We start from the raw sequence: 56,170 nt of genomic DNA on the forward strand, positions 1-56,170 counted from the left end.
TGGCGATGGACCCATACGTTGGTTGGGTGACCGGTCTGCGCCGCGCGGATTCTGAACATCGCGCCACGGCCCCAGCGCTGAGCCTGGACCAGCACGGAAGGTTAAAGATTTCGCCGATGGTTACCTGGGATTTGGCAGATACGGATCGTTATATCGCGGACAATGATCTGATTATCCATCCCTTGACGCTGAAAGGCTATCGCTCTATCGGCTGTGCGCCTTTGACCTTCCCGGTGGGTAAGGGCGAGGACGCTCGTTCCGGCAGGATTTTTGGAGACGGCAAGACAGAATGCGGGTTGCACGAATGACACAGAAAAACACACTTTCGCCCCACTTAAAGGACTTGGAAAATGAGTCCATCCACATCCTGCGCGAGGTAGCAGGCCAGTTCGATAAGGTCGGCCTGCTTTTCTCCGGCGGCAAGGATTCCGTGGTGGTCTTCGAATTGGCGCGCCGTGCCTTTGCACCAGCGGTGGTGCCTTTCGAGCTTGTGCACGTTGATACCGGGCATAACTTCCCAGAGGTCATCGAATTCCGTGACCGCTTGGTTGCTGAGACCGGTGCGCGCCTGCACGTGGCTAAGGTGCAAGATTGGATTGACCGCGGCGAGCTGCAGGAACGCCCTGATGGTACACGCAATCCGCTGCAGTCGGTGCCGTTGGTTGAAACCATCGCGCAGCGCCAGTACGACGCCGTGCTGGGCGGCGCCCGCCGCGACGAGGAGCGGGCGCGTGCGAAGGAACGCATCTTCTCCATCCGCGATTCCTTTGGCGGCTGGGATCCGCGCCGCCAGCGCCCAGAGCTGTGGGATCTCTACAACGGCGGCAAGATGGCCGGTGAGAACGTGCGCGTTTTCCCAATCTCCAACTGGACCGAGTCTGATATCTGGGAGTACATCGGCGCGCGCGAGCTGCAGCTTCCTTCCATCTATTACTCCCACGAACGCGAGCTGTTCAATCGCAATGGCATGTGGCTGTGCCCGGGCGAGTGGGGCGGCCCGCGCGAGGGCGAGGAGCTTAAAAAGAAGACCGTGCGCTATCGCACCGTGGGCGATATGTCCTGCACTGGCGCCGTTGAATCCACGGCCTCGACCCCGGAGGAAATCCTGGCGGAGATTTCCGTTTCCACCCTGTCCGAGCGCGGCGCGACCCGCGCGGATGACAAACTTTCTGAATCCGCCATGGAAGACCGCAAGAAGGAAGGCTACTTCTGATGACTAATTCTTCACTCGTCGAACGCCTCACCACCCGCGAGACGCTGCGCCTGTGCACTGCAGGTTCTGTGGACGACGGTAAGTCCACCTTCGTTGGCCGCCTTCTTTATGACACCAAGTCTGTGCTGGCGGACCAGGTAGAATCCATGGAACGCTCCTCGGCGGATCGCGGTTTCGACGGCATGGATTTGAGCTTGCTTGTCGACGGCCTGCGTGCCGAGCGCGAGCAGGGCATCACGATCGATGTGGCCTACCGCTACTTTGCGACGGACAAGCGCACCTTCATCTTGGCGGATACCCCGGGCCATGTGCAGTACACGCGCAACACGGTCACCGGCATGTCTACCTCCCAGGCAGTGGTGCTGCTTATCGACGCCCGACACGGCGTCGTCGAGCAGACGCGTCGCCACCTGAACGTGGCTGCGCTGCTGGGCGTGCGCCACGTGATTCTTGCAGTCAACAAGATTGACCTGGTGGATTATGATGAGGCGACGTTCCGCGCGATTGAGGCGGAGTTCGGTGAGATTGCACGTCGCCTGGGAATTACAGATTCCACGGTCATCCCGATTTCCGCGCTGAAGGGCGATAACGTCGTGGAGAAATCCGCGTCGATGCAGTGGTACACCGGCCCGACGGTGCTGGAAACCCTTGAGACCATCCCAGTGGCCGGTGGCCGCGCGGAGGAGCTGGATTTCCGTTTCCCCATTCAGCACGTGATTCGCGAGCATGCCTCTGACTACCGCGGCTACGCGGGACGCATCAAGGCGGGCACGGTTGCGGTCGGTGACGAGGTGACCGCGCCGCATGGTCGGACGACAACGGTCACTCACATCGACACCACCGACGGGGAACTTGGCCCCGAGGAGCGCGCGACCGCCGGTGATTCGGTGGTGCTGCGATTGGCCGATGAAATTGACCTAACTCGTGGCGACCTGCTGGCGGGTAGCGCCCGCCCGGCCGATGCCCGTGAGTTTGCTGCGACTGCGGTGGTGCTCACAGAAAAGGACATCACGCCGGGGCAGATGCTCAAGCTGCGCTATGGAACCTCGTTGGTCAAGGCCCGCGTGGCATCGGTAGACCGCATCCTGGACTTGGATGGCGTGGCTGACGATGAGGCGCCGGAGAAGGCGAGCCTCAACGATATCGCGTACATCACCGTGCAAACGCAGGCTGAGCTGCCTGTTGAGGACTACGCGGCGCGCGGTGCGGTGGGTAACTTCTTGCTCATCGACCAGGCCAATGGCAACACTCTGGCCGCGGGCTTCGTGGGCAAGCGCCTGCGCGGCTAGGGCTTCACTGGTGTAACGGTAGAATTCTTTAATGTGATTGATTACAGCGCCCGCATTCTGTTTGTTGCTGCCGTCGATAAAGAAGCAGCCGCTCTTCCGGAAGGCACGCCTTTACTCGTTACGGGGATTGGTACTCTGCCTGCGGCAATTTCGCTCACTGAGTACCTCACCGTCGCGCGTGAGGAGGGTACTTTGCCGGAGCGCGTGGTCAACATCGGCACGGTGGGCGCGCTGCGCGATGGGCTGGATGGGGTCTATGAGGTTGACCGCGTGGTCAAACACGACTTCCAGCTCAAAGTGTTAAGCGATATCTCCCGTTATCTGCTGCCTGCGGCTATTGAGCTTCCCACGAGCGGCAAGTTCCCGGTTCAGGGCCTGGCCACTGGTGACATGTTTGTTTCTGACACCGCTACTCGTGACCGCTTGGCTGTCGACTCTGGACTTTGTGACATGGAGGGCTACGCCATCGCCGCAGTGTGTCAGCGTTTTGGCGTACCAGTCACCCTGTTGAAGCAAGTATCTGACCCAGCTAACGAGTCCTCCGTTGGCGCCTGGGATGATGCGCTTCCGCGAGCAGCACATGAGCTAGCTGATGCTGTGCGGGAATTGGGCTTTCTACCGCGCTCCTAGCTCGGCGGAGTTGGGGCCGGTGCAATTTGGCCCGACCTTAGATGGCCCGACCCCAAATGGTGAGGAACAAATGGTGAGGTCACGCAACATGCGCCCCAGCAGGTAACTGTAGCCGCAGGAGTTGTGGGGCGACCTCACCATTTGGAGAGCGGGTCCGCGAAGAGGACTAAGCGGAAGCCTTCGGCGCAATCATGTTGTAGAGCTCGCGGACCTTGGCGCGTGGGGAATCCGGGTCGAGTTTCTCCACGGAGCGGGCGGCGTCGAGCTCTGGGCTGCTGCCGGAAGCATCGATGTGGGCTTCGGAGTCTTCCTTCTGCTTCTGCAGGCGGGCCTTGCGCTTCGGCTTCGGGGCACCGGTGACAATCTCCGCCTCGTTCGGGTCAACTTCACCAGCGCGAATGGCGGTAACCAGCGCCTGGTAACGGAAGGTGACGCCAATGGTCGCCGCCACCGGCACCGCGAGGAATGCGCCGATAATGCCAGCCAGCGCAGAGCCCACCGTGACAGACAGAAGGATGACCGCAGCGTGCAGGCCCATAGCCTTGGACTGCAGGATCGGCTGTAGGACATTGCCCTCAATCTGCTGGACTGCAACGACCACGAGCAGGGCAAGCAGTGCGGTTGTCAGGCCGTGGGAAACCAGGGCCACGATAACGGCGAGGGCACCGGCGGTAATCGCACCGACCAGCGGAATGAAGCTCGCGAAGAAAGTCACGACACCGATGACGAATGCCAGCGGTACCTGCAGGACCATGAGGCCGAGGCCGATGAGAACGGCATCGACAAGCGCGACGGTGGCCTGGGCCTGGATGTAGCCCGAGAGCGTCTTCCAAATGCGGTTGCACAGCTCAGTCAAGTGCCAACCGGCCGGGAATCCGGTGTACTTGCGCATCCACGGTAGGAACTTCTCGCCTTCCTTAATAAAGAAGAAGGTCAGGAAGAGCATGATGACGATGGTCACCACGATGGAGCTGACCGTGGAGAAGCCGCTCATGACGCCGGTGGCGATGTGGGAGGCCTGGCCCTTAACCGCGTTGGTGACATCATCGATGAGTTGCTGAACCTTGGTCTCATCAATATCGACAGGGAGCTTCTCGCCGAGCTTGATGAGCTCATCGATGCCGCCTTGGGCCTGGTGGATTAAGTCCTGGCTCTGGTTTTTCACGGTCGGCGCCATTGCGGCGAAGATGCCGGTGACGATGGCGAAGAAGCCCAGCAGAGTCGTGGCTGCGGCCAGCGCGCCGGGGAAGCGCAGCTTCGTGCGCATCCATGCGGTCACAGGGTAGAGGACCGTGGCGACCAAGATGGCCAGGATGACTGGCAGGAGGCCGGTCCACAGGAATTTCAGCAGGTAACCAGCAATGGCCGCAGCTGCGACGATGAGGATAAAGCGGCCAGAGGCTTTTGCCAGCGTGCGGAAATCTTTTGCTAGGACCTCCGTCTTCAGGTCCTCGCGAATCGGCTTCGGCGCATCGGAGCCCACGCCCTCGGCGTCATTGCTGACGAGTGGCTGCGGTAGCCGGTGCTCGGCATTCTCGGCGCCCTGTGGGACTGCCACGGAGTCTTTTGCAGATGAGGCAGATGTATCTTTGGAATTCACTTGACCTATCTTGCCATATAGATACATCTGCCCGTCTCCTAAAAGTGCAGGAGACGGGCGATTGCCACGCAGCCACGGTTGGCGGCTGGTGGCGGCTGGGCGCTGGGCTAGCGCTCGATGCCGGCGACGGAGCGGATGATGCCGAAGCGGTGCATGGTCACCGATACGGCCTGCTCCAGGAGGTAAGGCAGCAGCTCACGACGGCCGTCGGCCAGAACTGGCTGGTCAAGAATGACGGAGTTGGACTCCACGGCTGCCTCGCGAGCGGTGTCCGCGACGGCGCCCAGCGTGCGTACACGGGCAGACTCGGCGCGGGAGAGCTCGGATGCGAAGGCGGCATCGGAAAGCTGGCGCACCTCGATGCCCAGCACCGCGAGCTGCTCTGCGACGGCCGGGGTAGCGGAGAACTCCACCTTGGTTCCGGTGACTGCGGCGGCGAGCGCCTGGCGGATTACATCGCGCAGTGCGAAGCCTTCGCCGATGCGCACGTGTAGCTTGTCCAGCAGCGGCGCGTAGCGGAAGATGTTCGCCTCCGAAATCAGGCCGGTGCGGTCATGGTCGCGGCCGAATTCTTCCATCCAGGCCAGCTGGTCGAGCTCGGCGGCGCGCCAGAGCCATTCGACGTCGGCGTCGGAAAGCGCGGCGCGGCTTGCCAGGTTACGCAGCTCGTTGGCCACCGCCGTTGGGACGTCGACCTCGCGTGGGCGCAGCTCGCCGCCTGCCCAGGAGCCCATCTGCGGCACGTAGTTCGGGCCGCCTGCCTTGGCGCCTGGGCCCATGACGGACTTCTTCCAGCCTCCGAAGGACTGACGCTGGACAATGGCGCCGGTGATGCCGCGGTTGACGTAGGCGTTGCCGACCTCGACGTTGTCGATCCAGTACTGGATCTCATCGTCGTCGAGGGAGTGGATGCCGCCGGTCAGACCGTAGCCGGTGGAGTTCTGCCACTCGATGGCTTGCTCGAGGGTTTTGGCGTGCATGATGCCGAGCACTGGGCCGAAGCACTCGTTGAGGTGGAACCAGGAGCCCGGCTTCACACCATCGCGGATGCCTGGGGACCACAGGGTGCCTTCCTCGTTGAGCTTTTCCGGCTTGAGCAGCCAGCTCTCGCCTGGCTCCAGCTGGGTAAGGCCGCGCAGTAGCTTCTCGCTTGGTGCCTCGGCCAGGCCGTTCATGGTGGTGGTGATGTCATAGCCTGGGCCTACCTTGAGGGTGCGCACGGCGTCGAGAAGCTGGTCGCGCAGGCGCTCGGAAGTGCCGGCGGCGCCGACGAAGATGACCAGGGAGGAAGCAGAGCACTTCTGACCAGAGTGGCCGAATGCGGAGAGATAAAGATCCGCAATAGCCAGGTCAGGGTCCGCAGCCGGGGTGATGATGAGCGCGTTTTTGCCGGAGGTCTCCGCCATCAGGTTCATCTCTGGACGCCAAGAGCGGAAGAGCTTGCCGGTATCGGATGCGCCGGTCAGGATTACGGCGTCGACATCCGCGTGAGAGATGAGTGCCTTGCCTGCTTCGCCCTCATCGGTGAGCACGAGCTGGACGAGGTTGCGGTCGAGGCCGTGCTCCTCCAACGCGGCGTGTACGCACTCGACTGCCACCTTGGCACAGTGGACAACCTGTGGCGCCGGCTTGATGATGACGGCGGAACCCGCAGCTAGGGCGGAGAGCATGCCGCCTACCGGAATAGCGATAGGGAAGTTCCACGGTGGGGTGACCACGGTGACGCGGTTCGGGGTGAACTTAGAGCGTGCCTCATCGAGCAGGCGAGCAGAGTGTGCGTAGTAGACGGCGAAGTCGATGGCCTCAGAGATTTCTGGGTCGGTCTGCGTGATGGTCTTGTTGGCCTCGTAGGCTGCGACGTTGATGAGACGGGAGCGGGTAGCCGCCAGCTTGTCTGCCACGGTCTCGAGGACGGCAGCGCGCTCTGCGCCGGGCTTGGCGCCCCACGCGTCGGCAAGCGAAGAGGCGGTGGCAACTGCCGCGTTCACGGCCTCCGGATCGGTGACCTCGTCGATGCCGTGGTGGCCTGGGTCCTGGCTCAGCAGCTTATGCGCCCACTCGCGGTTGGCTTCCAGGGCTGGGTCGGTGTCCGGCTCGTTGGTGAAGCGGCCACCGCGTGGGGCCTGGCGGCCTTCACCCGCAGCCTCTTCTTCGATGCGGTTCTGGGTGCGCTCTGGGCCGGCGAAGGTCTCCCAGCGGTTTTCTACTGCCGCGCGGAAGTGAGCTTCCTGCTGCTCAATCGGGGTGCCAGCACGCTTGTTGCCACGGGAATCGCGCTCCGGCTCATCCGGCGCGAACAGCGCGTAGAGGAAGTTCTGGCTGGCGGAGTTCTCCTCCAAGCGGCGGACTAGGTAAGACACGGCGACGTCGAAGTCCTCTGCGTGGACGACCGGGGTGTAGAGGATCTGGCGCCCCTCGTAGACCTCGCGGACTGCAGCCTGCTGTGCCGGGGACATGCCCTGCAGCATCTCGGAGTCGAGCATGTGCAGCACGCCGCGGGCGTTGCCGAGCTCGTAGCCCAAAGCCGCGGTGAACAGGTTGTGGGTAGCAACGCCGATACGCACGGAGTCGGCGAACTCTTCGCGCACGATGTAATCCAGCAGGCGGTAGTAGTTCGCATCCACGTCTGCCTTGTCGGTGTAGGTAGCAACCGGCCAACCATGGACCTCACCCTGGACGTGCTCCATGGATAGGTTCGCGCCCTTCACGATGCGGACCTTGACCTTGGCGCCGCCGGCTGCCACGCGCTCCTTGGCAAACTCTGCTACTTCCTGCAGGGCCTCGAAGGTATCTGGCAGGTAAGCCTGCAAGACGATGCCCGCTTCCAGGTTCTTGAACTCCGGCTCGGAGAGCAGCTCCTTGAACAGGCGGATGGTCAGGTGAAGGTCGTGGTACTCCTCCATATCCAGGTTGATGAATACGTTAGGAGAGCGCTTGGCGGCCTCTTCATACAGTGGGCGCAAGCGCTCCTTCAGGCGCTCGACGGAACCGTCGATGTCCCATGGGTTGAGTTGGGCCACCATGGAAGAAGCCTTGACGGAAACGTAGGTGACCTTTGGGTTCTTGATCAGATCGAGCGTGCGCTTTGCACGGGAGCGGGCCTCGTCCTCGCCCAGAACTGCCTCGCCCAGCAGGTTGAGGTTGAGGTGCTCACCGGATTCGGCTGCCTTATCCAGCATCTTGTCCAAGGACTCGGACTCAGCGTCCAAAACGAGGTGGCCTACCATCTGGCGCATGCGCAGACGTGCCAGCGGCATGACCAGGTTCGGCAAAATGGGGCCAAAGAAACCACCCATGCCAACCAGGGTGCCGTTGATAAGGCCTAGGAAGGCGGGGTCGAATCGCTGGGTGATCTTCTTCAGTGCGTTGGCTGCGACCTTATCGTCTTCCGGGCGCATGACTCGGTCGACGAAGTCCATGGTGAATGCGACGCCTTCAGAGTCGCGGAGCAGCTGGGCCAGCTGCTCGGTTCCCTTATCCTGTTCGCCTTCGCTGGCGCGCAGCCAGGAATGAGCGCGGGTAACGGCCGCGTCGACGCAGGCCTCGACGTCGCCGGATTCAGGAAGACGTGTGTGTGCAGAAGTTGTCATAAGCAGTGTGTACCTCAGGTGAATACTTGGCGCTTCCACGCGCTTTTAAATAGATCGGTGCCTTTTAAAGACAGATGTGCAAAAGCTATCTGCGCGCGGAAAGCGTCCAGAGCCGGTTTGATTACTTAATTTCAAGAAGTTGAAAGTGCGGTCTCTAGCGCAGCATCTGCGCGCAATGCACCGGTGGGCGGTCACCCTGGCGACGGGTACGAGAATGATTCGGATTCATCGCAACCGTCCTTTCCAAATGTTTCCGCACCAATTGCCCTTCCACTCCGCCAGCGCCTGCCAGCGCCTTTAAAATCCCCGCCGGTAACTGCGAAAATTTGCGCATTCGGGCAGGCGAGAACTTAAGAGGAAAGGGAGTGTGAAGGAGTCAGCTTAGTGAGCTGGATTAAATAAAGTGCGAACCTGTGATCGGTATCGCTAATCGAAAATTAGCGGTCGAAAGGCAGGTTGGTCAAGAGGAGGGGAGTAAGGGGGTAGAGAAATCTTTTCCACCTATAGTCCAAATAGATTTTGGGCCGTTCAACTGGGGGAATATAGAAAATTTCAAAAAAGTTGAGCGAAGTGGGAACAACTTTGGGTTAAGCGCGGTTGAAGAGGTTGAGTGGATCGCGCTCAGGTTCTTGTAGCAAACACCGAAACTTCTGTTAGAGTGGCGCAAGAGCCAACGAGAAGTTGAGCCACCTGAAATCAACTTAAAGCTAAAAACAGTCTTCTAAGACAAGCAAGGAGAAAATTCATGGGACGCGCAGTAGGCATTGACCTCGGTACCACCAACTCGGTTGTTTCCGTTCTGGAAGGTGGCGAGGCTACCGTCATCGCTAACTCTGAGGGTGCACGTACCACCCCATCCGTCGTTGCTTTTGCCAAGAACGGCGAAATCCTGGTCGGCCAGTCCGCCAAGAACCAGGCTGTCACCAACGTTGACCGCACCATCCGCTCCGTCAAGCGCCACATCGGCACCGACTGGACCATCGACATCGATGACAAGAAGTACACCCCGCAGGAGATCTCCGCTCGCACGCTGATGAAGCTGAAGCGCGACGCTGAGGCATACCTCGGTGAGGACGTTACCGACGCAGTTATTACCGTCCCGGCATACTTCGAGGACTCCCAGCGTCAGGCCACCAAGGAAGCCGGTCAGATTGCAGGCCTGAACGTCCTGCGTATCGTCAACGAGCCAACTGCGGCTGCATTGGCATACGGCCTGGAAAAGGGCGAGCAGGAGCAGACCATCCTGGTCTTCGACCTGGGCGGCGGCACCTTCGACGTTTCCCTGTTGGAAATCGGCGACGGCGTCGTTGAGGTTATGGCAACCGCTGGTGACAACCAGCTCGGTGGCGATGACTGGGATCAGCGCATCGTTGACTGGCTCGTTGAGAAGTTCAAGTCCGCTAACGGCATCGACCTGACCAAGGACAAGATGGCCCTGCAGCGTCTGCGCGAGGCCGCTGAGAAGGCAAAGATTGAGCTGTCTTCCTCCCAGTCCGCAAACATCAACCTGCCGTACATCACCGTTGACTCCGAGAAGAACCCGCTCTTCCTGGATGAGACCCTGTCCCGTACCGAGTTCCAGAAGATCACCCAGGATCTGCTGGACCGCACCAAGGCTCCGTTCAACCAGGTCATCAAGGATGCAGGTCTGTCCCTGTCCGAGGTTGACCACGTCGTTCTCGTCGGCGGTTCCACCCGTATGCCGGCTGTTTCCGAGCTGGTCAAGGAACTGACCGGCCGCGAGCCAAACAAGGGCGTTAACCCGGACGAGGTCGTTGCAGTCGGCGCTGCTCTGCAGGCAGGCGTTCTGCGCGGCGAGGTCAAGGACGTGCTGCTTCTCGACGTCACCCCACTGTCCCTCGGCATCGAGACCAAGGGCGGCGTGATGACCAAGCTCATCGAGCGCAACACCACCATTCCGACCAAGAAGTCCGAGACCTTCACCACCGCGGAAGATAACCAGCCTTCCGTTCAGATCCAGGTCTTCCAGGGCGAGCGCGAGATGGCTTCCGCCAACAAGCTGCTCGGCTCCTTCGAGCTCGGCGGCATCGCTCCGGCACCGCGTGGCGTCCCACAGATCGAGGTCACCTTCGACATCGATGCCAACGGCATCGTCTCCGTTTCTGCTAAGGACAAGGGCACCGGCAAGGAAAACACCATCAAGATTCAGGATGGTTCCGGCCTGTCCCAGGAAGAGATCGACCGCATGGTCAAGGACGCTGAGGCACACGCCGAAGAGGATAAGAAGCGCCGCGAGGAGCAGGAGCTGCGTAACCAGGCAGAGTCCACCTCCTACCAGACCCGCAAGTTCCTGGATGAGAACTCCGACAAGGTTTCCGAGGACGTTAAGACCCAGGTCACCGAGGCTGCCGACGCCGTCGATGAGGCTCTGAAGGGCGATGACATCGAGGCAATCAAGTCCGCAGTTGAGAAGCTGGGCACCGTCTCCCAGGAGATGGGCAAGCAGATCTACGAGGCACAGGCCGCTGAGGCCGGTGCTGAGGGCGCCGCAGCTGGTGCCGAGTCCGACCCAAACGTTGTTGACGCAGAGGTAGTCGACGAAGACGAGACCAAGGATGGCGACAAGTAATGACTCAGAACAGCGGAATGCCGCAAAACCCAGGCGACCCGGACAACACTGATCCAGAGGTAACCTCGGCGGACCGCGCTGAGGCAGCTGCCGCGGAAGCACAAGAGGCTCAGGCTGCACAGGACGCGCAGGCTGACTCCGCCGAAGAGGCAGAACTTGATCCAACTTTGGATGCGGATCTGGAAGCCGCGCTTGCCGACGTCTCCGCAGAAGACGCAGCCGACCAGGCTGAGGCAGCAGCCGACGCTGCCGCTGACCAAGGCAACTCCCTGGAGGCGCAGCTGGCTGAGCGCACCGAGGATCTGCAGCGTCTGAATGCGGAGTACACCAACTACCGCCGCCGCACCGAGCGCGAGCGCCAGGCTGTCATCGAGACTTCCAAGGCCAAGGTCCTGGCAGAATTCCTGCCTATCCTTGATGACCTAGAGCTCGCACGTCAGCACGGCGACCTCGAGGAGGGCCCACTGAAGGCTATTGCCGACAAACTCTCCGGCGTGCTGGAGAAGAACCAGCTGCAGCCATTCGGCGAAGAAGGCGACGCCTTCGACCCGGAAATCCATGAGGCTGTGCAGGATCTCTCTAGTGGTGGCGAGCAGGCAGTCGGTACCGTTCTACGCCGTGGCTACAAGGTAGGCGAGAAGCTGGTGCGCACCGCGATGGTAATCATCGCGGATGCACCGGACGCCTCCACGGAGGCCGGCGAGGGCAGTGCTGAATCTGCCGGTTCGGAATCTGCTTCCGAATAGTGTGAGGTGGCGTCAGGGCTTAAACAAACAAATGCCTTGGCGCCATTTCACTGTTTAGTGAACTTAGAACAAATCTTATTTAGTTATATTTTGTCCCCAATAGCCGCCAAAGCTGGCGGTTTCAAGGAAGGAGGGGATGCCCAGTGAGCGCCAAACCCGAATGGGCAGACAAGGATTATTATGCGGATCTGGGGGTCTCCTCGTCCGCTACGCCAGAAGAAATCAAGCGCAGCTACCGCAAGCTAGCGCGCGAAAACCACCCCGATACCAACCCGGATAACCCCGCGGCAGCCGATAAGTTTAAGCGCGCTGCCGAAGCCTATGATGTGCTTTCCGACGCCACGATGCGTAAGGAATACGACCAGTTCAAGGCCATGCTGCGCAACGGCGGTGGGTTTGGACGGATGGGAGGCGCCGGGTTCCCCGGCGGGTTTCGATCTTCGCACATGGGCCAAGGATCTGCGGAAGAATTCGACCTCTCCGACCTCTTCGGAGGAAGAACGCCTGGAGGAGCGGCTCAAGGCGGCGGTTTTGGGGATATCTTCGGTAGCGTTTTCAACCGCGGCGGTAGTGCTGGCCACACAGCTCGGCCGTCGCGGGGGGCCGACGTCGAAACGGAAATAACCCTCGAATTCCGGGAGGCTGCCACCGGCACCACTATCCCGCTGCAGCTAACTGGCGACGCCCCCTGCACCACGTGCCATGGCTCCGGTTCCAAGTCAGGTAAGACGAGCTCCTGCAAGAACTGTAAAGGCACTGGCTTTACCTCTGAGAACCGCGGAACCTTCGGTTTTTCCGCGCCGTGCACTGAGTGTGGCGGCACCGGTCAGAAGATTGAGGATCCATGCGCGGACTGCAATGGTTCCGGCACCGTGCACCGCACGCGCTCTATCACCGTGCGTATCCCGGCTGGCGTCATCGACGGCCAGAAAGTGCGCTTGGCCGGTCAGGGCGAGGCAGGCCCTAACGGCACGCCGGCGGGAGATCTCTTCGTAGCGGTGAAGGTAAAGCCGGACAAGATTTTCACCCGTGAGGGAGACGATCTGCATGTTACGGTGCCGGTTTCCTTCGCGGAATTGGCGTTGGGTGACACCATTACTGTGCCAACCCTGGATTCGCCGGTTCGCGTGAAGGTGCCGGCGGGCACTCCCGATGGCCGTACGCTGCGCGTGCGCAATCGCGGCATCGAGAAGCGCGGCGGCAAGGCCGGCGACCTTCTGGTTACCGTCCAGGTCACCGTCCCAACCCACCTTGATGGCGCCGCCACCAGTGCGCTGCGCACCTACGCGCAGGCGGAGCGCGACTCCGGCTTCGACCCGCGCGCGGGCTGGGAAGGCAACGTCGCCCATGGAAGCGCCGCAGGTAGCGCATAAAAGGAAGGCGCAACGATGAGCAAGGAAAATCAGGCAGGGGCCAACGCGGTCTATGTCATCTCCGTTGCCGCTGAGCTGTCCGGAATGCACGCGCAGACCCTGCGCACCTACGATCGCATCGGCTTGGTCTCGCCCGCCCGTACTCAGGGCGGCGGGCGCCGCTACTCCGACCGTGACATCGAGTTGCTGCGCAAGATCCAGACTTTGTCGCACGACGAGGGTGTTAACCTCGCTGGAATCAAGTCCATCATTGAGCTGACCGAGGAGCGCGACCAGCTAGAGGCCGAGCGCGATGCATTGCTCGCTGAGGTTCAGCAGCTGCGCGAACGGGTTGGTGAACGCCAGCCGCGCGGCGAGCTCGTGCACGTGCCGCGCTCGACGTCAGTGGTCATGTGGACCCCACGCCGCAGCCGCCGGCGCGGCGAAGCCGGCCACGAAGGCTAGCTTTTAGCCTCCACAATCTTTCCGAGACCCCGCAGAAATGCGGGGTCTTTGAAGTATGAGATGTGGTCTCCTGGCAGGCGGTTTGCGCCTGGTAGTGGGGAAGCCCCAAAGTTGGGAGTGCTCGGGTCCGGGCCGTGAATGCCACCGCGCGGGCCCGTAACCGCACCGATGGGATCGTGCGCATTCGTCGCGGCCCAGCTGCGTGCCTGAATGTCATCGGCGCTTTCGGCGGTGGTGCCAGGGCTGCCCACGAAGACCACGTCTTCGGCCACGCCGGGCGCCTTCGCGGCTTTTCCTGCCACGACGGAACCATAGGAATAACCCACCACTATCCGCTGTGAGCGGGAAAGCGTTTGCCCAATGAGCGCTGAAAGCGGCGTAGGTCCTGCGCGCCACGTGCCGCTGGGGAATCGTGGCCTGCCTGTGCGAGGCTGTCTGGTGCGCGGTAGCCAATCCAGGCCACCGCGGGACCGCCCGTTGCACGCGCTACTGCCCGCGCGCGATCGATACTGCTTTGCCAGCCGGACGGATCCGAAGAATGCACCCCGGAGACCACCGTGGAAACGCTCGCCGCGGAAGTGCCCAGCTGGCCGGGATCGACCAGTGCTGCAACGCGACCGGGCCCGGCTTCAAGCAGCTGCACGTCCGGATTGCTCTCCGCTAGCGCGACGGCCTCTGGCGGGGCGGTGCTCATAAGCATCTGGTGGATGGCCTCGATGGGTAACTCCTCGTAATCCTCCAGATAGCCGCCGCCGGTGGGCAGCTCTGGCGTGCACAGCGCATCTATTTCTCGGGCGCATGCCCAATCCAGGCCGTCGCCCAAAGCATCGAGCGCATTCAGCATCGCGCCTATCTGGCTGCTCCACGGTTCTATCTCATCCATCCGTGCTAGCAGGCGGGTGGCCTCGGCGCGCAATTGTTCGACCCGAGCCAGGATGGGCGCATAGGCGCGAAGAGTCTCTGCCGCAGCCTCCATGCTCTGAGCGGGTAGTTCGAGTTGTTCCGTGGGGTTTGTCAGCTGGGCGCGCGCGGCGTCGGCAAAAGCGCCAATTATTTCTAGGTCATGCCAACTATTGTGTAGTCCTTGTTTGAAAACGTGCAGGTTAGCAGCGCCAGACTGCATTTCTTGAGAGGCTAAATAAAGGCTTAGCGCGCGTCTCACGGCAGCCCTCCGTCCAGCTTGTTGGCTAGGGAGGCATCGATTTTTCTGCTGTGCCTGATGAACTCATCGAGGTCTTGGAGCATGGCGTCGTGTTGCTTAGCGTTAGCGGCAAGCTGACCGTCCCAGTGTTTTGCCACGCGCGCTAGGGCGCTGGCCGTGCGCGGATACTCGGGCGGCGGCGGGGTAGTGAAGCGGTGCCTTTGGCCCATGTGGGAGCGGATGGTGTTGCGTGCGTTGTCAGCGATGTAGAAATCCATACCTCAAGCTTTGTGGGCCAAGTTCAGTAATTTCTAGACCCAATTTCTGATTAGGGCGAAATCTGTGGATAACTCATCGCGACTCGGCTAGTTTGGGGTGTCATGTTGGTAGCAGCAGTGCAAATTTTGACCGGCGGTAACCTCGAGGAGAACCTTGAGCTGGCCGTGGAGAAGATCCGTGAGGCCGCTGAGAATGGTGCGCAACTGATCGTGTTGCCTGAGGCCACGTCCCAGGCCTTCGGGGCTGGCCGCTTAGACGAGCAGGCCCAGGGCCTTGATGGTTCCTTCGTCACCACCATCCGTGCGGTAGCGCAGCAGCTGGGGGTCACCGTCGTGCTTGGCATGTTCAGCCCAGCGGACACCGTTGAGCGTGATGGCAAGACCATCAACCGCGTGAGCAACACCGCGCTCATCGCGGGCCCGGACGTTCTTGGCGGTTACGACAAAATCCACACTTATGACGCCTTCAATTACAAGGAATCCGATACCGTGCGCGCGGGTGAGGCGCTAGTCGCTTTCGACGTCGCGGGCATTACCGTTGGCGTGGCCACCTGTTATGACATCCGCTTCCCAGAGCAGTTCAAGGAGCTGGCTCGCCAGGGCGCGCAGGTAATCGTCGTTCCTACTAGCTGGGCTGACGGTCCCGGCAAGCTGGAGCAGTGGCGTCTGCTCACCGCGGCGCGTGCTCTAGACTCCACCTCTTATATCGTGGCTGCGGGCCAAGCCCGTCCAGGCGGCGCGGAGATGGCTGGCCAAGACTCTGGTCCCACCGGCATTGGCCATTCAGTAGTTGTAGCCCCCGATGGCACCCGCGTAGTCGAGGCCGGCTACGAGCCGGAGATCATCTACGCCGAGATCGACTCCGACCTCGTTGCCCTGACCCGCAAAGCGCTGCCGGTCCTCGAGGCTTAAGTTTGCGTCCACTCCGACTTCTTCCAGGCCGCCCACGCATCCCAGTCCTCCCAGCCGTCTAGGTCTGCGGCGGATGCGGCCCACTCGTGGCCGCGCTGCCAGGATTGGGCGTGGATATTGCCAGCTGGGATGCCGGCTGCTAGGAGGGATTCGCGTGCCACCTCGACTCGGTCGGCGGGGCCTACCAAGATGAAGCGCTTGTCCTTGGCTGCGTCCTTCTCGTGGCGTAGCACCACGGCGATGGGGTCTTGGGATTCACCGGCGGTTTCGGATGCGAAGCCCTCTGCCTGCGGCTGCGCGCCGAGCAGCCAGGGATCCTGCTCGCTGCGGGAAATGTTATGAAACGAAAGCTCAGGCAAGAGGGCCTGGAGATTAGCCTGGAAGTGGGTGTCGTAGTGTTCGCCAGGGGAAGAAGCCACGCTGTAGACGCTGAGGTTCTTCGGCACTTCGCCGGCAGCCAAGCAATCTAGGAGAGCGGCGCGGGCGCCCGCCCATCCCGTGCCGAAGCTTATGAGCGCGGTGGCCTTGCCGTCGTGCAAGTTCGGAAAGTTTCCGGCAGGGTTACCCAGGGTCCACCAATCGCCGGGCTTTGCCTTGGCCAGCATAGAGGAGGCGTCGCCAGCCAGCGCAATGTGGAAGAGCAGCTGGCCCGTAGTGTCCGCCGGATGCGCCGGGGTCAGCATGCGCCAGGTGCCGGGCAGCAGCTGCGAGGTGATGGGAAAATGCTGGCCCGCCTCGTATTCGATGGGCGCACCGGATTCCAGCCGCACCACCGCAGTATTGCGGTTGGGGTGTTCTACGGCGACTACCTGCGCGCTGTGGGCCGGGGCGATGCCGGCGATGTCGGCAGCATGCGCCGCCTGTGCCATCGTGGTGCACACAGTGTGGACGGCGCGCTTTGCCACCACTAGCTGGTGCTGAGTCAGTCCCAACGCGATAAACCCCTCGTTCAGGGAGGCCTCGAACTTGGGATAAATCTCTGTGGGGAAGCCGTGGCGGCGGTGCTCCTTGCCTAGCTCGCGGACGCGCTCGATGGTCTCTTCTGGGAGGAAGCCGGCATCGTCAGCCGCATCCAATATCCACGCCACTGCAGGCGCCAGTGCCGGGTGGGTATCACGCATGGATAGAGCGAAGATTTGGCGCGACTCCGCGACGGTGGCAAAGAAGTGCTGATGCACCGCATCGCGGTAATCGTCAGCGTGCCTGCGGATGTGTTCGCCCAATTCCTTCATGCTGGCCCATCCTACTTGCCCGCGGCCGCGGGCGATCTGGTTTAGGGAAGCCGCTTCGAGGTGGCTTCTCCGTATGATGAGCGCATGGAGGTCGCACTACCGTACGAAGTTCGTCGAGCGGGCCGTTCGTATCTGGACGCCGCCGATCGGCTGCTGCCTGGAGCGATCACGGGTGTCGTGGTGGGCGGTTCTGTTGCGCTGGGTGCGTATCGCCCGAAGGCCAGCGACATCGACCTGATCGCCACGCTTGATGACGCCTGGCGGGAGCGCTCCGACCTGATCCCACGCCTGCGCGCTCTGCACCTCTCCCAGCTCCCGCGGCTGCTCGGGCGAGCTGTTCGAGGAATGGGCATCAGCGCGTGCTGCAACACCTCGTTCGTGTGGGACTCGGAGATCACGCGCCCTGTGACACAGATCGAGCCGATCGCTTCCCACGTGGGCGAGATCTTCAACCCCAGGGGCGCGTTCGATGTGAATCCCGTGATCTGGCACGAGCTCGAGCACGGCGGCATCGCGCTACGGGGAGGGGACGTCTCGACCTGGGGCCTAGACCCGCAGCCCGACGAGCTCCGGCCATGGACCCTGAACAACCTGCTGGGGTACTGGAAGCCGCTGATGCTGCGCACCGAGAGAGGGCGTGGAGCCCTCGGAGCCGGGAGGGTTCAATGGCGGCTCCTCGGACCTGCGCGGATGCACGCGACGCTCACGACGGGTGAGGTCATCAGCAAGCAGGAGGCCGGAGCGCGTGCTCTCGGATTGTTCCCTCATCACGCACCGATCCTCGGCGTAGCACTTGCTCATCTCAGCGGAGAGAATGCTCCAAGCGCTCCACCGAAAAGCGAATGGCGACGGCTGACTGCCGTCTGCATGCGCGAGATCATCTCCAGGTCGGAGCAGCTTCCGCGCTGAACTTGACGCCACCTTCGGCCTGCTTTTGGCGCTAACTCGCGACGGGTTGGTGGAGCTGGGGATTGAGCCGGAAGGCCAGGTGGCCTACGACTGGAACCTCGCACGATTGTGCGGTTTCCCTTTTCTATGCGGTGCCTAAGTGCTCAGCGAAGCGATTAAACGGCAAGGAAAACTTGAGTCTGCTACGCTCAGGCAGGGAAGAAAAGAAAATTTGAAGTTGAGTGGAACAAACTCAACTTTGGATGCGTTGTTGTAAATATCAGGCAATAAACCTTCTAATAAACAACTTCCAAGGAGGAAGCAATGAGTGCTTTCAACCCCACCACCAAGACCCAAGAGGCCTTACAGCAGGCGCTGCAGACCGCCTCTTCCAACGGCAATCCGGACATTCGCCCGGCGCACCTACTAGCGGCCATCCTTAGCCAAGAAGACGGCATCGCCGCACCGGTCCTCAAGGCCACCGGCGTCGACCCGGAAACCGTGCTCAAGGAGGCGCGCGCTCTTGTGGATTCCTATCCCAAGGCTGAGGGCTCTGGGATGGCGAACCCGAACTTTAACCGCGACGGTCTCAATGTCTTGACCCGCGCGCAGGAGCTTGCGGGCGAATTGGGCGACGAGTACGTCTCCACCGAGGTTCTTCTCGCTGCTATCGCCGGCTCTAAGACTGACGCCGCCGAGCTGCTTACCGGCCGCGGCGCTACCTTTGATGCGCTGAAGGGCGCTTTCCCTTCGGTGCGCGGGGCCGCGAAGGTCACCTCTGAGAATCCAGAGGAGCAGTTCCAGGCGCTGGAGAAGTACGCCACCGACCTAACCGCCCGCGCGCGGGAGGGCAAGATCGACCCGGTTATCGGCCGCGACCAGGAAATCCGCCGCGTCGTGCAGGTGCTGTCCCGCCGCACGAAGAACAACCCAGTCCTTATCGGTGAGCCGGGCGTGGGTAAGACCGCCATCGTGGAGGGCCTGGCTCGCCGCATCGTGGCAGGCGATGTCCCGGAGTCCCTCAAGGGCAAGACCCTGCTGAGCCTCGACTTGGGTTCCATGGTCGCTGGTGCGAAGTACCGGGGCGAGTTCGAGGAGCGCTTGAAGGCAGTGCTGGATGAGATCAAGGCCTCGGAAGGCCAGATCATCACCTTCATCGACGAGCTGCACACCATCGTCGGCGCGGGCGCCACGGGCGAGGGTTCCATGGACGCTGGCAACATGATTAAGCCGATGTTGGCCCGCGGTGAGCTGCGCCTGGTGGGCGCTACTACCTTGGACGAGTACCGCAAGTACATCGAGAAGGACGCCGCTTTGGAGCGCCGCTTCCAGCAGGTCTATGCGGCTGAGCCCTCTGTTGAAGACACTGTGGGCATCTTGCGTGGCCTGAAGGAGCGCTACGAGGTCCACCACGGTGTGCGCATCATGGACTCCGCGCTGGTTTCTGCAGCTGAGCTGTCTAATCGCTACATCACCAATCGCTTCTTGCCAGACAAGGCAATCGACTTGGTTGACGAGGCCGGTTCCCGCTTGCGCATGGAAATTGACTCCTCCCCGCAGGAGATTGACGAGCTGGAGCGCGTCGTGCGCCGCATGGAGATCGAGGAGCTGGCGCTGAAGAAGGAAAAGGACGCCGCCAGCCAGGACCGTCTGAGCAAGCTGCAGCAGGAGCTTGCCGACGAACGCGAAAAGCTCGGGGAGCTCAAGGCTCGCTGGGCCAACGAGAAGAAGGCTATCGATGAAGTCCAGCACGCCAAGGAGGAATTGGAGGATCTGAAGCGCCAGGCCGAGATTGCCGAGCGCGACGGTGACTACGAGAAGACTTCCGAGCTGCGCTATGGTCGCATCCCCGAGTTGGAGAAGCAGCTTGCCGACGCCGAGGTGCGCGCCAACGCGCAGTCCAACACCATGCTGGTAGAGGAGGTCACCCCAGACACCATCGCTGAGGTGGTTTCCGCGTGGACCGGCATCCCAGCGGGCAAGATGTTGCAGGGTGAGACCCAGAAGCTGCTCAACATGGAGGCCGAGCTGGGCCGCCGCGTGGTGGGTCAGAAAGAAGCGGTCAAGGCCGTCTCCGATGCCGTGCGCCGCGCCCGTGCGGGCGTTGCGGACCCGGATCGTCCGACCGGCTCCTTCCTCTTCCTTGGGCCTACGGGCGTGGGTAAGACGGAGCTGGCCAAGGCTCTGGCGGACTTCCTCTTCGACGATGAGTCCGCGATGGTGCGCATTGACATGTCTGAGTACGGGGAGAAGCACTCCGTGGCTCGCCTCGTCGGTGCCCCTCCGGGATACGTTGGCTACGATGCCGGCGGCCAGCTCACGGAGGCCGTGCGTCGCCGCCCGTACACACTCGTGCTTTTCGACGAAGTGGAAAAGGCGCACCAAGACGTCTTCGACGTTCTGCTGCAGGTCCTCGATGAGGGCCGCCTGACCGACGGCCAGGGCCGCACCGTGGACTTCCGCAATACGGTCATCATCTTGACCTCGAACCTCGGTGCCGGTGGCACCAAGGAGGAGGTCATGGAGGCCGTCAAGCGCAACTTCAAGCCGGAGTTCATTAACCGTCTCGATGATGTCGTGATGTTCGAGTCTCTGTCCTCTGAGCTGCTGGCCGGCATCGTCGACATCCAGCTCGATGCTCTGGCATCGAGGTTGCAAGGGCGCCGCCTGAACCTGCAGGTTTCCGACGCCGCGAAGCTGTGGCTCGCCGAGCGCGGCTACGACCCTGCTTACGGCGCCCGCCCGCTCCGCCGCCTAGTGCAGCAAGCTATTGGTGACCAGCTTGCCCGCCAGCTTTTGGCCGGCGAGGTCATGGACGGCGACACCGTCCAAGTCGACGTCGCTGACGGCGGCGAGCACCTGGAGCTCAATAGCAAGCGCAGCTAGCCTGCGTAAGAAGCGCCGAAGTGCTCATGGCCCTAGAATCTAGAGCCATGAGCAATTTGGTTTCTCCAAGCGAACTCCAGCAATCCATTTACCGCGGCGAGCGCGTCGCACTTCTTGCATCTTTGTGGGCACCAGGTGAGGGGGAGGCATACAACCAGTTCGCCTCCCTGCACATTCCTACCGCGCAGTTCGCCGACGCTGCGCACTCCTTCGTCGGCCTTCCTGGCTCCAAGGTGGGCCGTAACCCGCTTGTTAACCCGGAGCGCTTGAAGGAGAGCTGCGAGGCATGGGGACTGCGTCCCGATTGGGAGATCGTGGTCTACGACGAAGGCCGTGGCCTCTTCGCTGCACGCGCTTGGTGGACCCTGCGCTGGGCGGGCTTTAAGAACGTACGCATGCTCGATGGTGGCTTGGCTAATTGGCGCCGCCAGGGCTTTGCCACCCTTACGGGCCCAGGCAACCTTGGTCTTGCCACCGAGGTCGAAATCACGCCGGGCTCTATGCCGACTGCCACTATTGAGGACGTCAAGGCCCACGACGGCCTGTTCATCGATACTCGTACGGCAAACCGCTTCGCTGGCCGCCGTGAACACCTCGATCTGAAGGCCGGCCATATTCCCGGTGCAGTGAACCTGCCGGAGCGCCAGTTCCACAACGAAGACAAGACCATCAAGTCTGACGAGAAAATCCTAGAGATCCTCGACAACGCTGGCATCACCAAGGAAAACGTCAAGGACGCCATCGTCTACTCCGGTTCCGGTAACCACTCCGCGCTGACCATCGGCATCCTGGAGGGCCTTGGATTTACTGGCCTGCGCCACTTCGTCGGTGGCTGGTCCCAGTGGTCCGCAGACCCATCCAACCCGGTCGAGCGCGGCGACCGCACGACTGTATAAATAGCCTGCGTAAATTAACCAGCGCGCCAGCCTACTCACCCCAAGACTTCCTACTAAAGTCTTGGGGTGATGCCTATTCTGATCATTGCCCTAGTCCTCGCCGCGGCCGGCGTCGCGCTTCTCCTCCTCGACAAGCGCCAGCGCACCAACCAGCTTGACGGCACTAGCTCTATCGAGAGCCTCGAATCGTCAGAGCGTCCCACCGCTGACGAGCCACGTGAAGCCGAAACGTTTGAACCGCAGGAGGAAGGACTTGCTTCTGCAGAAAACGCAGTGGAGGAAGAGCCTGCCTCAGTACAAGAGCCCGCCCCAGTAGAGAAGGACCAGGCGGCCACCGAAGCAGCCATGGACGAGCAGAAGCAGGAGGCTGAATCGGAGCCAGTGGCCGCCGGGAAGCAGGTGGCGCCGGAGCGCAAAAACGAGCACCTGCTGCGTGCGCGTGACTTGGTGCCCGGGTCGCTGCGCCGTGAGCGCAAGGCATGGGGCGAGCATCACCAGTTCGAGTACACCAAGCAGGATGATTACCTGGCTGATGAATGGATGCGTGGCGCAGCGGCCCTGGGTGCGGCGCCGAAGGATATCGTGGCAGGGTTCGTGCATGGTCACGAGATGCTGCTGATGGACTTGGGCGGCATCAACGTCATGGCAATGCGCACCGGTGCGGCATCAGACATCGTGGTGGATTTCCGCCGCATCGGCCTCGCAGAAGAACATTTTTCGGAGGACCTGATCAAGGTCGACGACGTTGAAGGATTCGAGATGTTCGCAACCGACGCGGGCGTCGGCAAGCGGCTCATCGATGAGCGTCTAGAAGTAGCCCTTGAGCAGATGCCCGAGGAAGTCACCGCGGCGTGGATGGAATCCGAATGGGTGCTTGCTCAAACCACCAAGCACGCGCGCGGCGTGCAGTGGGATGCCATGCTGGCCCCGCTTGCAAAACTTGCCGATTGCGCCCGTGTTCTGCCGCCGCGTTCGGCCGCGATGCAGGTGCTGCGCGTGGCTGAGCTGGACCCGAGCCGCGAGATCCCTGAGCCGCCGCAGCCCGAGCCGACCGGGCCCACCCTTGTGCCGGACCACGAGGAAATCCAGCGCCCGCACATCCAGCGCCCGGAAGAGCCGGTAGAGCTGCCGAGCCGCACCCGCAGTGAGACCCTCGGCGAGGTTGACCACAGCGCGCTGGGGGCAGACGAAGTCGACGCCATTGCCGACGGCCGCGAGCGCCCCCTGCTCGATAAGGCGCAAGCGCGCATGCGCCGTGATCTCAACGGCCGCTCGACCATCTTCGGCGACGAAGAAGCAAACGAGTAGTCTTAAAGCGATAATCCCGCAAAACATGGCGGGACAAGAAGCGGCATAAGAAACAAAAAGGAGAGCCATGAGCTTGGATGCACAGAAAAAGGCCCGTCTGGCAGAGCTGGTCAAGGAACTGGCTGTTGTACACGGCAAGGTCACCTTGTCCTCCGGCAAGGAGGCTGACTACTACGTTGACCTGCGCCGCGCCACCCTTCAGCACGAGGCCTCCCGCCTCATCGGCTCCTTGCTGCGCGAGCTGACCGCGGACTGGGACTACGTGGCAGTTGGCGGCCTGACCCTGGGTGCTGACCCCGTCGCTACCTCCGTCATGCATGCCGACGGCCGCGATATCGACGCCTTCGTGGTACGCAAGGAAGCCAAGAAGCACGGCATGCAGCGCCGCATTGAGGGCTTCGACGTCACCGGCGCTAAGGTCCTCGTGGTTGAGGGGGGTGGGACCACCGGCAACTCCCCGCTGACCGCCGTCGAGGCACTGCGAGAGGCAGGCGCCGAGGTCGTCGGTGTGGCCACCGTTGTGGATCGCGCAACCGGCGCTGGCGAAGTTATCGCCGCTGAGGGCCTTGAGTACCGCTACCTGCTGAGCTTGGAAGACCTTGACCTCGCCTAATAACCCATTCGCGCAAGAGCCTATAGAGACAGGCAAGGGCCCTACCGAGTGGAACGAAGGCCGCCACGGCGTCGGGCCGTGGGAGGGCCCCTGGCCAGACGGTGCGCAGTATGACCCAGAGCTGCTGCGCGAGGGTGATCGCCGCAACGTGGTTGACGCCTACCGTTACTGGAGCAGGGAAGCGATCACCGCGGACATCGATAAGCGCCGGCACGCCTTGCACATCGCCATCGAGAACTTCGAGAACGATTCCAACATCGGAACCGTGGTGCGCACCGCGAATGCCTTCGCCGTCGACACCGTGCATATCGTGGGGCGCCGCCGCTGGAATCGCCGTGGGGCCATGGTCACTGACCGCTACCAGCACCTGCAGCATCATGCCACGGTGGAGGAGCTTTTGCAGTGGGCCAACGCCGAAGGGCTAACTGTTGTCGCCATCGATAACACCCCCGGATGCGTCCCCCTTGAAACAGCCGAGCTGCCGGAGCGCTGCCTGCTTTTGTTTGGACAAGAAGGCCCCGGCGTTACCCAAGCAGCCCAAGATGCAGCGTTAATGACCTGTTCCATTGCCCAATTTGGCTCGACTCGTTCGATCAACGCGGGCGTCGCCGCGGGCATCGCCATGCATGCGTGGATTCGTCAGCATGCTGACTTAGAAAAAGCGTGGTAAATCGTTATCTCAAGTAGATAAGATGGAGTAACGAAACCATAATCGAGAGTGATAGATCTACAGTGGAAGAGACATGGGCACACCGCGCGGACCTCGCGGAAACCGCCATCAATGAACGCCATGCGCAAAACGTATGGTCAATTCCGCGTACCAATCTTGCGGTCGTCAGCTGGCCGCCGACTGGTAAGGAGAAACTCTTCGTCCACTGGCACTACTGGTGGCAAGCTCATTACCTCGATTGTCTGGTAGACGCCGCGCTGCGTAACAACACCAAGGCGCGCCGCGCCCGCATCGTGGACACCATGCGCGGTATCCGTATTCGTAACATGAGCCAGCTTACGAAGAATCGTTACTACGACGACAAGGCGTGGCTGGCCCTGGCTATGGGGCGCGCCGAGCAGCTCAAGCGCATCAAGCCGCATAAGCGCCTGGGCTCTTTGCAGCGCAACATCCTGGAAGGCACCGACCCCCAAATCGGCGTGCTGCCGTGGCGCGAGGGCGAGACTTTCCTGAATGTGCCATCCAACGGCCCCGGCGCCATCATGCTTGCCCGCATGGGGCGCATTGACGAGGCCCGCCACATCGTGGACTGGATCTATGACCATCTGGTTGATGATGACGGCTTCATCATGGACGGCGTGCGCATGCGTATGGACGGTCCGGAAATCGTGAAGGCTATCCACCCGTATTGCCAGGGCGTGGTTCTGGGCGCCTGCCTGGAAATTGCATTGGCACTGCGTGAGAAGGCTGGGTTGACCTCCCTGGAGAGCATCGACACCATTCAGGAAGCCGAGCTGGCAGCGGATACGATGCACTACATCACCAACATCCGTGGCCTAGTGCAGGCAGTGGCAACCGGAATGGCTACCCCGTCCGGCGTTATCAACTGGATGACGGGCGACGGCGATGGTGGCCTGTTCAAGGGCATCCTCGTGCGCTACCTCGCGGACGTTGCTGTGCGATTGCCGGGCGATTCCCCGGCTAACCGCGCCACCAAGAAGCTTGCGGCTCGTATGGTCGTGGCCTCTGCTGAATCCGTGTGGGAACACCGCCTGGAGGTAGATGGTCTACCTATCTTCGGCTCCGACTGGACCACCGATGCCCGCCTGCCACATAACTACGGCTTCGGGCCGCATACCGTCGGCGAAAAGGTAGGCATCATCCGTGTTGCAGAGCGTGATCTTTCGGTCCAATTGTCAGGCTGGATGCTGCTCGAGGCCTGCGCACGAGTCATGAAACACCAGTCCCAAGAAAAATAAAAACGCATTACAACCGTACTATTTTGTGGTTTCACCTGCGTATCGGCAACCGCCCACCAGGCGCCTGCCTGCATTAAGGAAGTTCACAAAAATTCTGGCGGCGAAATCGGGCAAAAACAGGCATACTTGGGACTTGGAACGTGATTGCCCCAACACACTAAGGATGGAACTTCATGCCAATCGCAACTCCTGAGGTCTATAACCAGATGCTGGATACCGCCAAGCAGGGCGGTTTTGCATTCCCAGCCATCAACTGCACCTCTTCTGAGACCATCAACGCGGCTCTGCGCGGTTTCGCAGAAGCTGAGTCTGACGGCATTATCCAGTTCTCCACCGGCGGCGCTGAGTTCGGCTCTGGCCTTTCCGTGAAGAACAAGGTGGCAGGTGCTCAGGCTCTGGCAGCTTTCGCTCACGAGGCGGCAAAGCACTACGGCATTAACGTTGCGCTGCACACCGACCACTGCCAGAAGGAAGTTCTGGACGAGTACGTCCGCCCCCTCATCGCCATCTCCCAGGAGCGCGTTGACCGCGGCGAGCTGCCTTTGTTCCAGTCCCACATGTGGGATGGCTCCGCAATCCCAATCGACGAGAACCTCGTCATCGCCCAGGAGCTGCTGGAGAAGGCACGCAAGGCAAACATCATCCTCGAGGCTGAGATCGGCGTCGTTGGCGGCGAAGAGGACGGCGTCCAGGCGAAGGCCGGCGCAAACCTCTACACCTCCGTTGAGGATTTTGAAAAGACCATCGATGCACTTGGTACCGGCGAGAAGGGCCGCTACTTGCTGGCTGCTACCTTCGGCAACGTCCACGGCGTTTACAAGCCGGGCAACGTGAAGCTGCGCCCAGAGGTTCTCGACGAAGGCCAGAAGGCTGCCGTCAAGAAGCTCGGCCTGGAAGAGGGCTCCAAGCCATTCGACTTCGTCTTCCACGGCGGCTCCGGCTCCGAGAAGGAAAAGATCGAGCAGGCTCTGTCCTACGGCGTTGTGAAGATGAACGTTGACACCGATACCCAGTACGCGTTCACCAACCCGGTTGCCCGCCACATGTTCGCTAACTACGACGGCGTCTTCAAGATCGACGGCGAGGTTGGCAACAAGAAGGTCTACGACCCACGCTCCTACATGAAGAAGGCAGAGCAGTCCATGGCTGAGCGCGTGGTTGAGGCCTGCACCGACCTGCACTCCGTGGGCAAGTCCATCTCCAAGTAAGACTGACCACCAAACCACACCACACAGAGCCGTTCCCCCCAGACCCCGCAGCCGCTGGGAACCCCGCAGCCGCTGGGAGGGAGGAGCGGCTTTGCTGTGTTTAGCGTCAAAGAATGCGCCGGCAAAGTCCCCGACCAACATCCTCGCCCGAGTCAAACCGGAATCAAAACCCAAATGGTGAGGTCACCGCACAACAAAAGGGACTAGTGTAAACCAATGGGGCAAATGAGGCCCGCAAGTGGTGAGGTGACCTCACCATCTAGAGTGAACCCACCCACGACCCACCCACGACCCAGGCCGACCTCAACCAGAGCCAAGCAATCCACACGGGCGAACTAAGATAAGGAAACCATGGCGGAAGCAAAGGATAAGAGCACCAAGGAACGGGCCAAGCTGACCACGCGCCAACAGCTGCGCAGCTTTGACCGCTCGGTCAAATCCCGGTTTGCGCGCGTGAAGTCCCGCTTCCTCTACATCGTCCAGTCCACCCTCGGCGCCGGCCTGGCTTTCTTCGTCGCGCACGTCGTCTTCGGCCACGCTCAGCCGTTCTTCGCGCCGATGTCCGTCATCATCATCTTGGGCCTGTCCGGCGGGGACCGCCTTAAACGCGCGGTGGATCTCTCCATCGGCGGCATCGTCGGCGTTATCGTGGGCACCCTCCTGGTTGACGGCCTGGGCACCGGCCCTATCCACATGACCATAATCATCGGTTGCTCGCTGCTCATCGCGTCCTTCGTGACCGAGTCGCAGCTCATCAGCAACCAAGTGGCCATCGGCGCCATCCTGATCGCCACCATCATGCCCCCGGAGGAGATGGGCGGACTCTCCCGCGCCATCGACGCCATCATCGGCGCCTTCATCGGCATCTGCATGGTCGCCCTCATTCCGACTTCCCCATTGCGCGCCGTGCGTAAGGAAGTATCCAAGGTTCTGCGGGTGGCTTCTGCAGTGCTTTCCGACGTCGCCGGCGGGCTCCGCGCCGGCGATGAGAAGGCGATCCTGGAAGCTCGCGACGCCGTCCGGGGTACGCAGAGCGATATCAATGACATGCTCCAGGCGGCCAAGGGCAGCGCTGAGACCGTCAAAGTTTCCCCATTCCTGTGGAGCTGGCAGCGCAACATCCGCTCCCTGGAGCGCATCCTCACCCCGGTGGACAACGCTATCCGCGGTGTGCGCGTGCTTTCCCGCCGAGCCTTGGTGCTTTCGGAGGACGGCGACCACGTCACCGAAGCCCAGCTTGACCTCATCGACGAGCTTTCCGACGTCACGTATGAGCTCGCCGAGCTCTACGGCCGGGCCAGCAGCAAGGAATCACGCGCCAACGAGGCCGTGGTCATCCCGGAAATCGTGCGCCGCCTACGTGTCCTTGGCGCGAACGCCACCATGGACGTGCTTGGCAAGGACGGCGTTCTTTCCGCCTACTCACTCCTCGCACAGACCCGCTCTATCATCGTCGACCTGCTGATGGTCTGCGGCATGTCCCGCGAATCAGCCGTGGCGCAGCTTGCCCCCACCTCTGACCATCCGGCCTACCCACCGGAAGTTCTCGACACCGACTAAACGCACGGAGTAAAGCCGCGATAATTAAGGCCGTACAACCTGCAGATCACGCAGGTGCCGGTAGAAGGTCACGCGCTTGACGGCTCGCTTCGCGCTGACGCCATCGACGATTACGCGCAGCTCCGGGCCGCCCGCTTGCACCGCGCGGCCGGTACAGATGCTGGATTCATCGAGCTGGCCGGAGGCGATGGGGGAGGAGAACTTCGATCGCAGCCATCCGCTGAAGCCGGACTTTGCGGCTTCAGCAAGCCCTAGGTCTGCGGATTTAGCAACGGGGGAGACAGCCTTCGCTGCCAAGATCCCCGGCGCATCAATCATCGGTACCAACCGGGCACCATACGTACCGATGCCGGCCTTGCCGGTACCTTCGTGGCGGACGACAACATGATCATCCACGATGATCTCGCCGGTGATGTCCGTGTTATTCCACTCGGAAATCGAAGCCGAGCCCGCCACGGCAAGACCTGCATCATTGCGGATCAGCGGTACTGGGTGCACCGGTGCTGAAAGCGCAACGCTGAGCGCAGATTGCAGATCGGTAGGCAGGCCCCAGTTGCGGGCAGCGGGCGAAGAAGAATCCGTGGGCACATAGGCGATCTCGGCCCAGAGGTAGTCGCCGCGCATCATGCGGCTAAGAACTGCGCTCAAGGCGGCGTCGTCTCCTACCACGACGATGCGTAGTGGCTCCACCAAGTGGGGCCCTTGCGGCGCGAAGGCGGGGGTACTCAAATGCCGGACGTCGGGTTGGGCGGCAATCTCATCGAGGGAAGGGGTGGGATCTTCCGGCAGTGCGGTCTTCGCGGCTGCGTCTAGCGGACGAAGCTCGGAGCGGGTTGGAACCGCGCTGACGTCGAGAATTTCTGCGTGTGGGGGCAAATCCAGGCTGAGTCTGCTACCGCAACGAACAACGATTAGGGTCACCGTGAGTTACCTTGCCTTTCCCAGCGAATCACCCCGCGAATTGGGGCATAACTTCTACACCCTACAACGCAAATTACCCCCATTGATAACCGCCAATTGGGGTGGAGGGGGTCACATGGGGATATATTTTTAGTCCGCACTACTTTCAACTTCACATTTGATTTATCTTCGTGCCGTGGCACACAGGTAACTATCCCGACAACTTCACGGAGGCTTCATCTTGGCAATTGAATTCACCATGATCCAGTCCATCGGCATCGCTGTCGTGTTGCTCTTGCTGGGTATTTGGCTCAAGCAGCGGATTTATTTCTTTGAGCGCTTTGCTATTCCGGCCCCGGTTATCGGTGGCTTCCTCTTTGCTTTGATCAACCTGGTGCTGCACCAGACTGGTATCGCTGAGATTACGTTCGATACCACGCTGCAGAGCTTCTTCATGGTTATCTTCTTCACCACGGTGGGCTACGGCGCATCGTTGAAGGTGCTGCGCGCCGCCGGCCCGAAGGTAATGGTCTTCCTCGTTGTGGCGATTGTTCTGACCATTCTGCAGAACGTAGTTGCCGTGGGCCTGGCTCCAATCGTTGGTGTCGATGCCAAGCTGGCCTTGATGACGGGCTCTGTTTCCATGACCGGTGGCCACGGTGTTTCGGGCGGTATCGCGCCTCTCGTCGAACAGTCTGGTGTTAGCGGTGCAGAAACCGTGGCCTACACCGCAGCTACCTTCGGCCTCATCATGGGCTCGCTCATGGGCGGCCCGCTGGCAAACCGCCTGATTACCAAGGGCAATCTGATGGATCAGAAGGCAGTAGAGGTCGACGTTGACGAGTCGCTGATTGCTCACGTCGCCCGCAAGCTGCGCGGCGACGCCATGCTGCACGCCTTCGTGATGATTCTAGTTTCCATGCTCATCGGTAGTTTCGTGACCGATGCGATGAACCACTTCGTGGGCATGCTCACCGATAAGGCAGCCTTCCCGCTTTACTTCGGCTCCATGATCGTGGCGATCATCCTGCGCTTTATCAATGACTCCCGTGAGCAGAAGGAATACAAGGAACTGGTCCCAACCCAAGAGGTTGAGATCCTCGGTGTTATTGGCTTGAACTTCTTCCTGGCGATGGCTCTTATGAACATCAAGCTCTGGGAGCTCGCTGAACTGGCTGTCCCGATGCTCATCCTGCTGGTGGGCCAGACGGCACTCATGTGGCTGTTTGCCAACTTTGTCACCTTCCGCGTCATGGGCCGCGACTACGACGCCGCGGTTCTTACCGCTGGCCACTGCGGCTTCGGTATGGGCGCTACCCCGAACGGCATGGCAAACATGGACTCCGTGGTCACCAAGTTCAAGGAATCCAAGCTGGCTTTCTTCATCCTGCCGATCATTGGTGGCATGTTCATCGACTTCGCGAACATCGTTAATATCTTGGTATTCCTGAACATCGCGTAAACGCGGTGAGGCAGCCGTGTTAAAAATGAGAGCTGTCAATTAATACCCGTCTGCACACTTCTAGGGGTAAAGTGGTTGCGTATTTGGCTTCAATCATTAGGAAGTGACACCCAGACATGGCAGCAATCGTCATCGTTGGCGCTCAATGGGGCGACGAAGGTAAAGGTAAGGCCACCGACATCCTCGGTGGCAAGGTTGACTACGTAGTCAAGCCGAATGGCGGCAATAACGCTGGCCATACTGTTGTAGTTGGCGGCGAGAAGTATGAGCTCAAGCTCCTTCCCGCCGGCATTCTCTCTGAGAACGCAACTCCGGTATTGGGCAACGGCGTTGTTATTAATCTTGAAGCTCTCTTTGATGAGATCGACGGCCTTGAGGCACGCGGCGCGAATGCCTCGCGCCTGCGAATCTCCGCGAACGCTCACCTGGTAGCGCCATACCACCAGACCCTGGACCGCGTGCAGGAGCGTTTTTTGGGCAAGCGCGCCATTGGCACCACGGGCCGCGGTATTGGCCCGGCCTACTCCGATAAGGTCGCTCGCATCGGTATCCGCGTGCAGGACATCTTCGATGAGTCCATCCTGCGGCAGAAGGTTGAGTCTGCGCTGGACATCAAGAACCAGATGCTGGTGAAGATGTACAACCGCAAGGCGATTAACCCTGACCAGATCGTGGACTACTTCTTGAGCTACCGCGAGCGCCTAGCACCGATGGTTATCGATGCAGAGCTGGAGCTCAACAAGGCCTTGGAGGAGGGCAAGCACATCCTGATGGAGGGCGGCCAGGCCACCATGTTGGATGTGGATCACGGCACCTACCCGTTCGTTACGTCCTCGAACCCGTCTGCCGGCGGTGCTTCCGTGGGCTCCGGTATTGGCCCGACCCGCATCAAGACCTCGCTGGGCATCATCAAGGCCTACACCACCCGCGTGGGTGCCGGCCCGTTCCCCACCGAGCTCTTTGACAAGTGGGGAGAGTACCTACAGACCACCGGTGGTGAGATCGGCGTTAACACCGGCCGTAAGCGCCGCTGTGGCTGGTACGACTCCGTCATTGCGCGCTACGCCACGCGCGTTAATGGCTTCACCGATTACTTCCTGACCAAGCTGGACGTGCTCACCGGTATTGGCGAGATTCCGATCTGCGTGGCTTACGACGTCGATGGCAAGCGCTACGATGAGATGCCGCTGACCCAGTCTGAGTTCCATCACGCAACGCCAATCTTTGAGACCATGCCGGCATGGGAGGAGGACATCACGGGCTGTAAAACCTTTGAGGAGCTCCCGCAAAAGGCTCAGGATTACGTCCTGCGTCTTGAGGAACTCTCAGGTTGCCGCATGTCCTACATCGGCGTGGGCCCCGGCCGTGACCAAACCATCGTCCGCCATGACGTCATGACCGACCACTAGATGTACGTTACTTAAGTTCGACAAATGCGAGATATCTAATCCGATATCTCGCATTTCTATTGCTGTATCCGTGTTTTTCGGATCACAGTGAGCAGGTTTTTGGCGGCGTGGCACTGGTTGCTACAGGGGCATTGGTAATTAGTCTCCTGGCTTAGCTAGATGCATCCGGATATGCCTGCGGAGCTTGATAAGCCTGCGAAAGGCCAGCCTGGCTTTTCGTTAATAAGTCTGTGGGGTTGGTATGCAATAATTCAAGGATGGATATTTCAGGCGACATCGCAGGTCATATAGGTACCCCCCTTACCGGTAACGCCACCAAAGTGTTGCTGCTTGGTGCAGGCGAGCTGGGCAAGCAACTAGTCATTGCCTTCCAGAACTTGGGCCTTGAGGTACACGCTGTTGACCGCTACGCCGGGGCCCCTGCACAACAGCTCGCGCACTTTAGCTACATCGCAGACATCACCGATGAAGCCAAAGTCCTTGAAATCGCCCAGCGCATCCGGCCAGACTATATCGTCCCCGAAGTTGAGGTTGTGGCCGTCGAGGCGTTGTCGCGGCTTGAGTCCGAAACCCCAGCGGTCGTCGTCCCTAGCGCCCGGGCGTGCGAGCTGACCCAGTCCCGCCAGACCATCCGTGAGGCCGCAGAAAACATCGGACTGCCCGTAACCGCATACCGCTTTGCCAGCTCTGCGGAGGAGCTTGCCGAAGCCGTTCATGAGCTCGGCATGCCGTGCATCGTAAAGCCTGACGTGGCAACCTCCGGCAAGGGCCACATGCTGGTCAAGGACGAGGAAGATCTCAAGGACGCTTGGAACCTCGTGCGCCGCGTGTCCTCCGATGAAAAGCGCGTCATCGCTGAGCGCTTCGTGGACTTTGACTACGAGGTCACCCTCCTCGCCGTTCGCTCCATCGACCCTGCAACGGGCAAGCTCTGCACCTGGTTTAGCGAGCCCATCGGTCACCGCCACGAGCGCGGCGACCTCATCGAATCCTGGCAACCGCTGGCCATGAGCGAGATCGCACTTGAGAACGCACGCTCCGTTGCCGCGCGCATCTCCAACGAGCTAGGCGGACGCGGCGTCTACGGCGTCGAGCTCTTCGTCGCCGGCGAGGATGTGTATTTTTCTTCCGTCTCCCCGCGCCCTTCCGATACCGCCATGCTCACCGGTTACACGCAGCGCTTCTCCGAGTTCGAGCTGCACGCCCGTGCCATCTTGGGCTACCCAATTGACGTCACCCTAACCTCGCCAGGTGCCAGCGTGGTGCTGCATGCCGACGCCGCGACTGACGACGTCGCTTATAGCGGCGTTGCAGAGGCCATGGCCTTCGAAGAGACCGACGTCCGTCTCTTTGGCAAGCCCGGTGCCTACGCTGGCCGCCGCATGGGCATGGTGGCAACCACCGCAGAAGACGTCGAGACTGCGCGCGACCGTGCCGCGCTTGCCGCCGCCAAGATCAGCATCAGCCAGACCCCGAACGCGCACGTTGTCGCCAATGCACAGGCCGTGGACCCAGTAGCTAACGACGCCGCGGACATCGATTTCGTCGAGGTGGCTGAGCCCGTCGTCGAGGTCGACCCAGTTCTCAACCGTTCCGCAGACGATTAGCTCTCGCGGCGCAGAATCATCGGCTGGTGGGGGATGCCCTCGTCGTCGAAAAGCGCGCCGCACACCTTAAAACCATAGGCGCCGTAGTAATCCACCAGCGGTGCCTGTGCCTCCAAGTAGACCGGCTGGCCGCTCATGGCCACCGCGGCATACTGCAAAGCCGCTTCCATGACCTGCTTGCCCAGCCCCGTGCCGCGGGCCTGCTTGTCCAACGCAAAGCGGCCAAACTGGGCTACCTCCTCGCCATCTAGCGTGGAGGGGAAGACGCGCGCGGTGCCAGCCAACTGCTGGGTCTCATCATCAATTGCCAGGATATGCACCGTGCTGTCGCGTGCATCCGTATCGTCGATTTCTGCATATGGGCACTGTTGCTCGTGCACGAAGACGTCCACTCGCAACTTATACAGCTCGTGCACCTGCAGCGGGCTGAGGTGGGACAAGTTCGCAGCGGAAATCGTGTAAGTCATGGCACACGATTGTACGTGAGCGTTAGCCCTGTTTGATGTCTTGCGTGGACGCTTTCTGCAGGCGCGCAATGTGCAGCGTCAGGTAGCTGACCTCATCCGCGGTAAGTTCCGTGTCCATGCGCAGCTCGATGAGCTTTGCGATAGTGCGTGAGCAGTCTGCCGCCTGCGGGTACTGGGCGTTGATTGCCTCGGCGATTGCGGTGCCCTGCGAGTCCAATTGCGTGTGCTCTGCCATGCGGACGAAGAGATAGCGCAAGTGTGTAATGAAACGCGCGACGGAGATTTCCTCGCTGTTTAGCTTCACTCCGGCATGCTGGCCGATGATGTCGAGCAGCTGCTGGATTAGCCCCGTCATGCGGTAGGTGCCAGACAAGTCGCCTACCGAGAACCCCGCATTGACCAAGTGCAAAGTGATGGCAATGGCCTCTGACTCCGCTAGCGGCGTGTGCAGCTGCTCGTTAATTACGCGCAAGAGGCGCTTGGCTAGCTCGAAATCCTCCTGGTAGAGGTGGCGCACCTCCGCTTCGAGCGGGTAGTTGATGGTGGCGCCGCGTTGGACCGCGGAGTGGACGTGGTCCGCCAATGCGACGACGAGGGTTAGCTTGTTGCGGTAGCTCTCCGGCACCGCGGCCTGATCCATGCCCTCTAGCACCAGCTGGATGAACTCGCCCGGCACGGATGCGAGCATGAGGGCCGAGTGGTCGGGGTCGCGGCCGGAGGCTGGCACGAAAACCTTGACCACCTTGGCAGGGTCCACCTCGTCGCCGGAGCGGGCCTTGAAACCGATCCCGCGCCCGGTAACGATCACTTCCTCTGCTGCGGCACCAGTGCCGCGGCGAGCGAGGATGACGTTGTTATTGAAAACGCGCAGGATCTGCATGAGGCCCGATGATAATAGAACTCATCGGGCCTCATGGAATAGCGCGCCGCATACGCGCCGAAGCGGTTTTAGCGGGTAGCGGTGATGATGGTATCGCCAGCCGTAGCCTTCTTAATTCCGGCCGGAGTTACCTCGGCCAGGGACTTGGTGTTGGTGACTGCTACGACGATGGTGGTGTCGAAACCGGCGGCGCGGACTGCGTCGAAGTCCACGGTGGCTAGCAGATCGCCAGCCCCCACGGTATCTCCCTTCTTAACGGCAGGAGCAAATCCCTCGCCCTTCATCTTCACGGTGTTGATGCCGATGTGGACGAGGACCTCGACGCCGGACTCGGTCTTGATGCCATAAGCGTGGCCGGTCTTCATCGCGCTGACGATGGTGCCCGTAACAGGGGAGTAGACCTTGTCATCAGCAGGGATGACTCCCACGCCATCGCCCAGCGTGCCGGCGGAAAAGACCGGGTCATCGATCTCGGCCATCGGGATAACCTCGCCCTCTGCAGGGGAGGAGATGTCGGTGACGGTGCCGGCAGTGGCGGCTGCGGGTGCGGCTGTGGACTCGGCCGGGGCGTCGGCAAGCGGTGCGTCCTTCTCCTCTGCGGCTGCGGCCTTGAGCGCTGCGCGCTCTTCCGGGGAGCGGTAGTCAGTGATGAAGACCGCCAGGAAGGCCACGACGAATGCCACAGCAATGGCGATGGCGTACTTGGCCATCGGGCTAAACACGGAGATGGTCAGCAGGGAGGTGAAGACGAAGGCATCCGTGGTGATGCCGTTGGAGCCCAGGGTCAAAAGTGCCACGGTCAGGCCACCGGCAAAGCAGCCCACCAGCATGCGCGGGTAGATGCGCTTGTAACGCAGGTGAATGCCGTAGAGAGAAGGCTCGGAGACGCCGCCCAGCAGGCCCGCAACCAAGGCGGAGCCGGCGGTCTGACGCATTACGGTGTCCTTGTCGCGGATGGACAGTGCCAGCACGGCGGCGGTGGCGCCGAAGCAGGCGAAGTTCCAAGCACCCATTGGGCCCTGGATGAAGTCATAGCCCAAGGTCTGGATGTTTACCAGCATCAAGGCGTTCAGCGGCCAGTGCAGACCCAGCGGAACCAGGAACGGGTAGATCATCGGGATAGCCAGGGCGAAGACGAATGGAACGTTGTCATTCATCCAGGACAGGCCGGCGCCGATGCCGTTACCGGCCCATACGCCGAACGGGCCGATGATAAATGCCGTGAGAGGGATGACGATGAGCATAGTGAAGAACGGGACGAACACCATGTGCAGAGCCGAAGGAATGATCTTCTGGAAGAAGCGGTAGACCAGCGCTGCCACAAAGGCCATCATCAACGGTACGAAGACGTTGCCGCCGTACCCCGGAAGCTGCATGGTCATGCCAAAGATTGGGATGGAGCACTGCTCGCTGCCCAACGTATCGTTGACCACGCACTGGACGGCAGGGTTCTCAGAAAGGCCCAAGAACTCCGGAGTCAGCAGGGCGGCCATGATGGCGCCCGGGACCCATGGGTCGATGCGCAGCTTCTTGCCGGCGTTGTAGGCCACCATCAGCGGCAGGAAGTAGAAGACGGAGCGCCACATGGAGTCGACGAAGAACCACGAGGCGGGCTTGTCCTCGGCGCGGAAGTCGACGATTCCGAATGCGTCGAGGATCGACGCGAAAGCGATAATCAGCGAGGCGCCGAGCAACACACCCAGAATTGGTCGGAAAGAATCGGACAAGTACTCGAAGAACTCGTCCATAAAAGGAACCTTGCCCTTCGCCTTCGAGCGGGCCGCGGCTTTGATGTCCGCATTCGAAGCGCCGCCGTCTTTCATCTCCGGCAAAGCGTTGATCTCGTCGTAGACGGTAGCGACGTCGCCACCGATAACTACCTGGTAACTTGAGTCGCCTTGCGGCACGGCGCCGAGCACCTTGGGGATGGCGTCGAGCGCTTCCTTGTCGGCCTTCGAGGCGTCGTTAAGCTGGAAGCGCAGGCGGGTGGCGCAGTGCGTGAAAGAGGCAATGTTTTGCGCGCCGCCGATGCCATCCAAGATGGCCTCAGCTGTAGAGCGCGTTTGCGTCGACATGAGATTTCCTTTCGAACTTCTTACCGGGCGCAATGCAGTTCGCGGAGGTTCCTGGGGCCTGCCCAGGAGGCCTAAAAACTACAAAAAGACCCAGGAAGCTGGGTCTTTGCATTTCATAGTTCAGTGGAATGCGCGGTGCACACAGCATCCTAGGTCTTGCCCGAAGTAACAATCCTTATAAATTCAACCTACTCCGCGGCTCTCACTCTGGGCAATTTATGTGACTCACCACACCGCTTTTTCGGGTGGCTGGGCGATTGGAGGTTCCTAAATGTGTTTTAGATTGCACTAAGCCTTTTTAAAACGGCTAAATTCGGACATCTCCAGTATGGTGAAGAGGTCACTGTATGTTGTGCCTCGTGACGCGCAACACACAACATCGTCTACTCTTTGGGAAGAGAAAGGCTAGCAGTAAATGTCTTCACAGAACTCCGCACTCGTGAGCGTCATTGGCCGTGGTTTTGACGGCCTCGATATCGCCTCCCTGGCAACCGACCTCGGCGCGACCTTCGCGCAGCTCGATGACCTGGGCACCACCCTGGACCAGATTCTGGTCACCGTTCCAGAAGGCGACGTCGTGTTGCAGGGCACGGGTGTGATGGACTTTGACGCCAAGGCCGCAGCGGCCCTGGGCATCCCGTTTGTTCTGATTTCCAACGCTCCGCAGCGCACCTCCGACCTGGCCCTTGCACATGCCCGTTCCCTGGGTGCTGAGGTAGTAGGCGCGTTTACCGACGTCGCGTCTGTCCCCGGTGCGCTCGCAGCCATCGAGTCCGTCGCGCCGGTAATGAGCGCGGAGGTCTTCCAGAAGCAGTTGCTTGACCAAGCCCGTGCCGCCGGTGCGCACATCGTTCTGCCGGAAGGCGAGGACGACCGCATTATCGAGGCAGCCGGAGCGCTTATGGCGGGCAAGGTGGCGAAGCTGACCATCCTGGGTGATGAGGCGGACGTCGCCAAGCGTGCGGAGCTCCTCGGCGTGGATCTCACCGGCGTGGACGTCATTGACCACCTGAACTCCCCGCTGGCAGAGGAGTTCGCGGCCGACTTCGCGGAGCTGCGCAAGAAGAAGGGCGTTACCCTCGAGCAGGCGCGCGAGACCATGAAGGATGTCTCCTACTTCGCCACCATGATGGTGCACAAGGGCCTAGCAGACGGCATGGTTTCCGGCGCTGCGCACACCACCGCACACACGATTAAGCCTTCCTTCCAGATCATCAAAACCGCGCCGGGCGCATCCGTTGTTTCCTCCATCTTTTTGATGGTGATGCGCGGACGCCTGTGGGCCTTCGGTGACTGCGCGGTCAACCCGAACCCGACCGCCGAGCAGCTGGGTGAAATCGCCGTGGTTTCTGCGAAGACCGCAGCGCAGTTCGGCATCGACCCACGCGTGGCCATGCTGTCTTACTCCACCGGCACCTCTGGCTCCGGCCCGGACGTCGACCGTGCAGTTGCTGCTGTTGAGGCTGCCCGCGGCATCGATTCCTCCGTCAAGGTGGACGGCCCGCTGCAGTTCGACGCCGCTTGTGACCCAGGCGTTGCCGCCAAGAAGGCACCGGAGTCCGAGGTGGCTGGTCAGGCAAACGTCTTCATCTTCCCGGACCTGGAGGCAGGCAACATCGGCTACAAGACCGCCCAGCGTACCGGCGGCGCACTGGCAGTCGGCCCGATTCTGCAGGGTCTGAACAAGCCGGTCAACGACCTTTCCCGCGGCGCTACCGTTCCGGACATCATCAACACCGTCGCAATCACGGCTATCCAGGCAGGAGTCAAGTAAATGGCTTACGTACTCGTTCTTAACTCAGGTTCCTCCTCAGTCAAGTTCCAGCTGGTTGACCCAGCAGGCAAAGCTACCGATGCCCCGCTGGTCTCCGGTCTCGTGGAGCAGGTCGGCGAGCCGATGGGTGCCGTCACCGTCAAGACTGGTGGCGAGGAATACAAGGAAGAGTTGGAGATTCCTACCCACTCTTTCGGCCTGGAGCGCGCGTTCGACATCATGCACCAGCACAATGTGGGCCCGATGGACGTTGAGGTCATCGCCGTGGGCCACCGCGTTGTGCACGGCGGCCGCCTCTTCTCCGATCCACAGCTGATTACGGACCAGATTGAGTCCATGATTGAGGACCTCATCCCGCTGGCTCCGCTGCACAACCCGGCCAACCTGGACGGCATTCGCGTGGCTCGCAAGATGCTGCCGAGCATTCCGCACGTGGCCGTGTTCGATACCGCGTTCTTCAACACCCTGCCGCCGGCTGCTGCGCTTTACGCCATCAACAACGAGGTGGCCTCCAAGTACGACATCCGTCGCTATGGCTTCCACGGCACCTCCCACGAGTTCGTCTCCCAGCAGGTTCCGCGCCTTCTGGATAAGGACCCGAAGCGCGTCAACCAGATCACGCTGCATCTGGGCAACGGTGCTTCGGCAGCAGCAATCCGCCATGGCCGCCCGATTGACACCTCGATGGGCCTTACCCCGCTGGCTGGTCTGGCAATGGGTACCCGTTCCGGTGACATTGACCCGGGCATCATCTTCCACCTCCCCCGCCAGGCGGGTATGTCTATCGATGAGATTGACAACCTGCTCAACAAGCAGTCTGGCGTAAAGGGCATTTCCGGCGTCAACGACTTCCGTGTGTTGCGTGAGCGCATCGAAGCCGAGGACCAGGATGCATGGCTGGCATACAACATCTACATCCACCAGCTGCGCCGCTTCATCGGCTCGTACATGATTGCGCTGGGCCGCCTGGATGCGATCACCTTCACCGCGGGTGTGGGCGAAAACGACACTGAGGTGCGCCAGGATTCGCTGTTCAACCTGGGAATGTATGGCATCCACTTTGACAAGGAAGCAAACCTTGTGCGCTCGAAGGAGCCGCGCATGATTTCCACGCCGGACTCGCCGGTCAAGGTCTTCGTGGTGCCGACCAACGAGGAGCTGGCTATCGCACAGAAGTCCGCTGAAATCGCCGATATGGCGCGTGAGGCGGGGCTGTACTAGTCCGCGTTTGGAAGGGGCCAACCTGGTGGTTGGCCCCTTCGTCGCGATGAGTTATCCACAGATTTGACCTGTTGCGCCAATTCCCTCTTGCGCTAGTACTGGCCCTGCTAGTGGACTAGCCCTATGGAACAATTCGGGGGAGTAGTAGAAGGGCAGTCGCTGCCTTGGCATGAAGAGCAGCTGGCGCGGTGTTTGCGGGCGGGCCATTGTGCTAGGCGGGCTGTGCTCGTGGGAGTTTCGGCGGCGCGGGTGCATGGGTTGTGGGTCCTTCCGCCGCGGTGCGGCGAGGAGCCGGTGACGCTCGCTCTGCGCTCTGGCGTTATGCCGCCGCGGAGAGACTGGGGCCACGGCCGAAGTTACAAGAAGATGCGTCTGCCAGATTCTATGGTCGAGAAGGCGCAGGGCGTTCGCGTGACGTCTGCTTTGCGCGCCGCGTTGGATGTCGCGCGCTTCGAAGGCTGGATTCGCGGCTTCGTGGCACTCGAATCATGGTTCCGGATGCATCCTGAACTCGATGTCGAGGCTGCTAAGGCTATGGCTATGGATTGCCTCGAAACTATGGGGCGGGTCAAAGATATCGCTGAAGCACGTCGAGCTATATCGCTTCTCTCTGGTCAATGCGAGTCGCCCTACGAGGCATTATGTATCGCGTTATTGGCACACGCAAAGATGGGTCATTCCATCCAACAGCAAGTCTGGGTGATTCCCAGTGTTCGAGTTGATGTTCTGATTGATGGTTGGCTGGTATTGGAAATTGATGGAGCCGTGAAGTATGACGGCGAAACCTATGGCTCGGATACCCGGCGGGTAATCGTGGAAGAGCGTCGCCGCGAGGTGCGATTGCGGAATGCCGGCTACACGGTATTCCGTGTGACTTCGACTGAGCTGTTTCATCAGCCGCAGAAGTTCCTCGCAGATTTGCGGGCAACTTGGGTGTCTGGCCGTGAGCGGGGACTGCAGCAAGTGGTGCGCCAGGCGTAGGCGCTTCCTCTCACCAGGGTCCTCACCATTTGCAGGTGGTTGGCCTAGATGGTGAGGTCGAGCTGTAACTACTGTGACTGGCGCTGTCTGCTGGGGCTGGTGATCACTCACCTCACCATGTGGTCCTCACCATTTGGGCTGAGGCACGACGCGAATAGTCAAATGGTGAGGTCGCGATGTGGCTAGTGGAGTCAGTGTTCATGGTTGGGGCTAGTGATGGCTATTGAGGGGACGTTCGGGACGGTTGACCTCACCATTTGGAAGGGCAGACATGGCGGAAGGCAGAGCCATCGAGGGGAGCCGCGGAGGCGGACCAGGCTAAAAGTTGGTCACCGGCCGCACCTGGTTCGCCAGGTCCACCAGCGCGTAGCGGTGCCGCGCGAAGGGCGCCTGCCGAGCCAGGGCGCGCAGAGTATCGGCCAAGCCGTAGCGTAAGCCACGCTGCGTGAAGGCGAACTCGAAGAGGTCATTCGGAGAGGCCGCCGCATCGAGGTCACAGTCGCGGAGGAAGTTCAGGCCCGCGGAGATGACTGCCGCCTTGACCTGCAAGAATCGCGGCTCATTTTGCGGTATCTCCTCCAGACGGCGGGCAGCACGGCGGATACGAGACTCGGAAAGATCGTGCAGTACCAGTTGCAAAATGGTGGTCAGCCGGGCCATGCGGTAGTGGCGCGAGGCGTTGGGCACGCGATCTAGCGTCGTCACGGCCAGCTCCACCTGCTGCTCCGAGCGCAGCTGGCGGGCCAGGCCGAAAGCGGATGAGACCGTGGTCGGGTAGGTGGCCCACACGATTCCGTACAGACGCATCGAGTTAAAACGCAGGTGAGCCGGGTCATCGGTGACGTGATCCCAGATTCCTCGATCGTCGGTAAACAGTTCGTTCGGCAGCTCGTCCAGGCTGGTAGTGAGGTTCGCACAAGCCCGCGCGATGGCAGGATCGATGAGCGAGACTTCGTTGTAGCCCAGCTGCTGCAAGATGAGCTCGTTAATCGCCGCGATAGCCAGCTTCGGCGCCGGCTCGCCCGGCAGTAGGTTGAGGACGTTCGCGAAGTGCACTTGGGCGGCGCGATAGTCGTCGAGAAGCAGCACGGCGACGCCGGAGTACCACTGGAAGCGCCAATCGTTTCCGAGCTTGTCCTCAATCGAGGCGAGCCATTCGCGGGCCTGGCCGGTATAACCCAGGTCGATCATGGAACGCACCACGCCGAGCGGGATTTCTGCGGATTCCTCGTACTCCGGGGCCTGCATGGCCTGGCGCAGCGTTTCGAGGGCTTCCTGCGGCTCCGTGTAGGAAGCACCCTGCAGGAGCGCGGCGCCCACGTCCGAGCGGTCCACCAGGGGCGCCGGCAGTGCCGAGACCACCTCGGAGGCGGTGATGCGCACGGTGCGGTCGATGCCGTCAATCAGCTGATCCGTGCGAAAGACCAGGTGCTTGGTGCCGAAGGTCGTACGCTGTGGGGAAAACAGCGAGTGCTGCGAGGGATGCTGAACGCCATCGCGCAGGGCGATGACCTCGCGGAGCACACCAAAGAGCTGGTCCCGCAGCTGCGATACGCTCTGAAAGCGCTTGGCCGGATCTGGGTCCGTGGCGCGCAGCAGCAGCCGGTAGAAGGAGAGGTAGCGGCGCAGCAGCGGCTCCTCGGCAGGGGAAGGCAGCCCGGGTAAGTAGACGCCGTCTTCCTGCGGCAGATGGAAGGTCAGGCAGGCCAGCGTGCGGCCGATGGTGTAGATATCGGAGGCTACCGAGGGGCCATCCTTGGCAATCTCCGGGGCTTGGAAGCCCTTCGTGCCGTAGATGTGCCCGAAGGCGCCGATGCCGGAGACCGCGCCAAGGTCAATCAGCTTGACCTGGTCCTCGGTGATGATGATGTTCGAAGGCTTTAAGTCGTTGTAGACAACCCCGCGCGCATGGAGATAGTCCAGCGCCGGCAGCAGCTCCAAGATGTAGGCAATCGCGGTATCGACCGGGAACAGGCGGTCTGCCTGGTCGTTGCGCCGCTGTTTGAGCGAGGGGCCGCCCACGTACTCCATTACGATGAAGCCGCCGTCCACGCGGGGGTCATCGATGAAGTTGAAAATCTTCACGATTCCCGGGTGCGTAATATCCGCCAGGAACTCGCGCTCGACCTCTGCGGTGGCGGTCTCGTCTGAGGACTTCTCCGCCTGCATGCCCTTGAGCACCACGATGCGCCCGGAGACGAAGTGGTCATTAGCCAGGTAAATCCAGCCCAGACCGCCGTGGGCAATAACGCCCAGAATTTCGTACTGACCTGCCACGATATCGCCGGGAGAAAGCTGCGGCGGGGCAACCTTCTCCTTTGCGGGGTCGATGAGCGCCGCCGTAGGGTTGCGCGGCACGATGAAAGGCAAGCGCGCCATGCCGTCGGCCACCTCGCGGTCGGTGCGCTTGGCCGCACGCCGCTGGCGGAAGGTATCGATGGCCGCGCGCCGCGAGCGCTGCGAGGCATCCTCCTGCTTGCGGCGGTCACGCAGCTGCCCCAGCTCCGCAATCAGGGCGCCGATATTATCCGGGTCGTTGAAGTCGCTGTCCGCATCCGCGCCGTCCTCGTCCGCGAAGGGGTCGAAGGCCACGGCCGAGGTACCCTCCTCATCTGCAAACGGGTCGAAGGGCACTGCTTGGGTGGCATCATGCGCCGCGCTAGCCGACGCCGCACTGGACGCCGTGTGCATCGCCGCCGCCGTCGCTTGATCGTCCGCGTGCTCGCTGGGCTCTTCCAGCTTCTCCGGCTCCAAGTGGTCGAGCTCGTCCTCGCTGAAGCTATGGCCTTGAGTAGGGCTCAACGCTTATGCCTCCTCATCGTCTAGGTAGTCAGGGCTGCCCAAAGCCGGCTTGGCCAGGTAGTCACCGAGCCAGCGATCAAAAAGCTTGTCCCAGGTGCCGTCGCTGTGGATGCGCTCCAGGGTGGAATTGACCTGGCGCAGCAGCGGCCGCGAATCATGGGTGGAATCGGGCTTGCGCACGGCCACGCCGTAGTCCTCCGTGGTCAGCGGCTCGCCGACGATCGAGGTATAGGAGTCTTGGGCCACCATGCCCGAGAGGAGGGCGTCGTCAGCCACCACGCCGTCGACCTGGTTGAGCTGCAGCGCCATGAGGCAGTCTCCCCAGGCGCGGGTCTGCAGGATATTCGCGGTGGAGGCCTCACGGCGGATGGTGTCCACGATGGTGGAGCCCTGGACCGCGCACAGCGTCTTGCCGGCGGTGTCATCGATCGAGCGGATGCCGGAGCTGGTCAGCACCAAAAGGCGGGTCTTGGTGGTCATATACGGCGCGGAGAACGCAACCTCACGCTGACGCTCGGCGCTAATGGACATCGTGCGAATGACAATATCCACGCTTTCGTCGTTGAGCGCTCTCGTGCGCTCTGAGGACTCGACGAAGCGGAAGTCAACCTTGTCCGGGTCGCCGAAGATATCGCGGGCAATCTCGCGCGCGATATCCACCTCAAAGCCACGCACCTCGCCCGTTGCGGTGTCGCGGTAGCTCATCAGGTTATTGGAGCGGTCCACGCCGACGATGATGCGTCCGCGCTTATAAATGGCAGGAATTCTTTCCTTCGCGCTCTTGCCGTCCGGTTTATAGGTGCCCTTCAGCGGCGCGTCCAATACCGGCCGGGGTTCGGCGCTGCCGGCGGGCTCGAAGATGGAGTTATCGGGAAGGGGAGGGCCCGCCTCTGCGTCTAAGGAAGCGCGCGGAATCCTTTCCTCCTTGCTGCCTAAGTCGGGGACACCGCAGGAGGCGGCACACAGGGCGGCCGCAGATAAGACGGCTAGAAGGCGAGTGGAATGAGCCATTAGAGGTACTCCTGGAGTCGCGGACGAATACCCAACCAGACGGCGATGATAGCGCCCATGGTCAGCAAGAATACGGCCGTGGCCACCATGGTCATCGCGTTGAGGCCTTCTTCCAGATAGGAACGCATGGCCACGCGCGCCTCGCCGATGAGCTCCGCCAGCGCGGAATCCACGTCGTTGAAGGAGCTCGCGGTGGTCGGAGCGCCGTCCGGGGTAATCGCCGTGGCTTCGTGGATAGCGTCGTCATAGTGGCCGTCGGCAAGCGCGTTCATGAAGACCTCGTGTGAGGCCTCCCATTCTTTGGTGGCGCTTTGTGCGGCTGGCAGGAGAGCGGGATCGGTGACGGGAATGTCGTCGTCGGCAAGCGCGGCTTCGTAGTCCTCGAGGGCCTGGTTGATGGAATAGACCGTCGAGCCAAAGCGCACCGTCATGTCGGACTCGGAGGAGCGCAGGACCAGCGCCAGGGTCTCCGAGGTGCGGGTCTGTTGAGCCTCAATCCGGGAGGCGGTGAGCGAGTCCCACGGACGGGAGACCGTCTCGAAGCCGTGATAACCGGAGCTCCAGGTGGCGAAGTTCGCCATCGCGGCCCAGGAAAGAGCCAGGAAGAGCAGTACGCTGGCGGCCAAGAAGCCACGGTTGAAGCGGCGGCGCGTCAGGCGCCACAGCCACCACTGTGCGACAAAGAGGAAGAAAAGCGCCGCCACTAAGCCGGAAAGCGGGACCCACTGGGGGCTGGTCAGGCGCTGCTGTTGCTCCTTGACCTTGGCCGTGGTGAGCGAGAAAAGCTCGGCGGCCGCGGGCAGGATCTTGTCACTCATCAGCGAAGAGGCGTTGGACATATACGAGTTCGCCACCGCATTGCCCGCGCGGTGGTTGGTGCGCGCCTTTTCCACCAGGGCGGTATAGACGGGCAGCTCGCGCTGGATAAAGGTGACCAGCTCGCGAATGCGGGCGTCGTTAGTGTTGGTGCCCAAAACGGACTCGGTGGCCGCCACGGAGGCAGCGTCGATGGCCTTGTTATAGCGCTTGCGGTTGATCTCGGAGTCCACGCCCGCCTGGACGAAGCCCGTGGTGGCGACGGTATCCGCCAGCGAAAGGTTGGTGTAGAGGTGGTGCGCCGCGTTAGACATCGGCTCGGTGGAATTGAGCAGCTCGTCCAAGGCCTCGTGGCGGCTGGCGGAAGTATTCGACATCGACAAGCCGGCGGCGGCGAGCGCCACCGTCAGAATCACAGTGACGGTAAAAAGCTTGCCTGGGGTAGTGGCCGCGAAGTGGTAGAGACGGCGGGCCAACCGCGCCGGGCCAGCGAAGGAGTTCATGGCCAGCTGCGTGGCGTTGTTGAAGGCCGGGGTAGCGGGCTCGGTGACTTCGTCGAGCCAGTGATCGCCTGGATGCGCTTCGTGCGCGGCCGGATGCTCGCTGGGACGTGCGGCAGCATCCTCCAACCCTGTGCCAGTCATTCCCATAGAATAGCGCAGTTCCGCGCGGCTTTGGTGATGCACGCCACCGCTGTGTGCTGTCGCTGCACACTGTCGCATGCAGCGAGCGAACCGTAGGATGGGCGCCATGAAGCAAGGAGAGCACATAAGTGGCGATGGCTGGGCAGCCGGCCCGGGCGGGATAAAGCTATGGGGCAAGTTTGGCGCGGCCGGGCTTTTCCTCCTTGCCGGCGAGCGCGTGCTGCTCCAGCACCGTGCGGAGTGGACCAACCACGGCGGCACCTGGGGCATTCCCGGCGGCGCGCGGGATTTCCATGAAAGCGCCGTTGCGGCTGCACTGCGAGAAACGCAGGAGGAATGCGCCATCGCGCCTGCCGACGTCCTGGTGCTCGGCGAGCGCGTCACCGCCGGGCCCTATCCCGCAGTGGGCGAGCTGCCCGGCAACTGGACCTATACCACCGTCATCGCACGCACCCGTGGCGATGAGCCGTTGGACGTTATTGCCAACGAGGAGTCCAACGAGCTGCGCTGGGTGCACCTCGACGAGGTGGAAAATTTACCTCTGTTGGGGGCATTTCGTGAGGCCATCCCCTCCTTGCGGGCCTTTATTGCGGGCCAACCTCGGTGAGGAGGCTGAAACTATGGCACCCTTGACAGCATGATTGAAGTTGAGGGACTGACGAAACAATATAAGTCTGTCCGCGCAGTAGACGACCTCACCTTTAAGGTGGAGCCAGGCATCGTGACCGGCTTTCTAGGTCCGAACGGTGCGGGCAAGTCGACGACCATGCGCATGATTCTGGGCCTGGATACCCCCACGGCGGGTCAGGCCCGTATTAACGGCAAGGCCTACCGCGAGTTGAAGAGCCCGCTGCGGGAGGTCGGCGCGCTGCTCGACGCCAAGGCCGTGCACCCGAACCGCACCGCGGCCAACCACCTGAAGTGGATGGCGCAGTCCAACGGCATTCCTACTTCCCGCGTGGACGAGGTGCTGGGGCTGGTTGGGCTTTCCGACGTCGCCGGTAAGAAGGCCGGCGGCTTCTCCCTCGGCATGGGCCAGCGCCTCGGCCTGGCCGGCGCCCTGCTGGGTGACCCGGGAATCCTCATCCTGGACGAGCCGGTCAACGGCCTCGACCCAGAAGGTATTCGCTGGGTTCGCTCCTTGGTCCGCGCGCTCGCGGCAGAGGGCCGTACCGTCTTGATTTCCTCCCACCTGTTGTCGGAGATGTCCATGACCGCAGACCACCTCGTGGTCATCGGCCGTGGCCGCCTAGTGGCTAGCCAGTCCACCTATGACTTTGTAAAGCAGCACTCGGATTCCTCAGTCATCGTGCGCTCCGATCACCTCGAAGAGTTCGGCGGCGCGCTGCGTGAGGCCAACGTGGCTTATACAGACGGCAGCGACGAGGAAGGTCGCAAGACCCTCATCATCAATGACGTCAGCACCGATTTCATCGGCCAGCTGGCATATTCCACAGGCGTTCCGCTCAACGAGCTTAGCCTGAAGCGCGCTTCCCTGGAGGATGCCTTCATGCGCATGACCGGCGAGGACGTGCAGTACCACGCCAGCACCCCAGGTGCTGGGCAGCCGAACCAGCCTAACCAGCCTGCCGCATAGGAGGAATGCTAAAAGTGATTATCAATACCCTCCGCGCCGAGTGGACCAAGCTGCGCACCACCAAGTCCTTCTACTGGACCACCGGCCTGATTTTCTCCTGTCCTTCCTGTGGGCGCTGTTCAACGGTCTCAACGCTGAGATGGACCCAGCGATGCCGATTAGCCCGCTTACTGCCGAGGGCATGAACTCCATCCTGCTGATGCTGGGCATCCCGATCATCATGATCCAGGCCATCATGATCGTGACCACCGAATACCGCTTCGGACTGCAGTCCACGGTCTTCATGGCGAACCCGAATCGCTCCATCGTCGCGCTGGTCAAGCTCCTGATGTACGCGGTTATTGCGGCGGTCATCCTGTTTCTGGCGCTGGTGCTGATTTACTTTGTCTCGGACCTTTCCGCATCTAAGGAAATCGCGGACATCTACAAGCCTTTCGAAGAAGACGGCGGCAAGCGCGCACTGTGGCTCTTACCTCTGCTGGGCTTTATGGTCGTGATCTTTGTGCAGGGCTTGGGCTGGCTGCTGCGCCAGACCGCTGGCACCGTGGCACTGTCCCTGATTCTCTACCTGGGCATTGAGAACGTCGTGCGCCTGCTGCCGAAGGTCGGCGACGACCTCATCCCCTACATGCCATTTTCCGCCTTCGGCAACTGGGCTTCGGACACTGTGCCGGAAAACGTCCCATGGGACTCCTCGGCGGGAAGCGCCATCGTCTTCATCGTTTGGGCGGTAGCGCTGTGGATCCTCGGCGTCTTCGTGCTTGAAAAGCGAGACGCATGATCTCTTGGCCACTCCTGGCTACCTTGGCGCTGTTGTCTTCAACAGCGCCTTTTGTCACTCGTCGCCATTTGCAGCGTGCTTCCTCACCATTTGGCTATCTACCCAGAGCTGAAAACCCAGACCTCCTGTTCGTGGATCGCTGCGCTTGCCGACGCCCCTTAATCCACCGGAGAGCTGCATTTCCAGGTCTGGGTATTTAGTGGGGAAGGGGCCAAACGCGACGGGAGCGCAGGCAGTGTGCGGGGGAGGGCGGCCCAGGCGGCGCTGACGGTGCCGGTGGCGCTATTGCAGCGCCGAGGTCAGGCGCATCACGTTGTCCATGTAACGGCGCACGAAGCCGCGCTCGTTCCATTCCTCCAAGGTCAGCTCATGGCACACCGCGCGGTAGTTGCTAGCAAGCTGGTTAAACTCCGCCAATAAGTTGCCCTTGGCCACCAGCATCGTGGATTCGTAGTTCAAACCGAAAGAACGCATGTCCATATTCGAGGAGCCGAACATGCACAGCGGGTGGCGGCCCGGCTCGTCTGGGTCCGTCATGATGAACTTCGAATGCAGCACGAAAGGCTCTGGGAATTGGAAGATCCGCACCCCTGCCTCCAAAAGTGCCTGGTAGTAGGAGGACTGCGCGTGGTTGACCATGAACTGGTCCGCCTTGGCCGAGACATAAAGCTCCACGTCCACGCCGCGATAGCAGGCAGTGGTGACCGCCTCCATCAAAGATTCATCGGGCACGAAATAAGGCGAAACCATTACCAGGCGGTCTTTGGCGTGGTGCACCAGTGAGTTGAACATGCGCAGGTTCGGCTCCGTGGTGTAACCCGGGCCGGACGGGATGAGCTGGAGGAAGTTGGAGTCCTCGGTATCCGCGTCGTCGTAAGGCAGCGGCTCCAAAGAAAGTGCTTCTTCTGATTCCAGGTACCAGTCCACCGCAAAGACCGCCGACATGGAGGTGACCACCGGGCCGGTGAGCTCTACCATGTAGTCCACCCAGTAGCGGTCCTTGGTGCGGTAGCTGCGCTTAATCATGTTCATCGAGCCCAGAAAGCCCGTTTGGCCGTCGATGATGACCAATTTGCGGTGGTTGCGCAGGTCAGGACGGCGGAAACGAAGCTTGTGCAGCTGCAGCGGCAGCATCAAGTGCCAGTCGACGCCGATCGCGCTAAGGCGCCGGCCGAATTTCCAATAGCCGTGGTACTTCAGGCTGCCAATCTGGTCTAAAAGCAGCTTGACTTCCACGCCCCGCGAGCGGGCGCGTTTGAGAGCCTGGTAGAAGACATCGGTGGCCTCGTCCCAGGATTGGATATAAATCTCGATGTAGACGTACTTCTCGGCGCGGTCGACGGCGCTGGAAATCGCGCGTATTGCCTCGTCGTAGTCGGCGTAAATGCCACGATTGTGGCCCACGAGCGCCGGGAAACCCGTCAGATTGCGATTGAGCGCAATGACGGATTCCACCTCCGGAGAAAGCCTGCCCAGCGGATGATTCGGCGTACTCGCCGTGACGTCTTCCATCAGGTCATGGGCCTCCTGCTGGATGCGGTGGCGGCGGCGATTGATATATGGCGAGCCCATCAGCAAAAACAGCGGCAGGCCCACGATGGGCAGCAGCAAAATAGCCAGCAGCCAGGCCGTGGAGCTCGAGGGTCGGCGGCCTTCGGGCACAAATCCGATGGCCAAGATTTTGATGCCGTAGTCCAAGATGAGGAAAAACAGCTGCCAGAAAGAAAGATCGATGTTTAGTGAGAAGTCCATGCCCCGGTAGGTGCTCCTAACGCACCGAATCGAAGTCAGGCAGATCGAAATCTGCCAGCAGCGGGCAGTGGTCAGAGGTCTTGTCGCCGGCGCGTTCTACCATGTCTACCTGCGCAGATTCCACCGTCGCGGCCAAGGACTTCGAAGCCAGCTGGAAATCGATGCGCATGCCCTCGTTCTTCTGAAAGCGCATCGACTTGTAGTCAAAGTAGGTCCAGCGCTGCTCTTCCGTAAAACGCCGTGTAACCTCCTCAAGGCCTGCCTCCTCCAGCATCTGGAAGGCCGCACGCTCTGGCTCCGTAACGTGGGTCTTGCCGCGGAAGGCCTCGATATCCCAGACGTCCTCATCGCGCGGGGCAATGTTGAAATCGCCGGTGAGCAGCAGCTTCGACTGCGCGCGGCTCTCGCTGTAGTGCGCCAGCGCGTAGAGGAAGCGCAGCTTGTAGTCGTAGTGGCGGTCGGTGATTTCGCGGCCATTGGGCACATAGAGCGACCAGATCTCTACGCCGCGAATCCGCGCGCCCACCGCACGGGCTTCCAAATCCTGCGGCTTTTCTGGGTCCTTGGCAAAGCCTGGCTGGCCGGGGAAGGAGTAGAAGACTTCCTCCGGCTCCGCCTTGGAGACGATGGCCACGCCGTTCCACTGGTTCAGCCCGTGATGGGTGACGTGGTAGCCGGCGGCTTCGAATTCCATGACAGGGAACTTATCGTCGGCAACCTTGGTCTCCTGCAGGCACAATACGTCGATGTCGTGTTTGGCCAGCAGGTCTACCGCCCGCTGCACGCGGGTGCGGACCGAGTTGATGTTCCATGTGGCTATGCGCATGGACTACAGGGTACCGCCTTTGCGCACGGCATACCCACGGCGATGGTGTTCTAAAAACCCGACTTCACTAAGCAGGGCCAACGCTGCGCTTTCCGACGCCTCCACCTCCACGAATGCATTCTCCGCACCGTTTGCTTTGCCCCAGGCCAAAAGCGCCTCCAGCTGTGAGGGGGTGGCGTTTCCAAGCAGCGAGATTCCCAGCCACACGCGCTCGTCGCCGGATTGGCTGAGCGTGGCGTCGAAAAGCGCGGAGTCAAGGTGCGGCTCGGCGCTCGCAGTGTCTAGGGAGCGGGTAAACACGAGGACCTCGGGCTCGAGCTGCCATGCCGCGGGCTCGTTATCGAGTACGCGCAATGCCGCCTTGCCGATGCGCTCCGGGATGGCCAGGCGGGTGGGCAGGTTGTGCTCGGCGTAGAAGGCGTCGATTTCTTCCATGGGCGCGGGCATGAAACCTGCGGAGGGGCCCAGAGGAATGGCGGAATCGGTGCCTTCGCCGAAGCGCATGAGCCATTGGCCATCATTGGTCCAGACTTTCGTCCCGCCGCGCGCTGCCGCGGCTGCCACCTCGACGGCGCGGATTTCGGAGTTGCGCACCGTGCGCGGCGAGAGCTTCTTGATGATCTTCAGCTGCTCGGCGGGGATTTCCACCGCCTCCAAGTCGGAAGGGTAGCCGCCCACCGCCTGCGGCCGGATGACAAGCGGTGAGGTGCTCAGCACATGGCCGATGACATCGGAGTGGGTGCCGCCGAATTCGCGCCGGGCAACCACGCGGTCGCCGACGCTGACGGCATCAGAACGGAAGATATAGCTCATGTCGATTAAGGGCGATTAGGGGTGCAGTCTATTTACGCGCCGTGGCCGAAGGGATCCTCGTCCTCGCCTGGCATCCAGGTCCAGCCGGCCTCGGTCCAACCGTTGCGCTTGATGGTCTTCTTGGCCTGGCGCTTGAAGCGGCCGGTGAGCACGTCGGTGTAGACGTAGCCGTCCAGGTGGCCGGTCTCGTGCTGGAGCATGCGCGCGAAGAATCCATATCCTTCGATGGAAATGTCGTTGCCGTGCTCGTCCTTGCCTGTAACGCGGGCCCAGTCGGCGCGGCCGGTGGGGAAGCCCTCACCGGGCACGGAGAGGCAGCCTTCGTCCTCGGAGCCGTCGTCGGCAGGCATGCCCTCGGGAATCTCGGAGGTCTCCAGCACCGGGTTGATGACGCAGCCCTTGCGCATGCCGCTTTCTCCAGCACCAAGCTGCTTGGCGCTACCGTTTGGGCCGTCGGTGTCAGGGCAGTGGTAGACAAACAGGCGCTTGTTCACTCCTACCTGGTTGGCGGCAAGGCCGACGCCATGGGCGACGTCCATGGTCTCGTACATGTCGGCGATGAGCTGCTGCAGCTCTGGGGAGTCGATGGGCTCAGTGACCGGCTCGGTGGGATTGTGCAGAACCGGGTCGCCGTGGATAACGATGGGGCGAATAGTCATGCCCTACAGTTTAGGCATGCAATCCTTGTCAGACCTAGACGCGGCCATTTTGGAGTTCGAATCGCATGCCCCGCGCGGTATCGGGCCTAAGGAAGAGGCCATTCGCGCGGAGCTGGATATCTCGCCGGTGCGTTATCACCAGCGCTTGAACGTGCTTCTCGACGCCCCCGCTGCCGCCGAGGCCTATCCGGTGCTGGTTGCGCGCTTGCGGCGCGTGCGGGACGGCCGTCAGGAGGTGCGGCGCGCCGCGCGGGAGGATGCACCAGATTTCCCTAATTAGAGACTAGGGTTGCTGCTGTGACTAATGTGAATTCAGATAAAGCAGCAGAATCCACCTCCACACAGGGCTCACAGGGCTCAAAGGCGGGTGCGCACCGCAGCTCGTCTAGCGGCCTGCCGCTGCGCGGCTTCGCAATGGTGCTCATTGCCGTTGCTGTCATGCTCGGCATGTGGGGCCTGTACACGCTGACCTCCAAAGACTCCACCGATACTGCCCAGACCGGCAGCACCGGCGTCGCCACGCTGCCAGCTCCCGCCGAGGGCGAGCCCGGCGCACAGGGCGGCCCATCTGCGCAGCCGGGTGCTGCCGGCAGTGCCGCGCCGGGCACGCAGGATGCCAAGGCTGGCCAAGACGCAGCCGGACAGCCTGCCAAGGAAGGCCAGGATGCAGCCGGCCGTGAAGCAGCCAACAAGGACGGTGCCGCTGCCGGCGCTGCGGGGGCGGAGGGCGCCGCAGGAGTCGAGCGCGCCGCCAAGGACATCCCGGTCAACGTATTCAACAACTCCGGCCGCGCGAACTACGCTGCGGAGCAGGCAGACAAGCTGAAGGAGAAGGGCTTCAAGATCGGCGAGGTGGGCAACCTAGCCGGTGATATCCTCACCGTTCCGCAGACCACCGTCTACTTCCCAGCAGGCGATAAGGACGCAGAGAGCCTCGCACGCGAGACCGCAGCGCAGTTCTACGGCGCGCAGTCCATCCCGGAGGGCGCCATCGCCGAGTACCCGGCCGAGCTCAAGGCTGAATTCACCAAGGGCAACGCAGTCGTTGCGGTTCTGGCCATCCCGCAGGCCTAAAAGATTCGCAAGATAGATGCACGGTGGAATCGAAGACAAATTCCACCGTGCATTTAATGTATAAGAAAATGCTCTAGCTGGGCCTTGCTGCGGATAGACTCACAAGGGTGAACATCCCGGAAGAATCCTTCACCCGTTCGGCCGGGCCCACCTTGGGCGTTGAATGGGAAGTAGCCCTCGTCGATCCGCACTCTTGGGATCTGGTCCCGCGCGGCGCCGAGCTGATTGAACGCGTGCAGGCGGCCACGCCCGAAATCCAGCTGGAGAAGGAATTCCTCCAAAACACCGTGGAACTGGTCACCGGAATTTGCCACACGGTGCCGGAAGCAATCGCGGATTTGTTGCACAAGCTAGAGCATGTGCGTGCCGCTGCTCAAGGAATGGGCGTGGCCCTGTGGGCCTCCGGCGGGCACCCTTTCACGGACTACCGCGAGAACCCTGTCTCGGAGAAGGCAAGCTACTCCGAAATCATCAACCGCACCCAGTACTGGGGCAAGCAGATGCTGCTGTGGGGAACCCACGTGCACGTGGGTATCCGCCACGAAGACCGCGTGTGGCCCATCATCAATGCGCTGATGACCAAGTATCCGCACCTACTTGCAATCTCTGCCTGCTCGCCAGGCTGGGAGGGCATGGATACTGGTTATGCTTCCAACCGCACCATGCTCTATCAGCAGCTGCCCACCGCCGGCATGCCTTATCAGTTTGCGGATTGGCGCGAGTGGCAGGACTATATGCGGGATCAAGCCATCTCCGGCGTTATCAACCACACCGGCTCGATGCACTTTGATATTCGCCCGGCGGCAAAGTGGGGCACCATCGAGGTGCGTATCTCGGATGCCTCTTCTAATCTCCGCGAGCTTTCGGCCATCGTCGCGCTCACGCATTGCTTGGTGGTCCACTATGACCGCATGCTTGATACAGATCAGGAGCTGCCCACGCTGCAGCCGTGGCACGTGGCTGAGAATAAGTGGCGCGCCGCCCGCTATGGCATGGACGCCTTGGTGATTACCTCTCGCGCCACGGATGAACGCTGGGTCAAAGACGAGTTGGTTGACTTGGTCGAGGAGCTAACTCCTCTGGCTCGCGAGCTGGGCTGCGAGGCCGAGCTGCAGCTCATCCACGAAATCATCGAGCGCGGGGCCGGCTATGAACGCCAGCGCCGCCTCTACGAGGAGACCGGCAGCTGGCAGAAGGTCGTGGAGGCCACGAGTAAGGAGATGGATAGCCTCCGTCCGCTCTAGGCCCCTCAAGGCTCGGCCTACTTGCGCACTACCGGAATGCGCACGTCGGTGGGGTAGTCTGTCACGTTACTCTGGCGTGCGGCATGCTTGCCGGATGGCTTGCCGTGCGGGAAGCACCCCCAAATGCCATAAACCGCGATGTAGAGGAAGCATGCAAAAGGCCACAGCAGCCATGCCCACGGATGCAGGTTCTCCATGGCCTCTAGGCCATGGGAGGACATCAAGCGCCACACCGGTGGGGAGACGAAGGGCAGCTCCACGAGCAGCAACGCCACGAAGGATGCCAGGCCCGCCAGCTGCGCACCCCAGAAGGAGGGCAGACGCTTGCCGACGGCCTCATTGACCGCCAGCATCACCCATACGCCGAGCGGTACTACCCAGACGAAGTGGTGGTACCAGGAAAAAGGCGAGACCAAGCAGGTGGCCAAGCCCGCCAGCGCCAGCGCGGCGGAGGAATTCCTATTGATCCAGGCGGTGCGCAGCGCCAGCATGGTCACCATCACCACGATGACCACGGCCAGGACCCACAGCGCGGTGTTCTCTTCGCCGTTGAGACGCGCGATGATCGAGCGCAATGACTTCGCGCCGGGGTGGTCCAGGTTGCCCACGCGATCAGAATTGAACATCTTATCCGTCCAGAAATCCCGGGCATCGGGGATGGTCTGCACGCCCACGTAGACGGTAAAGAAGAAGGTAAACACGCAAGCGAAGGCGGACCACCAGCGCTTCTGGAATAACAAAACCAGGCCCATGAAAGCAGGCGTTAGCTTCATGCCAGCGGCAAGGCCGATGCCGATGCCAGGCAGGCGCAACTTACGCGGTAGCAGGTCGAGGGAGACCAGGAACATCAAAAGGATGTTGATCTGGCCATAGAAGAAGGTGCCGTTTACCGGATCAGTAGCCAAGCTGCTTATAAGCAGCGCGAGGCCTACGAACCAAGAGGCTGGGCCCATCTTGTAGCCACGCTCGCGGATGACCAGCATGATAACGGCGAAAAGAGCGATGCCCGTGATCCACTGCCAAGTCACCATCAGGCCATGGTCGGAAAA

At 61.4% G+C, this 56,170-nt stretch carries 48 protein-coding genes (1 of these 48 running past the window's edge); 30 read left to right on the forward strand and 18 right to left on the reverse strand.

Annotated features, from left to right (window positions below; all coding sequences use genetic code 11):
• The 4 genes in view from HMPREF2935_RS01295 to HMPREF2935_RS01310 are tightly spaced (at most 33 nt apart) and all read left to right on the forward strand, a layout consistent with a single transcriptional unit that may run on beyond the window.
• Positions 1-308 carry the end of a phosphoadenylyl-sulfate reductase gene (locus tag HMPREF2935_RS01295; protein ID WP_070731674.1) on the forward strand. The gene continues 478 nt to the left of window position 1, outside the view, so only the last 308 of its 786 coding nucleotides appear in the window; its start codon lies beyond the left edge, outside the window; the stop codon is at positions 306-308.
• Positions 305-1,213, forward strand: coding sequence for a sulfate adenylyltransferase subunit CysD (gene cysD / locus HMPREF2935_RS01300; protein ID WP_061924952.1), 909 nt, complete (start codon positions 305-307; stop codon positions 1,211-1,213). Before HMPREF2935_RS01295 ends, cysD begins: the two co-directional genes overlap by 4 nt.
• On the forward strand, positions 1,213-2,502 hold the full coding sequence (locus HMPREF2935_RS01305) for a sulfate adenylyltransferase subunit 1 (protein WP_070731676.1): 1,290 nt from the start codon (positions 1,213-1,215) through the stop codon (positions 2,500-2,502). The genes cysD and HMPREF2935_RS01305 overlap by 1 nt, the downstream gene beginning before the upstream one ends.
• Positions 2,503-2,535: 33 nt before the next feature.
• Positions 2,536-3,132: a nucleosidase gene (locus tag HMPREF2935_RS01310; RefSeq protein WP_070518579.1), complete on the forward strand. Its 597-nt coding sequence runs from the start codon at positions 2,536-2,538 to the stop codon at positions 3,130-3,132.
• Positions 3,133-3,298: 166 nt separating this feature from the next.
• Here HMPREF2935_RS01310 and HMPREF2935_RS01315 read toward each other — a convergent pair whose 3' ends face one another.
• Both HMPREF2935_RS01315 and HMPREF2935_RS01320 read right to left on the reverse strand, forming a co-directional pair.
• Positions 3,299-4,732, reverse strand: a complete 1,434-nt coding sequence (locus HMPREF2935_RS01315) for an AI-2E family transporter (protein ID WP_235591085.1) — start codon at positions 4,730-4,732, stop codon at positions 3,299-3,301.
• Between the two features lie 107 nt (positions 4,733-4,839).
• Positions 4,840-8,322: a proline dehydrogenase family protein gene (locus HMPREF2935_RS01320; protein WP_070731678.1), complete on the reverse strand. Its 3,483-nt coding sequence runs from the start codon at positions 8,320-8,322 to the stop codon at positions 4,840-4,842.
• A 745-nt stretch (positions 8,323-9,067) separates the two neighbouring features.
• Here HMPREF2935_RS01320 and dnaK point away from each other — a divergent pair.
• The 4 genes from dnaK to HMPREF2935_RS01345 all read left to right on the forward strand — a co-directional run bounded on the left by dnaK (position 9,068) and on the right by HMPREF2935_RS01345 (position 13,475).
• Complete coding sequence (gene dnaK / locus HMPREF2935_RS01330; protein ID WP_062036964.1) at positions 9,068-10,912, forward strand: molecular chaperone DnaK; 1,845 nt, start codon at positions 9,068-9,070, stop codon at positions 10,910-10,912.
• Positions 10,912-11,658 (forward strand): nucleotide exchange factor GrpE, encoded by a 747-nt coding sequence (gene grpE, locus HMPREF2935_RS01335; RefSeq protein ID WP_070731680.1) that lies wholly within the window; start codon positions 10,912-10,914, stop codon positions 11,656-11,658. Before dnaK ends, grpE begins: the two co-directional genes overlap by 1 nt.
• Before the next feature lie 143 nt (positions 11,659-11,801).
• Entirely contained in the window at positions 11,802-13,031 is a 1,230-nt protein-coding gene (gene dnaJ, locus HMPREF2935_RS01340; protein WP_061924930.1) for a molecular chaperone DnaJ, read from the forward strand.
• 15 nt (positions 13,032-13,046) lie between these two features.
• Positions 13,047-13,475: a heat shock protein transcriptional repressor HspR gene (locus HMPREF2935_RS01345; protein WP_061924927.1), complete on the forward strand. Its 429-nt coding sequence runs from the start codon at positions 13,047-13,049 to the stop codon at positions 13,473-13,475.
• Here the strand turns inward: HMPREF2935_RS01345 and HMPREF2935_RS13395 are convergent.
• The 3 genes from HMPREF2935_RS13395 to HMPREF2935_RS01355 are packed head-to-tail and all read right to left on the reverse strand — an operon-like array spanning position 13,472 to position 14,894.
• Complete coding sequence (locus HMPREF2935_RS13395) at positions 13,472-13,777, reverse strand: alpha/beta hydrolase (RefSeq protein ID WP_371326219.1); 306 nt, start codon at positions 13,775-13,777, stop codon at positions 13,472-13,474. The genes HMPREF2935_RS01345 and HMPREF2935_RS13395 overlap by 4 nt on opposite strands.
• 26 nt (positions 13,778-13,803) lie before the next feature.
• On the reverse strand, positions 13,804-14,598 hold the full coding sequence (locus HMPREF2935_RS01350) for an alpha/beta hydrolase (protein WP_246817755.1): 795 nt from the start codon (positions 14,596-14,598) through the stop codon (positions 13,804-13,806).
• A 35-nt stretch (positions 14,599-14,633) separates the two neighbouring features.
• Positions 14,634-14,894 carry a hypothetical protein gene (locus HMPREF2935_RS01355; RefSeq protein ID WP_062036975.1) on the reverse strand — a complete coding sequence of 87 codons (261 nt, stop codon included), beginning with the start codon at positions 14,892-14,894 and terminating at the stop codon, positions 14,634-14,636.
• A gap of 102 nt (positions 14,895-14,996) precedes the next feature.
• Here HMPREF2935_RS01355 and HMPREF2935_RS01360 point away from each other — a divergent pair, with 102 nt between their 5' ends.
• Complete coding sequence (locus tag HMPREF2935_RS01360) at positions 14,997-15,806, forward strand: carbon-nitrogen hydrolase family protein (protein ID WP_062036978.1); 810 nt, start codon at positions 14,997-14,999, stop codon at positions 15,804-15,806.
• Here HMPREF2935_RS01360 and HMPREF2935_RS01365 read toward each other — a convergent pair.
• Positions 15,803-17,038 carry an FAD-binding oxidoreductase gene (locus tag HMPREF2935_RS01365; RefSeq protein WP_061924916.1) on the reverse strand — a complete coding sequence of 412 codons (1,236 nt, stop codon included), beginning with the start codon at positions 17,036-17,038 and terminating at the stop codon, positions 15,803-15,805. The genes HMPREF2935_RS01360 and HMPREF2935_RS01365 overlap by 4 nt on opposite strands.
• 84 nt (positions 17,039-17,122) lie before the next feature.
• On the opposite strand from HMPREF2935_RS01365, the gene HMPREF2935_RS01370 reads away from it, so the two are divergent.
• From HMPREF2935_RS01370 to HMPREF2935_RS01410, 9 genes are all read left to right on the forward strand, one after another.
• Complete coding sequence (locus tag HMPREF2935_RS01370) at positions 17,123-17,947, forward strand: aminoglycoside adenylyltransferase domain-containing protein (protein WP_070731745.1); 825 nt, start codon at positions 17,123-17,125, stop codon at positions 17,945-17,947.
• A 303-nt stretch (positions 17,948-18,250) separates the two neighbouring features.
• Positions 18,251-20,812, forward strand: coding sequence for an ATP-dependent chaperone ClpB (gene clpB, locus HMPREF2935_RS01375; protein ID WP_070731681.1), 2,562 nt, complete (start codon positions 18,251-18,253; stop codon positions 20,810-20,812).
• 47 nt (positions 20,813-20,859) lie between these two features.
• The gene (locus HMPREF2935_RS01380; protein WP_070731683.1) at positions 20,860-21,708 is read left to right on the forward strand and encodes a sulfurtransferase; all 849 of its coding nucleotides are present in this window, start codon (positions 20,860-20,862) and stop codon (positions 21,706-21,708) included.
• A 69-nt stretch (positions 21,709-21,777) separates the two neighbouring features.
• Positions 21,778-23,016: a type III secretion system chaperone family protein gene (locus HMPREF2935_RS01385; RefSeq protein WP_070731684.1), complete on the forward strand. Its 1,239-nt coding sequence runs from the start codon at positions 21,778-21,780 to the stop codon at positions 23,014-23,016.
• A 67-nt stretch (positions 23,017-23,083) separates the two neighbouring features.
• Positions 23,084-23,629, forward strand: a complete 546-nt coding sequence (pyrE, locus tag HMPREF2935_RS01390) for an orotate phosphoribosyltransferase (protein ID WP_070731686.1) — start codon at positions 23,084-23,086, stop codon at positions 23,627-23,629.
• Entirely contained in the window at positions 23,616-24,299 is a 684-nt protein-coding gene (locus HMPREF2935_RS01395; protein WP_070432287.1) for a TrmH family RNA methyltransferase, read from the forward strand. The genes pyrE and HMPREF2935_RS01395 overlap by 14 nt, the downstream gene beginning before the upstream one ends.
• A 62-nt stretch (positions 24,300-24,361) precedes the next feature.
• Positions 24,362-25,558, forward strand: a complete 1,197-nt coding sequence (locus HMPREF2935_RS01400) for a glycoside hydrolase family 76 protein (RefSeq protein WP_070455400.1) — start codon at positions 24,362-24,364, stop codon at positions 25,556-25,558.
• A gap of 173 nt (positions 25,559-25,731) precedes the next feature.
• Entirely contained in the window at positions 25,732-26,766 is a 1,035-nt protein-coding gene (gene fbaA, locus HMPREF2935_RS01405) for a class II fructose-bisphosphate aldolase (protein WP_061924895.1), read from the forward strand.
• A 351-nt stretch (positions 26,767-27,117) separates the two neighbouring features.
• On the forward strand, positions 27,118-28,326 hold the full coding sequence (locus HMPREF2935_RS01410) for an FUSC family protein (RefSeq protein WP_070518572.1): 1,209 nt from the start codon (positions 27,118-27,120) through the stop codon (positions 28,324-28,326).
• Between the two features lie 24 nt (positions 28,327-28,350).
• On the opposite strand, the gene HMPREF2935_RS01415 is transcribed toward HMPREF2935_RS01410, so the two are convergent.
• Positions 28,351-29,247: a hypothetical protein gene (locus HMPREF2935_RS01415; RefSeq protein WP_070731687.1), complete on the reverse strand. Its 897-nt coding sequence runs from the start codon at positions 29,245-29,247 to the stop codon at positions 28,351-28,353.
• 220 nt (positions 29,248-29,467) lie between these two features.
• On the opposite strand from HMPREF2935_RS01415, the gene gltS reads away from it, so the two are divergent.
• The 3 genes from gltS (at position 29,468) to purT (ending at position 33,704) form a co-directional block, all read left to right on the forward strand.
• The gene (gltS, locus tag HMPREF2935_RS01420; protein ID WP_210386809.1) at positions 29,468-30,688 is read left to right on the forward strand and encodes a sodium/glutamate symporter; all 1,221 of its coding nucleotides are present in this window, start codon (positions 29,468-29,470) and stop codon (positions 30,686-30,688) included.
• 116 nt (positions 30,689-30,804) lie between these two features.
• Positions 30,805-32,097, forward strand: a complete 1,293-nt coding sequence (locus HMPREF2935_RS01425; protein ID WP_070731689.1) for an adenylosuccinate synthase — start codon at positions 30,805-30,807, stop codon at positions 32,095-32,097.
• A 257-nt stretch (positions 32,098-32,354) separates the two neighbouring features.
• On the forward strand, positions 32,355-33,704 hold the full coding sequence (gene purT / locus HMPREF2935_RS01430; RefSeq protein ID WP_070731690.1) for a formate-dependent phosphoribosylglycinamide formyltransferase: 1,350 nt from the start codon (positions 32,355-32,357) through the stop codon (positions 33,702-33,704).
• Here purT and HMPREF2935_RS01435 read toward each other — a convergent pair.
• The 3 genes from HMPREF2935_RS01435 to HMPREF2935_RS01445 form a co-directional block, all read right to left on the reverse strand.
• Positions 33,701-34,171 (reverse strand): GNAT family N-acetyltransferase, encoded by a 471-nt coding sequence (locus HMPREF2935_RS01435; RefSeq protein ID WP_070518567.1) that lies wholly within the window; start codon positions 34,169-34,171, stop codon positions 33,701-33,703. The two genes, purT and HMPREF2935_RS01435, sit on opposite strands and share 4 nt — an antisense overlap.
• 22 nt (positions 34,172-34,193) lie before the next feature.
• Positions 34,194-35,051 (reverse strand): PRD domain-containing protein, encoded by an 858-nt coding sequence (locus HMPREF2935_RS01440; protein ID WP_070731691.1) that lies wholly within the window; start codon positions 35,049-35,051, stop codon positions 34,194-34,196.
• A gap of 68 nt (positions 35,052-35,119) precedes the next feature.
• Positions 35,120-37,126, reverse strand: a complete 2,007-nt coding sequence (locus tag HMPREF2935_RS01445) for a glucose PTS transporter subunit IIA (protein WP_070731692.1) — start codon at positions 37,124-37,126, stop codon at positions 35,120-35,122.
• A 415-nt stretch (positions 37,127-37,541) separates the two neighbouring features.
• On the opposite strand from HMPREF2935_RS01445, the gene pta reads away from it, so the two are divergent.
• The 3 genes from pta (at position 37,542) to HMPREF2935_RS01460 (ending at position 41,102) form a co-directional block, all read left to right on the forward strand.
• Positions 37,542-38,900, forward strand: coding sequence for a phosphate acetyltransferase (gene pta, locus HMPREF2935_RS01450; RefSeq protein WP_061924832.1), 1,359 nt, complete (start codon positions 37,542-37,544; stop codon positions 38,898-38,900).
• Complete coding sequence (locus HMPREF2935_RS01455; protein WP_070731693.1) at positions 38,901-40,121, forward strand: acetate kinase; 1,221 nt, start codon at positions 38,901-38,903, stop codon at positions 40,119-40,121. It begins immediately after the preceding gene.
• A gap of 366 nt (positions 40,122-40,487) precedes the next feature.
• Positions 40,488-41,102 (forward strand): hypothetical protein, encoded by a 615-nt coding sequence (locus tag HMPREF2935_RS01460; RefSeq protein ID WP_168166280.1) that lies wholly within the window; start codon positions 40,488-40,490, stop codon positions 41,100-41,102.
• A 318-nt stretch (positions 41,103-41,420) separates the two neighbouring features.
• Here HMPREF2935_RS01460 and HMPREF2935_RS01465 read toward each other — a convergent pair whose 3' ends face one another.
• The 3 genes from HMPREF2935_RS01465 to HMPREF2935_RS01475 form a co-directional block, all read right to left on the reverse strand.
• Entirely contained in the window at positions 41,421-43,793 is a 2,373-nt protein-coding gene (locus tag HMPREF2935_RS01465) for a serine/threonine protein kinase (protein WP_371326202.1), read from the reverse strand.
• A gap of 114 nt (positions 43,794-43,907) precedes the next feature.
• A complete protein-coding gene (locus HMPREF2935_RS01470) occupies positions 43,908-44,915 on the reverse strand; it encodes a glutamate ABC transporter substrate-binding protein (protein WP_070432326.1) in 1,008 nt (335 codons plus the stop codon).
• Positions 44,915-46,375: a hypothetical protein gene (locus HMPREF2935_RS01475; RefSeq protein WP_201040761.1), complete on the reverse strand. Its 1,461-nt coding sequence runs from the start codon at positions 46,373-46,375 to the stop codon at positions 44,915-44,917. The genes HMPREF2935_RS01470 and HMPREF2935_RS01475 overlap by 1 nt, the downstream gene beginning before the upstream one ends.
• Positions 46,376-46,472: 97 nt before the next feature.
• Between HMPREF2935_RS01475 and HMPREF2935_RS01480 the strand changes: the two genes are divergently transcribed.
• From HMPREF2935_RS01480 to HMPREF2935_RS01490, 3 genes are read left to right on the forward strand one after another with little or no spacing between them, the layout of a single operon-like run.
• Complete coding sequence (locus HMPREF2935_RS01480) at positions 46,473-46,982, forward strand: NUDIX domain-containing protein (RefSeq protein WP_062044452.1); 510 nt, start codon at positions 46,473-46,475, stop codon at positions 46,980-46,982.
• A 30-nt stretch (positions 46,983-47,012) separates the two neighbouring features.
• A complete protein-coding gene (locus tag HMPREF2935_RS01485) occupies positions 47,013-47,972 on the forward strand; it encodes an ABC transporter ATP-binding protein (RefSeq protein WP_061924817.1) in 960 nt (319 codons plus the stop codon).
• A 40-nt stretch (positions 47,973-48,012) separates the two neighbouring features.
• A complete protein-coding gene (locus HMPREF2935_RS01490; RefSeq protein ID WP_246817756.1) occupies positions 48,013-48,753 on the forward strand; it encodes an ABC transporter permease in 741 nt (246 codons plus the stop codon).
• Positions 48,754-49,035: 282 nt separating this feature from the next.
• Here HMPREF2935_RS01490 and cls read toward each other — a convergent pair whose 3' ends face one another.
• Genes cls through HMPREF2935_RS01510 form a run of 4 tightly spaced genes read right to left on the reverse strand, consistent with a single transcriptional unit; the run spans position 49,036 to position 52,803 of the window.
• The gene (cls, locus tag HMPREF2935_RS01495) at positions 49,036-50,505 is read right to left on the reverse strand and encodes a cardiolipin synthase (RefSeq protein WP_061924813.1); all 1,470 of its coding nucleotides are present in this window, start codon (positions 50,503-50,505) and stop codon (positions 49,036-49,038) included.
• Positions 50,506-50,521: 16 nt separating this feature from the next.
• On the reverse strand, positions 50,522-51,331 hold the full coding sequence (locus tag HMPREF2935_RS01500) for an exodeoxyribonuclease III (RefSeq protein WP_070432323.1): 810 nt from the start codon (positions 51,329-51,331) through the stop codon (positions 50,522-50,524).
• 3 nt (positions 51,332-51,334) lie between these two features.
• Positions 51,335-52,144, reverse strand: coding sequence for a GNAT family N-acetyltransferase, cg3035/Rv0428c family (locus HMPREF2935_RS01505; protein WP_061924807.1), 810 nt, complete (start codon positions 52,142-52,144; stop codon positions 51,335-51,337).
• A gap of 32 nt (positions 52,145-52,176) precedes the next feature.
• Positions 52,177-52,803: a peptide deformylase gene (locus HMPREF2935_RS01510; protein ID WP_061924803.1), complete on the reverse strand. Its 627-nt coding sequence runs from the start codon at positions 52,801-52,803 to the stop codon at positions 52,177-52,179.
• A 16-nt stretch (positions 52,804-52,819) separates the two neighbouring features.
• Here HMPREF2935_RS01510 and HMPREF2935_RS01515 point away from each other — a divergent pair, with 16 nt between their 5' ends.
• The 3 genes from HMPREF2935_RS01515 (at position 52,820) to HMPREF2935_RS01525 (ending at position 55,121) form a co-directional block, all read left to right on the forward strand.
• Positions 52,820-53,083: a DUF3263 domain-containing protein gene (locus tag HMPREF2935_RS01515; RefSeq protein ID WP_062039327.1), complete on the forward strand. Its 264-nt coding sequence runs from the start codon at positions 52,820-52,822 to the stop codon at positions 53,081-53,083.
• A gap of 17 nt (positions 53,084-53,100) precedes the next feature.
• The gene (locus HMPREF2935_RS01520) at positions 53,101-53,877 is read left to right on the forward strand and encodes a LytR C-terminal domain-containing protein (protein WP_070731695.1); all 777 of its coding nucleotides are present in this window, start codon (positions 53,101-53,103) and stop codon (positions 53,875-53,877) included.
• 107 nt (positions 53,878-53,984) lie between these two features.
• Complete coding sequence (locus HMPREF2935_RS01525; protein WP_070731696.1) at positions 53,985-55,121, forward strand: glutamate--cysteine ligase; 1,137 nt, start codon at positions 53,985-53,987, stop codon at positions 55,119-55,121.
• A 17-nt stretch (positions 55,122-55,138) separates the two neighbouring features.
• On the opposite strand, the gene HMPREF2935_RS01530 is transcribed toward HMPREF2935_RS01525, so the two are convergent.
• Positions 55,139-56,170 (reverse strand): glycosyltransferase 87 family protein (locus HMPREF2935_RS01530; protein WP_083313154.1); only part of this gene is annotated, 1,032 nt, incomplete at its 5' end.

Source organism: Corynebacterium sp. HMSC076D02 (assembly GCF_001813815.1).
Lineage (GTDB): Bacteria > Actinomycetota > Actinomycetes > Mycobacteriales > Mycobacteriaceae > Corynebacterium > Corynebacterium simulans.

What these genes read in the sequence shown, in the direction of transcription:
- cysD (WP_061924952.1), top strand. Translation starts at nt 305, where the DNA reads ATGACACAGAAAAACACACTTTCGCCCCACTTAAAGGACTTGGAAAAT.
- HMPREF2935_RS01305 (WP_070731676.1), top strand. Translation starts at nt 1,213, where the DNA reads ATGACTAATTCTTCACTCGTCGAACGCCTCACCACCCGCGAGACGCTG.
- HMPREF2935_RS01320 (WP_070731678.1), bottom strand. Translation starts at nt 8,322, where the DNA reads ATGACAACTTCTGCACACACACGTCTTCCTGAATCCGGCGACGTCGAG.
- dnaK (WP_062036964.1), top strand. Translation starts at nt 9,068, where the DNA reads ATGGGACGCGCAGTAGGCATTGACCTCGGTACCACCAACTCGGTTGTT.
- grpE (WP_070731680.1), top strand. Translation starts at nt 10,912, where the DNA reads ATGACTCAGAACAGCGGAATGCCGCAAAACCCAGGCGACCCGGACAAC.
- HMPREF2935_RS01345 (WP_061924927.1), top strand. Translation starts at nt 13,047, where the DNA reads ATGAGCAAGGAAAATCAGGCAGGGGCCAACGCGGTCTATGTCATCTCC.
- HMPREF2935_RS01350 (WP_246817755.1), bottom strand. Translation starts at nt 14,598, where the DNA reads ATGCAGTCTGGCGCTGCTAACCTGCACGTTTTCAAACAAGGACTACAC.
- HMPREF2935_RS01355 (WP_062036975.1), bottom strand. Translation starts at nt 14,894, where the DNA reads ATGGATTTCTACATCGCTGACAACGCACGCAACACCATCCGCTCCCAC.
- HMPREF2935_RS01360 (WP_062036978.1), top strand. Translation starts at nt 14,997, where the DNA reads ATGTTGGTAGCAGCAGTGCAAATTTTGACCGGCGGTAACCTCGAGGAG.
- HMPREF2935_RS01365 (WP_061924916.1), bottom strand. Translation starts at nt 17,038, where the DNA reads ATGAAGGAATTGGGCGAACACATCCGCAGGCACGCTGACGATTACCGC.
- HMPREF2935_RS01370 (WP_070731745.1), top strand. Translation starts at nt 17,123, where the DNA reads ATGGAGGTCGCACTACCGTACGAAGTTCGTCGAGCGGGCCGTTCGTAT.
- clpB (WP_070731681.1), top strand. Translation starts at nt 18,251, where the DNA reads ATGAGTGCTTTCAACCCCACCACCAAGACCCAAGAGGCCTTACAGCAG.
- HMPREF2935_RS01380 (WP_070731683.1), top strand. Translation starts at nt 20,860, where the DNA reads ATGAGCAATTTGGTTTCTCCAAGCGAACTCCAGCAATCCATTTACCGC.
- HMPREF2935_RS01385 (WP_070731684.1), top strand. Translation starts at nt 21,778, where the DNA reads ATGCCTATTCTGATCATTGCCCTAGTCCTCGCCGCGGCCGGCGTCGCG.
- pyrE (WP_070731686.1), top strand. Translation starts at nt 23,084, where the DNA reads ATGAGCTTGGATGCACAGAAAAAGGCCCGTCTGGCAGAGCTGGTCAAG.
- fbaA (WP_061924895.1), top strand. Translation starts at nt 25,732, where the DNA reads ATGCCAATCGCAACTCCTGAGGTCTATAACCAGATGCTGGATACCGCC.
- HMPREF2935_RS01410 (WP_070518572.1), top strand. Translation starts at nt 27,118, where the DNA reads ATGGCGGAAGCAAAGGATAAGAGCACCAAGGAACGGGCCAAGCTGACC.
- HMPREF2935_RS01425 (WP_070731689.1), top strand. Translation starts at nt 30,805, where the DNA reads ATGGCAGCAATCGTCATCGTTGGCGCTCAATGGGGCGACGAAGGTAAA.
- purT (WP_070731690.1), top strand. Translation starts at nt 32,355, where the DNA reads ATGGATATTTCAGGCGACATCGCAGGTCATATAGGTACCCCCCTTACC.
- HMPREF2935_RS01435 (WP_070518567.1), bottom strand. Translation starts at nt 34,171, where the DNA reads ATGACTTACACGATTTCCGCTGCGAACTTGTCCCACCTCAGCCCGCTG.
- HMPREF2935_RS01440 (WP_070731691.1), bottom strand. Translation starts at nt 35,051, where the DNA reads ATGCAGATCCTGCGCGTTTTCAATAACAACGTCATCCTCGCTCGCCGC.
- HMPREF2935_RS01445 (WP_070731692.1), bottom strand. Translation starts at nt 37,126, where the DNA reads ATGTCGACGCAAACGCGCTCTACAGCTGAGGCCATCTTGGATGGCATC.
- pta (WP_061924832.1), top strand. Translation starts at nt 37,542, where the DNA reads ATGTCTTCACAGAACTCCGCACTCGTGAGCGTCATTGGCCGTGGTTTT.
- HMPREF2935_RS01455 (WP_070731693.1), top strand. Translation starts at nt 38,901, where the DNA reads ATGGCTTACGTACTCGTTCTTAACTCAGGTTCCTCCTCAGTCAAGTTC.
- HMPREF2935_RS01460 (WP_168166280.1), top strand. Translation starts at nt 40,488, where the DNA reads ATGCGTCTGCCAGATTCTATGGTCGAGAAGGCGCAGGGCGTTCGCGTG.
- HMPREF2935_RS01465 (WP_371326202.1), bottom strand. Translation starts at nt 43,793, where the DNA reads ATGCACACGGCGTCCAGTGCGGCGTCGGCTAGCGCGGCGCATGATGCC.
- HMPREF2935_RS01470 (WP_070432326.1), bottom strand. Translation starts at nt 44,915, where the DNA reads ATGGCTCATTCCACTCGCCTTCTAGCCGTCTTATCTGCGGCCGCCCTG.
- HMPREF2935_RS01475 (WP_201040761.1), bottom strand. Translation starts at nt 46,375, where the DNA reads ATGACTGGCACAGGGTTGGAGGATGCTGCCGCACGTCCCAGCGAGCAT.
- HMPREF2935_RS01480 (WP_062044452.1), top strand. Translation starts at nt 46,473, where the DNA reads ATGGGCGCCATGAAGCAAGGAGAGCACATAAGTGGCGATGGCTGGGCA.
- HMPREF2935_RS01485 (WP_061924817.1), top strand. Translation starts at nt 47,013, where the DNA reads ATGATTGAAGTTGAGGGACTGACGAAACAATATAAGTCTGTCCGCGCA.
- cls (WP_061924813.1), bottom strand. Translation starts at nt 50,505, where the DNA reads ATGGACTTCTCACTAAACATCGATCTTTCTTTCTGGCAGCTGTTTTTC.
- HMPREF2935_RS01500 (WP_070432323.1), bottom strand. Translation starts at nt 51,331, where the DNA reads ATGCGCATAGCCACATGGAACATCAACTCGGTCCGCACCCGCGTGCAG.
- HMPREF2935_RS01505 (WP_061924807.1), bottom strand. Translation starts at nt 52,144, where the DNA reads ATGAGCTATATCTTCCGTTCTGATGCCGTCAGCGTCGGCGACCGCGTG.
- HMPREF2935_RS01510 (WP_061924803.1), bottom strand. Translation starts at nt 52,803, where the DNA reads ATGACTATTCGCCCCATCGTTATCCACGGCGACCCGGTTCTGCACAAT.
- HMPREF2935_RS01515 (WP_062039327.1), top strand. Translation starts at nt 52,820, where the DNA reads ATGCAATCCTTGTCAGACCTAGACGCGGCCATTTTGGAGTTCGAATCG.